At 73.9% G+C, this 57,671-nt stretch carries 40 protein-coding genes (1 of these 40 only partly in view); 6 read left to right on the forward strand and 34 right to left on the reverse strand.

Features of this window, described 5'->3' with window-relative positions; genetic code table 11:
- Positions 1-391: 391 nt before the first annotated feature.
- From ACZ518_RS21650 to sbnA, 22 genes are all read right to left on the reverse strand, one after another.
- Complete coding sequence (locus tag ACZ518_RS21650) at positions 392-1,210, reverse strand: 4'-phosphopantetheinyl transferase superfamily protein (protein WP_469114625.1); 819 nt, start codon at positions 1,208-1,210, stop codon at positions 392-394.
- Between the two features lie 30 nt (positions 1,211-1,240).
- Positions 1,241-2,638 carry an alkaline phosphatase family protein gene (locus tag ACZ518_RS21655; protein ID WP_469114626.1) on the reverse strand — a complete coding sequence of 466 codons (1,398 nt, stop codon included), beginning with the start codon at positions 2,636-2,638 and terminating at the stop codon, positions 1,241-1,243.
- The gene (gene eboE, locus ACZ518_RS21660) at positions 2,635-3,849 is read right to left on the reverse strand and encodes a metabolite traffic protein EboE (protein WP_469114627.1); all 1,215 of its coding nucleotides are present in this window, start codon (positions 3,847-3,849) and stop codon (positions 2,635-2,637) included. Before eboE ends, ACZ518_RS21655 begins: the two co-directional genes overlap by 4 nt.
- Before the next feature lie 20 nt (positions 3,850-3,869).
- A complete protein-coding gene (locus ACZ518_RS21665; protein ID WP_469114628.1) occupies positions 3,870-4,727 on the reverse strand; it encodes a TatD family hydrolase in 858 nt (285 codons plus the stop codon).
- A 31-nt stretch (positions 4,728-4,758) separates the two neighbouring features.
- Positions 4,759-5,442 carry an EboA domain-containing protein gene (locus ACZ518_RS21670; RefSeq protein WP_469114629.1) on the reverse strand — a complete coding sequence of 228 codons (684 nt, stop codon included), beginning with the start codon at positions 5,440-5,442 and terminating at the stop codon, positions 4,759-4,761.
- Positions 5,439-6,335: a sugar phosphate isomerase/epimerase family protein gene (locus ACZ518_RS21675; RefSeq protein WP_469114630.1), complete on the reverse strand. Its 897-nt coding sequence runs from the start codon at positions 6,333-6,335 to the stop codon at positions 5,439-5,441. The genes ACZ518_RS21670 and ACZ518_RS21675 overlap by 4 nt, the downstream gene beginning before the upstream one ends.
- Positions 6,332-7,354: an SCO3242 family prenyltransferase gene (locus ACZ518_RS21680; protein ID WP_469114631.1), complete on the reverse strand. Its 1,023-nt coding sequence runs from the start codon at positions 7,352-7,354 to the stop codon at positions 6,332-6,334. The genes ACZ518_RS21675 and ACZ518_RS21680 overlap by 4 nt, the downstream gene beginning before the upstream one ends.
- Entirely contained in the window at positions 7,351-8,562 is a 1,212-nt protein-coding gene (locus tag ACZ518_RS21685; RefSeq protein ID WP_469114632.1) for an inositol-3-phosphate synthase, read from the reverse strand. Before ACZ518_RS21685 ends, ACZ518_RS21680 begins: the two co-directional genes overlap by 4 nt.
- Positions 8,563-8,669: 107 nt before the next feature.
- Positions 8,670-9,458, reverse strand: coding sequence for a Tat pathway signal sequence domain protein (locus tag ACZ518_RS21690; RefSeq protein ID WP_469114633.1), 789 nt, complete (start codon positions 9,456-9,458; stop codon positions 8,670-8,672).
- 221 nt (positions 9,459-9,679) lie between these two features.
- Entirely contained in the window at positions 9,680-11,089 is a 1,410-nt protein-coding gene (locus ACZ518_RS21695) for an MFS transporter (protein WP_469114634.1), read from the reverse strand.
- Positions 11,086-12,108: an ornithine carbamoyltransferase gene (locus ACZ518_RS21700; protein WP_469114635.1), complete on the reverse strand. Its 1,023-nt coding sequence runs from the start codon at positions 12,106-12,108 to the stop codon at positions 11,086-11,088. Before ACZ518_RS21700 ends, ACZ518_RS21695 begins: the two co-directional genes overlap by 4 nt.
- A gap of 4 nt (positions 12,109-12,112) precedes the next feature.
- Positions 12,113-18,655, reverse strand: coding sequence for an amino acid adenylation domain-containing protein (locus ACZ518_RS21705; protein WP_469114636.1), 6,543 nt, complete (start codon positions 18,653-18,655; stop codon positions 12,113-12,115).
- On the reverse strand, positions 18,652-23,964 hold the full coding sequence (locus ACZ518_RS21710) for an amino acid adenylation domain-containing protein (protein WP_469114637.1): 5,313 nt from the start codon (positions 23,962-23,964) through the stop codon (positions 18,652-18,654). The genes ACZ518_RS21705 and ACZ518_RS21710 overlap by 4 nt, the downstream gene beginning before the upstream one ends.
- A gap of 82 nt (positions 23,965-24,046) precedes the next feature.
- Positions 24,047-24,289 (reverse strand): MbtH family protein, encoded by a 243-nt coding sequence (locus tag ACZ518_RS21715; RefSeq protein WP_469114638.1) that lies wholly within the window; start codon positions 24,287-24,289, stop codon positions 24,047-24,049.
- A gap of 145 nt (positions 24,290-24,434) precedes the next feature.
- Entirely contained in the window at positions 24,435-25,616 is a 1,182-nt protein-coding gene (locus tag ACZ518_RS21720) for an FAD-dependent monooxygenase (protein WP_469114639.1), read from the reverse strand.
- A complete protein-coding gene (locus tag ACZ518_RS21725; RefSeq protein ID WP_469114640.1) occupies positions 25,613-27,061 on the reverse strand; it encodes a condensation domain-containing protein in 1,449 nt (482 codons plus the stop codon). Before ACZ518_RS21725 ends, ACZ518_RS21720 begins: the two co-directional genes overlap by 4 nt.
- The gene (locus ACZ518_RS21730) at positions 27,058-27,774 is read right to left on the reverse strand and encodes a DsbA family protein (protein ID WP_469114641.1); all 717 of its coding nucleotides are present in this window, start codon (positions 27,772-27,774) and stop codon (positions 27,058-27,060) included. The genes ACZ518_RS21725 and ACZ518_RS21730 overlap by 4 nt, the downstream gene beginning before the upstream one ends.
- Before the next feature lie 46 nt (positions 27,775-27,820).
- Entirely contained in the window at positions 27,821-28,564 is a 744-nt protein-coding gene (fabG, locus tag ACZ518_RS21735; protein ID WP_469114642.1) for a 3-oxoacyl-[acyl-carrier-protein] reductase, read from the reverse strand.
- Positions 28,565-28,657: 93 nt separating this feature from the next.
- Positions 28,658-29,752 carry a beta-ketoacyl synthase N-terminal-like domain-containing protein gene (locus ACZ518_RS21740; RefSeq protein WP_469114643.1) on the reverse strand — a complete coding sequence of 365 codons (1,095 nt, stop codon included), beginning with the start codon at positions 29,750-29,752 and terminating at the stop codon, positions 28,658-28,660.
- The gene (locus ACZ518_RS21745; protein WP_469114644.1) at positions 29,749-31,017 is read right to left on the reverse strand and encodes a beta-ketoacyl-[acyl-carrier-protein] synthase family protein; all 1,269 of its coding nucleotides are present in this window, start codon (positions 31,015-31,017) and stop codon (positions 29,749-29,751) included. The genes ACZ518_RS21740 and ACZ518_RS21745 overlap by 4 nt, the downstream gene beginning before the upstream one ends.
- Positions 31,014-31,277, reverse strand: a complete 264-nt coding sequence (locus ACZ518_RS21750) for an acyl carrier protein (RefSeq protein ID WP_007267082.1) — start codon at positions 31,275-31,277, stop codon at positions 31,014-31,016. The genes ACZ518_RS21745 and ACZ518_RS21750 overlap by 4 nt, the downstream gene beginning before the upstream one ends.
- A 65-nt stretch (positions 31,278-31,342) precedes the next feature.
- On the reverse strand, positions 31,343-32,377 hold the full coding sequence (sbnA, locus tag ACZ518_RS21755) for a 2,3-diaminopropionate biosynthesis protein SbnA (RefSeq protein ID WP_469114645.1): 1,035 nt from the start codon (positions 32,375-32,377) through the stop codon (positions 31,343-31,345).
- 176 nt (positions 32,378-32,553) lie between these two features.
- Between sbnA and ACZ518_RS21760 the strand changes: the two genes are divergently transcribed.
- The 3 genes from ACZ518_RS21760 (at position 32,554) to ACZ518_RS21770 (ending at position 36,354) form a co-directional block, all read left to right on the forward strand.
- Positions 32,554-34,152, forward strand: coding sequence for a tryptophan halogenase family protein (locus tag ACZ518_RS21760; protein ID WP_469114646.1), 1,599 nt, complete (start codon positions 32,554-32,556; stop codon positions 34,150-34,152).
- Positions 34,153-34,415: 263 nt separating this feature from the next.
- On the forward strand, positions 34,416-35,054 hold the full coding sequence (locus ACZ518_RS21765; protein WP_469114647.1) for a flavin reductase family protein: 639 nt from the start codon (positions 34,416-34,418) through the stop codon (positions 35,052-35,054).
- A complete protein-coding gene (locus ACZ518_RS21770; protein WP_469114648.1) occupies positions 35,041-36,354 on the forward strand; it encodes a cation:proton antiporter in 1,314 nt (437 codons plus the stop codon). The genes ACZ518_RS21765 and ACZ518_RS21770 overlap by 14 nt, the downstream gene beginning before the upstream one ends.
- A 103-nt stretch (positions 36,355-36,457) precedes the next feature.
- Here ACZ518_RS21770 and trpD read toward each other — a convergent pair whose 3' ends face one another.
- The 12 genes from trpD to ACZ518_RS21830 all read right to left on the reverse strand — a co-directional run bounded on the left by trpD (position 36,458) and on the right by ACZ518_RS21830 (position 54,714).
- The gene (trpD, locus tag ACZ518_RS21775) at positions 36,458-37,555 is read right to left on the reverse strand and encodes an anthranilate phosphoribosyltransferase (RefSeq protein ID WP_469114649.1); all 1,098 of its coding nucleotides are present in this window, start codon (positions 37,553-37,555) and stop codon (positions 36,458-36,460) included.
- Between the two features lie 37 nt (positions 37,556-37,592).
- Positions 37,593-37,796 (reverse strand): hypothetical protein, encoded by a 204-nt coding sequence (locus tag ACZ518_RS21780; RefSeq protein WP_469114650.1) that lies wholly within the window; start codon positions 37,794-37,796, stop codon positions 37,593-37,595.
- A gap of 265 nt (positions 37,797-38,061) precedes the next feature.
- Positions 38,062-39,390 carry a class II 3-deoxy-7-phosphoheptulonate synthase gene (locus ACZ518_RS21785; protein ID WP_469114651.1) on the reverse strand — a complete coding sequence of 443 codons (1,329 nt, stop codon included), beginning with the start codon at positions 39,388-39,390 and terminating at the stop codon, positions 38,062-38,064.
- 26 nt (positions 39,391-39,416) lie between these two features.
- Positions 39,417-40,013 carry an anthranilate synthase component II gene (locus ACZ518_RS21790; RefSeq protein ID WP_469114652.1) on the reverse strand — a complete coding sequence of 199 codons (597 nt, stop codon included), beginning with the start codon at positions 40,011-40,013 and terminating at the stop codon, positions 39,417-39,419.
- Complete coding sequence (locus ACZ518_RS21795; RefSeq protein ID WP_469114653.1) at positions 40,010-41,548, reverse strand: anthranilate synthase component I family protein; 1,539 nt, start codon at positions 41,546-41,548, stop codon at positions 40,010-40,012. Before ACZ518_RS21795 ends, ACZ518_RS21790 begins: the two co-directional genes overlap by 4 nt.
- Positions 41,549-41,640: 92 nt before the next feature.
- Positions 41,641-42,675, reverse strand: a complete 1,035-nt coding sequence (gene sbnB, locus ACZ518_RS21800) for a 2,3-diaminopropionate biosynthesis protein SbnB (protein WP_469114654.1) — start codon at positions 42,673-42,675, stop codon at positions 41,641-41,643.
- Positions 42,676-42,741: 66 nt separating this feature from the next.
- Positions 42,742-45,705: an AfsR/SARP family transcriptional regulator gene (locus ACZ518_RS21805; RefSeq protein ID WP_469114655.1), complete on the reverse strand. Its 2,964-nt coding sequence runs from the start codon at positions 45,703-45,705 to the stop codon at positions 42,742-42,744.
- A 526-nt stretch (positions 45,706-46,231) separates the two neighbouring features.
- On the reverse strand, positions 46,232-46,576 hold the full coding sequence (locus tag ACZ518_RS21810) for a hypothetical protein (protein WP_469114656.1): 345 nt from the start codon (positions 46,574-46,576) through the stop codon (positions 46,232-46,234).
- Positions 46,573-47,808 (reverse strand): TIGR02679 family protein, encoded by a 1,236-nt coding sequence (locus tag ACZ518_RS21815; protein WP_469114657.1) that lies wholly within the window; start codon positions 47,806-47,808, stop codon positions 46,573-46,575. The genes ACZ518_RS21810 and ACZ518_RS21815 overlap by 4 nt, the downstream gene beginning before the upstream one ends.
- Entirely contained in the window at positions 47,805-51,914 is a 4,110-nt protein-coding gene (locus ACZ518_RS21820; RefSeq protein ID WP_469114658.1) for a TIGR02680 family protein, read from the reverse strand. Before ACZ518_RS21820 ends, ACZ518_RS21815 begins: the two co-directional genes overlap by 4 nt.
- The gene (locus ACZ518_RS21825) at positions 51,911-53,158 is read right to left on the reverse strand and encodes a TIGR02678 family protein (protein ID WP_469114789.1); all 1,248 of its coding nucleotides are present in this window, start codon (positions 53,156-53,158) and stop codon (positions 51,911-51,913) included. The genes ACZ518_RS21820 and ACZ518_RS21825 overlap by 4 nt, the downstream gene beginning before the upstream one ends.
- Positions 53,158-54,714, reverse strand: coding sequence for a TIGR02677 family protein (locus ACZ518_RS21830; RefSeq protein ID WP_469114790.1), 1,557 nt, complete (start codon positions 54,712-54,714; stop codon positions 53,158-53,160). The genes ACZ518_RS21825 and ACZ518_RS21830 overlap by 1 nt, the downstream gene beginning before the upstream one ends.
- 966 nt (positions 54,715-55,680) lie before the next feature.
- Here ACZ518_RS21830 and ACZ518_RS21835 point away from each other — a divergent pair.
- From ACZ518_RS21835 to ACZ518_RS21845, 3 genes are all read left to right on the forward strand, one after another.
- Positions 55,681-55,833: a hypothetical protein gene (locus ACZ518_RS21835; protein WP_469114659.1), complete on the forward strand. Its 153-nt coding sequence runs from the start codon at positions 55,681-55,683 to the stop codon at positions 55,831-55,833.
- 87 nt (positions 55,834-55,920) lie between these two features.
- Positions 55,921-57,003 (forward strand): PqqD family peptide modification chaperone, encoded by a 1,083-nt coding sequence (locus ACZ518_RS21840; protein WP_469114791.1) that lies wholly within the window; start codon positions 55,921-55,923, stop codon positions 57,001-57,003.
- A gap of 27 nt (positions 57,004-57,030) precedes the next feature.
- Positions 57,031-57,671 carry the 5' portion of a TldD/PmbA family protein gene (locus ACZ518_RS21845; RefSeq protein WP_469114660.1) on the forward strand. 793 nt of this gene lie beyond the right edge of the window, so 641 of the gene's 1,434 nt are visible here — the first part of the coding sequence; the start codon lies at positions 57,031-57,033; the stop codon falls past the right edge of the window.

Here is a 57,671-nt window from a genome sequence, read left to right on the forward strand (position 1 = left end):
GCAGGTAGCCGGGGCCGGTGCCGGGACTGGCGGGAGGCCGGGACCGGCGGGAGGCCGGGACCGGCGGGAGGCCGGGACCGGCGGGAGGCCGGGACCCGGCAGGAGGCCGGGACCGGCGGGAGGCCGGGACCCGGCAGGAGGCCGGCACCAGCAGGTAGCCGGGGCCGGTGCCGGGACTGGCGGGAGGCCGGGACCGGCGGGAGGCCGGGACCGGCGGGAGGCCGGGACCGGCGGGAGGCCGGGACCGGCGGGTAGCCGGGGCCGGTGCCGGGACCGGGAGGAGGCCGGTGCCGGAAGGAGGCCGGGCCAGGGCCGGGGCCGGGTGGGCGCCGGGACCCGGCAGGAACCTCGCCCGGTCCCCGCCACCCGGGTGGGACCGGGCGGCGGCGGCTCAGGGGCGGTGGCGGTGGACCGGGCCCAGGGGGGAGCCGTCGACCGGACGGGCCAGGGAGGCCGACCAGTTGCCGTCCAGGTCGAGGTCGTCGATCTGCCAGCGGCTGACCTCGCCCTGGTAGCCGTGCTCCACCTCGACCGGGCCGGGCGTGCCCGGCGTGACGTCCAGGGCGTTGAGGTCGATGCCGAGCAGCCCCAGCCCGACCCCCTTGAGCACGGCCTCCTTGCGGGTCCACACCCGGTGGAAGGCCGCGGTCCGCTCCGGTCCTGCGGGCAGCGACAGGATGTAGGCGTGCTCGGCGGGCGCGAGCACCACGTTGGCCAGCGAGCCGGACTCCACGGGCCGCAGCGCCTCGACGTCCACCCCGATCCAGTCCCCCGCGTGCAGGGCGAGCACCCCGCAGCCGCTGGTGCGGGTCAGGCTCACGGCGAGCCCGACGGCGGGGCTCGCCACGGCCGGCGGGCCGTGCTCCAGGTCCCCGCAGCCCGGGCAGACGCGGCGGCCGAGGGCCACCGTACGGGCCTCCACTCCCAGCAGCGCGCCGATCGCGCGCCGGGCGGCGGCCCGGGTCCGGATGAACGCGGCGGCGTCCTTCTCGGCCCGGTAGCGGCGGGCGCGTACCTGCTCGACCTCGTCCAGCAGGTCGAAGTCGGCCTGGTCCACCCGGCCTTCGAGCGGCCACCACCACACGTGCGCCTCGCCCGTGGCGCGCAGTCTCGCGGCCTCCCGTGCGGCCGTTGCGGGCACGGGCAGCACACCGGTCGTGGCGGTGTGGTCGATGCGGCCGCGCACGGCGGTCAGGGTCTGGCTCGTCATCGGGTCCTCCTCTCCCCCTTGAGGGCGTTGTCAGGTCAGTCCGCCCAGGCGCAGGAGCAGGTCCTTCACCTCGGTGGCGTGGTAGCGGGGCCGTTCCTGGGACGGGTCCGAGCAGAGCAGCACGGGCGCGTCCCGGTCGTCGCCGGGCAGCCGTCCGTGGCTGCCGCGGACGCAGCCCGGGTCGAGCGGCACCACCTGGAGCGGTGCGCGCATCCCCGCCTTCTTCTTCAGCACCGCGAGGGCCGCCTTCGCCCTGGCCGCCGGATCGGCGGGGTCGAAGAACAGCTCGGCCGGGTCGTAGCCCGGCTTGCGGTGGATCTCGACGCCGCGCGCGAAGTCCGGGGCGCGGGCGTCGTCGAGCCAGTAGTAGTACGTGAACCAGGCGTCGGGTTCCGAGACGGCCACGAGTTCGCCGGCGTTCGGGTGGTCGATGCCGTGGTCGGCCTGCTGGGTGCGGTCCCAGATCTCGTCGACCCCGTCCAGGGACTTCAGTACGTCGCGCACGCGCGGCACGTCGGACGGGTCGGCCACGTAGACGTGGGCGGCCTGGTGGTCGGCGACGGCGAACGCCCGGGAGGTGTACGGATCGAGGTATTCCATCCCGCGCTGGCCGTAGACGGAGAGCAGGCCCTCGCGGCGCAGCGCGCGGTTGATGTCGACGGGCCGGCTGACCGGCGAGATGCCGTACTCGCTGAGCGCGACGACGGTGGTGCCGCGGTCGCGCAGGTCGGCCAGGAGCGGGCCGAGGGCGGCGTCGGCCTCGCGGGCGGCCCGGACGGCCTCGGGGCCGTCGGGGCCGAACCGCTGGAGGTCGTAGTCGAGGTGCGGGACGTAGATGAAGGACAGGTCGGGGTCGCGGGTGTCCGCGACGTGCCGGGCGGCGCCGGCGATCCACCGGGTGGAGGTGAGCGAGGCGGTCGGACCCCAGTAGTTGAAGAGCGGGAACTCCCCTTGGAGGGAGGTCAGTTCGTCGCGGAGGGCGGCGGGGAAGGTGTAGCAGTCGGGGGCCTTGCGGCCGTCGTAGTGGTAGACGGGGCGCGGGGTGAGCACGGTGTCGGCGTCCGCGCCCATGGCCCACCACCAGCACAGGTAGGCGGTGGTGTGGTCCGGGTCGTGGCGGCGGGCGGCCTGCCAGACCTTCTCGCCCCGGACGAGGGCGTTGTGCTGGCGCCACATCATCACTTCGCCGTGGTCGCGGAAGTACCAGCCGTTGCCGACGGCCCCGTGGTCCCGGGGCAGGGTGCCGGTGGTGAGGGTGGCCTGGACGGTGGCGGTGACGGCGGGGAACACCGTGTCGAGCGGGGCGGCGAAGCCCTGCTCGCCGATGGCCCGGACGTTCGGCATGTGCGGGAGCAGCCGGGGGGTGAGGCCGACGGTGCACAGGACGGCGGTCTTCCTGCGCCGGGCGGAGGGGGTGGGGGCGGTCATGAGCCGGGCTCCTTCTGCGCGGCGGATGCGGTCGGTGTCGGCGAGAGCGCGGTCAGGCCGAGCGCGGTCAGCTCCCGCGCCGTCCAGGCGAGTTCGGCGGCGATGCCCCGGGCGAGGCCGGCCTCGCCGACGGGCCGGGCCTCCTCGGGCAGCACGGACCAGGTGTACGTCTCCACCTCGACGTGGTCGGTGACGGCGTGGTCCCCGCCGAACAGGCTCCTCAGGGTGTCGCGCAGCACCTGCCCGGTGGAGGCCAGCGGCGGGGCCGGCTCCTCGTGCAGCGGCACGTGGTAGTGGATGCGCCAGGGCGCCTTGCCCGGCAGGGCTCCGGCCAGGGCCGGCCCGAGGTCGTCGGAGCCCTGGAGGCCGGTGCCGTCGGGCCCGGCCTCGCGGGTCTGGTGCAGGAAGCGCGGCTCGGCGAAGGCGGCCAGCGCCTCCCGGACCCGGGGGTCCTGCGGATCGGCGGCCTCCAGGGCGCTGGAGGCCTGGAGCTTGACGACCTGGAGTCCGGCCGCGAGCAGTCGGCCGACGGCGGTGCCGGGGTCCTCGTGCGCGACGGCGAGGTGGCAGGCGTCCAGGCAGAGCCCGATCCGGGAGTGGTCGACGTCGGACAGGACGGCGACGGCCTGCTCGGTGGTCTCGGCGACGCAGCCCGGCTCGGGCTCGACGGCCACGCGCACGGTCCGTCCGGTCTCCGCCTCGATCCGGGCGAGGCCGGCGGCGAGCGCGTCCAGGTTGCGGGCGGCGGCGGCCGTGCGGGTGCGCGACCAGGCGGTGCGCCAGGCCAGCGGCAGGGTGGAGACGGAGCCGCGCTCGGCGTCGTCGGGCAGCAGTCCCGCCAGGATCCGGGCCAGCTTCAGGGTGTAGTCGAGCCGGGCGGGCTCGGACCAGTCCGGGTAGTACACGGCCCGCTTGACCACGGGCGCGTGGAAGCCCCGGTAGGGGAAGCCGTTGAGGGTGACCGTCTCCAGTCCGCGGGCGGTGAGCTCCCCGCGCAGCCGGGTGACGGCGGCCGGGTCGGCGGCGAGGGCCGCCGCGGCGTCCACGGGCAGCCACAGTCCGAGGCCGACGAGGGGCTCGCCGGCGGCCCGGCGGACCGGTTCGGCGTACGTGTCGAGCTGGGCGGTGATCCCCTCCAGGGATTCGGCGGGGTGCACGTTGGTGCAGTAGCCGAGGTGGACGGCGGTGCCGTCGCGGTGGCGGAAGCGCATCAGGCGTCCCTTCCTCCTGATCAGTTTCCGCCGCGGGCGATGGAGTTGCCCGCGTAGAGGCCGGCGGCCTGGACGTCGGTGTAGCCGTCGAGGCCGAGGCGGCCCGACTGGGCGTAGAAGGCGACCGGGTTGCGCCACAGCACGCGGTCCACGTCGTCCTCGTCGAAGCCGGCGGCGAGCATGGCCCCGGCGGTGGCGCGGGTGAGCAGCGGGTCGCTGTGGCCCCAGTCGGCGGCGGAGTTGACGAGGATCCGCTCGGTGCCGTGCTCCTTGAGGATGGCGACCATGCGGTCGGGGGTCATCTTGGTGTCGGGGTAGATGGAGAAGCCCATCCAGCAGCCGGAGTCGCGGACCTCGCGGACGGTGACCTCGTTGAGGTGGTCGAGGACGACGAAGCCGGGGTCGATGCCCGATTCGCGGATCACGGCGAGGGAGCGTTCGGTGCCGCCCGCCTTGTCGCGGTGCGGGGTGTGGACGAGGGCGGGCAGGGCGAACTCGACGGCGAGGGCGAGCTGGACGGCGAAGGCGTGGTCCTCCGCCTCGGTGACGGTGTCGTAGCCGATCTCGCCGACGGCGACGACCCCGTCCTTGGCGAGGTAGCGGGGCAGCAGGTCCAGTACGGGCGTGCAGCGCGGGTCGTTCGCCTCCTTGGGGTTGAGCCCGATGGTGCAGTGGTGGCTGATGCCGAACTGGGCGGCGCGGTACGGCTCCCAGCCGAGGAGCGCGTCGAAGTAGTCGGTGAAGCTGGCGGGGGAGGTCCGTGGCTGGCCCAGCCAGAACGCGGGCTCGACCAGCGCGCGCACGCCGGCGGCGTGCATCGCCCGGTAGTCGTCCGTGGTGCGGGACGTCATGTGGATGTGCGGGTCGAAGATGCGCATGGTCGGGCTCCGGTCGGGATCGGTGGTGGCGTCAGTTGTCGAGGGCCGCTACGGCCCACAGGTCGGCCGGCACGGTGCGGTCGGCGGCGCGCCGTTCGGCCGCGAAGCCGTGGGCCATCCGGGCGAGTTCGGCGTCGCGGCGTTCGTGCAGCCCGGCCACCTTGGCCAGCGGGATGCCGGTGAACAGGCACTTGAGGACGGCCTGGCGCCAGCGGTACTGGTCGAGGTGGGCGCGGGCGTAGGGGCCGAGGGCGGCGGCGATGAGCCGATTGTCGTTGGTGCGCACGGCGTCGTCGGTGAGGTGCACGGCGCGGCCGCCGACCGGCAGGAACGGCAGGGCGCGCAGGACGCCCCGGCGTTCTGCGGCGTCGCCGTGCGCGTACCGTGCGGCGGCCTCGGCGGCCAGGGCCGCGCCGGAGGTGCCGTACCGGGTCAGGGCGAGCAGCAGGACGGTGCGTACGGCGTCCTCGACGGCCCAGTCCGCCCAGCCGGGCAGGGGCCCGCGGCCGTACTCGCGTCCGGCGGCGGGGAAGCGGCGGTCCAGGGCGGCGGGGCCTTCGGCGGCGACGGCGTCCTCGGCGGCGGTGAGCCGGGTGCGGTGTTCCTGGTCGAGGACGGAGCGCAGGGATTCCCGGAGGGTGCGCAGGGTCAGCGCGTCGTGCACGGCGGTGTCCGCGAGGGTGGCGGCGGGCGGGGCGAGGGTGGGGGCGGTCATACCGGTACGGCCTCCTTCTGGTGGGTCCGCTGCCGCGGCCGCCGGCCGGCGGCCGCGTGCAGGAAGGCGATGCTGTGGCGGGCGGAGTCGGCTGCGGCGTGGCTGTGGCGCGGGAGTTCGACGGAGACGAGCCCCTGGTAGCCGGTGTCGGCGAGGGCGCGCAGGACGGGCGGGAAGTCGATCTCCCCCTCGCCGAAGGGGAGGTGCTCGTGGGTGCCCCGGCGCATGTCCTCGATCTGGACGTGGGCGAGGCGGTCGGCGGCCAGGGCCACGCAGGTGGCGACGGGCCAGGGCTCCAGGCACCGGCAGTGGCCGAGGTCCAGGGTGAGGCGGAAGCGGTCCGGCCGGCCGAGGTCGGCGAGGAGTCTGCGGTAGCCGGCGAGGTCGGAGACGAGCATCCCCGGCTCGGGTTCGAAGGCGAGGTCGATCCCGGCGGCCTCGGCGTGGCCGACGGTCTCGGCGCAGCCGTCGACCAGCCGCTGCCAGGCCTCGTCGGCGGTGGTGTCCGGGTCGGGGGTGCCGCTCCAGAAGTGGACGGCTCCGGCGCCCAGTTCGGCGCCGATGGCGACGGCCCGGCGCAGCAGGTCCAGGCGCAGCCGGCGGCTTTCGGGCTCGGCGGACAGCAGGGTGGGGCGGTGCTTGCGGTACGGGTCGAGGAGGTAGCGGGCGCCGGTCTCGACGACGACGGCCAGGCCGGTGCCGTCCAGGAGACGGCGGACGGTGTCGACGCGGGCGGCGAGGTCCCGGGCGTACGGGTCGAGGTGCTGGTGGTCCAGGGTCAGCGCGACGCCCTCGTAGCCGAGGTCGGCGAGGAGGCGCAGGGCGTCGCCGAGGCGGTGGTCGGCGAGGCCGTTGGTGCCGTACGAGAACCGGAGCGCGGCGGGTGCGCTCATGTCGGGGAGACCTTCCGGGCGAGCCGGCGCGCCACCGGCAGGGCGGCGGCGAGCACGGCGGCGGATCGGGGGGCTCCGGCCCGGGCGGCCAGGGCGGCCTGGAGGGGCAGGAGGGCGAGGATGCCGGCGCCGACGGCCCGGCGCACTTCGGGGGCCGCGGGGCGGCGCACCGCGCGGGCGAGGGCGGGTCCGTAGCCGGCGCCGTAGAGGGCGAGGGCGGCGCCCTGTACGGGTCCGGTGCCGCGGCCGAGGGTGCCCGCGGCCGCGGCGGCCGAGGCCAGCGCGGTCAGGGCCGCCTCGTGCGGCGGGGCGCCCGCGACCTCGTGGCGGCTGAGCCGGGTCAGGGCCAGGGTGTGGCCGGCGACGGCGGCGGCCGGTGCGAGGGCCGGGCGGGCGGGGCCGGGGCCGGTGCCGTGCAGGACGTCGAGGCCGCGGGCGGCGGCCATCACGGCGGGCCCGAAAGGGGTGTTCTTGGCCCCGAGGTCGTAGGCCCACACCGAGGCGGCCAGCGGCAGGGTACGGGTGAGGACGGTGCGCGGCCCGCCGGCGAGGGCGGCGGCGCCCAGTCCGGCGGCGGTGAGCGCGGCGGCCGTGGTCAGGGCGGCACGGGGGCTGATCCGTCCGGACGGCAGGGGCCGCTCGGGCCGCTCGGCGGCGTCCTGCTCCCGGTCGGCCCAGTCGTTGAGGGCCATGCCCGCCCAGTAGAGGCAGACGGAGGAGCCGGCCAGGCCCAGGGTGCGGGGGCCGGCGCCCCGTCCCGCGGCCAGCGCCCCGGCGAGGACGTCGCCGGGGACGGTGATCGCGGCGGGCGCCCGGAGCAGCTCGGCGTAGGCGCGCAGGGTGCGGCGGGCCCGGAAGGCCCGGCCGGGGAAGGGCGGCAGGCGCAGCGGCCCGCCGGGGGCGGTGGCGCGGGGGCGGCCCGCCCGTCCGGCCGCGGCGACGGTCGCGGCCGGGATCGGGACCGCGGCCGGGACCGGGACCGGGACCGGGGCCGGGGGCGGGCCGGCTGCCGGGGTCACGGCCGGGCCCCGCTCAGCGGGTTCGGGCGGGCCGGGGCGGTGGCGGTGGCCGGGGCGGTGGCCCAGGCGCGCAGGGTCTCGTACTGGAGGGTGAGGTTGTGCTCGGTGGAGCCGGCCGGGTCCTTGAAGAAGAAGCCGAGGGCGGCCAGCGCCCCGGCCTCGCCCCGCCGGCCGGCCAGCGCGGTGAGCCGTACGAGGTCCAGGACCAGCGGGGCGGCGAGCGCGGAGTCGCAGCCCTGCCAGGTGAACTGCATGGTCATGCGGACGCCGAGGAAGCCCTCGAAGGAGATGTGGTCCCAGGCGGTCTTCCACTCCCCCATCTCGGGGACGTTGTCGATGTGCGTCTGCCCCTGGACGGCGTGCCCGACGGTCTCCTCCAGGCCGCGCTGCTTGGACTCGGTCTTGGAGCGGGCCGCCGCCGGGTCGGCGAGGGTCGCGCCGTCGCCGCCGCCGAGCAGGTTGGTGCCGGACCAGGAGCGCAGGCGCAGCGCGCGCTGGGTGAACATGGGCGCGAGGGCGCTCTTGACGAGGGTCTCGCCGGTCTTGCCGTCGCGGCCGGCGTGCGGGACGCGGCGCAGCCGGGCCAGTTCCTCCAGGGCGGGCAGGCTCGCGCCGGCGGAGGGGGTGAAGTTGACGTAGGAGAAGCCGGCGGTGAAGGCGGCGTAGGCGTAGAGGGAGCTGGCGGGCAGGGTCACCGAGCCGGTGGCGAGGCCCGCTTCGAGGGCGGCGAGGTCCAGGAAGGCCGGGTCGGGCTCGGGCAGCGGCTCCGTGGAGGAGACGTTGACCACGACGACCTGTTCCAGGGCGTGCCGGTCGCGGAAGGAGGCCATGTCCTCGGCGAGGCGGGCGGCGGTCTCGGACTGGGTCTCCCCCGGGCGGGCGGATCCGTCGCGGATCTCCAGCTCGGCGGCGGCCAGCGGGGTGTCCAGCGCCTTGAGGACGGAGGCGGGCAGTACTCCCGCGTCCACGAGCTGCCCGGCCCTCGCCGACAGCGGTGTGCCGACGACGTCGTGGCCGCCGAACACCAGATCGGCGAGGGCCGGGAGGGGTGCGTCCGCGAAAGGGGGGGTTTCGGTGACGCACCCGACGGGGGAGGCGGCACCGGCGACGATGGCGGCGGCGCCGGCGACGGCGGCCGTGGCGACCGAGCCTCGTGCGCCGACCATCCAGACGCCGATTCGGGGTGCTGATCCGGTCGTGTCTCGCATGGTGTGCCAATCCTCCTGAGCCATAAGGAATGTCGGGGCCGGGATGTGGGGGCCTCGATGTGGGGTCCGGGGCCCGTCCGGTGCGGCGGACGGGCCCCGGGTCGGGGCTACTTGCCCATGTCGGCGGGGCGGGGCCAGACGTCGAAGGCGGCGGTGACCTTGGCGTCGGAGCGGCACAGCCACTTGGCGGTCACCTTGTTGACCACGTGCCTGGGCAGGTGCTTGTTGTCGTTGGCGTCGTTGACCGGGTTGCCGATGGACTGGAGTTCCCAGGCCGTGCCGGCGAGGCGGTTGATGTGCGCCCAGAAGCGCCGGTCGATGTTCAGCAGCTGGAAGGACTGCAGGTAGGCGTGCCAGCGGTGGTAGGCCTGGGTGGGGGTCGGCGGCGTGTAGTTCATCATGTGGACCTTGTTGCCGGCGGGGCGGCGCGGGTCGAACAGGGTGCCCTGGCCGAACTCCTGGAAGGCGAAGACGAGGCCCTTGGGGTCGCGGCCGTACCACTTGTCGTAGACCTTCTTCTGCTCGCGGGAGAGCAGTTCGAAGTGGGCGCGGTTCGGCTGGATGATCTCCATCCAGCTGCGCGGGTAGCGGCCGCCCTTCCGGGTGGCGACCCAGGCGTCGTACGACTTGGTGAACCCGCCGAAGGGGGCGGTGATCGCCCCGACCGCGGCCTTCATCTCCGCGGAGGGGTTGTAGTACGACATCTCGTCGTAGTCGTACCAGAACTCGCTCGCCCAGCGGTCGCCGACCAGGCCCTCGACCTTGGGCAGCTCCGGGCGGTGGCGGCCGTGGGCGGCGGCCGGCGTCGCGCCGACGAGTCCGACGGTGGCGGCGGCTCCGGCGACGCCGAGGGCGGTCCGCAGGACGCTCCTCCGGTCCATGGAGTTGAGCGGCATTGTCGTGCTCCTTCAGGGTCTGGCGCGGATGCGGACGGGCATTCGGGGGACTGCGATGACCTGTACTTTTCCGTGGCCCGCTATGGCCGCTCTATACGTTCCGTACGTCTGCCCGGACCCCGGGAACACGGCCGCGCAGGCTCCCTGGGCGGGGGCCTGCGCGGGCGCGGGACGGGTACGGGACGGCTGCGGAAGCGCTGCGGACGGGGTGCGGGAAGCGGCTACGCCTCGAGCGGGTTGCGGCGCAGGGCGGGCGAGAGCAGCGCGGCGAGCGCGGTGAGGCCCATGGCGACGCTGAGGCCGAGGACGGTACGCGTGGGCCCGTACGCCTCCAGGGCGAAGCCCGCGGCGACGGGTCCGGCGGCCATGGCTCCGCCGCCGACCAGCATGGCGAGGGAGTTGGCCCTCCCCCGCATCCGGTCGGGGGCGACGCGGACCATGAAGACCCCGCCGGCGACGTTGAAGACGCCGCCGACGTAGCCGCTGGCCGCGAAGAGGGCACCGAGGGCGAAGGGGTCGCGCAGGACGGCGACGGGCACCATGAGCGCGGTCCAGACGGCCAGTCCGCCGAGGACCAGGGTGCGCAGGGAGAACCGGGTGGCCCACCAGCCGCCGCTGATGGCGCCGACGAGCCCGCCGGCCCCGCTCAGCGAGAGGACGAGGCCGATCTCGAACTGTGAGCCGTGGTTCTCCTGGATCCCGGTCATCACCGCCAGGTTGAGGCCCTGGAAGAGCAGGTTGGAGACGGCCACGGCGGCCATGACGGCGCGCAGGAAGTGCTGGCGCCACATCCAGACGAGGCCCTCCTTGACGTCCGCGACGAGGTCGGGGCGCGGGCCGGTGCGCTCGGTCTGGAGCTTGCCCCGGACCCCGAACAGCAGGGCGACGGAGGCGAGCTGGCCGACGAGTGCCGCCATGTAGGGGAAGGAGGTTCCGAGGGCGACCAGGCCGCTGCCCAGGGGCTGGCCGGCGATGGCCGCGCCGCGGGTGCGCGCCTCGTTGCCGGTGAGGGCGGCGGGGAGCTGCTCGGCGGGGACGACGGCGGGGACGGCGGCCCGCTCGGCGAGCTGGTGCAGGACGCCGAGGGTGCCCTCGGCGAAGGCGGCTGCGAGCAGGGCCCACAGCCAGACGTGCCCGCTGAGCAGCAGCGCCGCGACCGCTCCGGCGACCAGCGCCTGTCCGAGGCCGGCGCCGAGCATGATCCGGCGCCGGTCCCAGCGGTCGACGAGAGCGCCGCCGGGGAGCTGGACGAGGAGCTGCGGCAGGAGCAGGGCGGTGCCGACCAGGCCGGCATCGCCGGGCGAGCCGGTGAGCCACAGCACGGTGAGCGGGTAGGCCACGGCGGTGGCCCGTCCGGCGAGCAGCGACAGCCCGGCGCCGCCCCAGAGCAGCGAGAAGTCCCGGTTCCGCCGCAACGGCACGGCCTCGGCCACCGCCGCTCCGGCATCGGCATCGGCTCCGGCGGCGGGCGCCGGCGGGGTTCCCTCCGCCGGGGTCGCCCCTGACTGCGGGGCGGCCTCGACGGCGGCGGTCTCCCCCGCGTCCTCGGCGCCGCGGGCGCCCCCGGCGTCCTCGTTCAGGTGCCACTGCAGGACCGCCGGGTCCGTCGCCGTCTTCGGCGGCGGGGTCACCGTACGGCCAGGGCGGGGCGCAGCCCGGCCAGGTCGTCGGCGCCCGTGTCCGTGTCCGTGTCCGGGCCGGAGTGGGTGTACTCCAGTACCGCCATGGCGCTGTGCATCTTGTTCGTGGCCTGGGCGAAGGCGATGCTCATCGGGCCGTCCAGCACCTCCGCGGTGACCTCCTCGCCCCGGTGGGCGGGCAGGTCGTGCATGAAGGCGGCGCGCGGACTCGCCTCCCACAGGCCGGCGGTGACCTGGAACGGGGCGAAGATCTCGCGCCAGTCCGCGTCCGGCTTCTCGGTGCCCGTGGTCTGCCAGCGCGTCGTGTAGACGACGTCGAAGCCCTCGGGCAGCAGGTCCATGTCGTGCCGCTCCACGAACACCGCGCCCGTCCGCTCGGCCCGGGCCAGAGCCCGCCGGGTGACGGACGGCAGCAGTCCGTAGCCGGGCGGGGTGCGCAGCTCGAAGTGGACGCCCGGGAAGCGGGTGAGGGCCAGGGCCAGTGCGGCGGCGGTGTTGTTGCCCTCGCCGACGTACAGGATGCGCAGCCCCTCGATCCGGCCGAAGTGGCGCAGCAGTGTGGTGAGGTCGGTGAGGGCCTGGGTGGGGTGCTCCTCGGCGCTCATGGCGTTGACGACGGCCATCCGGTCCTGTGCGGCCCAGCCGCGCAGTTCGGCCTCGGGTCCGGCGGTGCGGGCGACGAGGACGTCGAGCATGCCGGACAGGACGCGGCCGGTGTCCTCGACGGACTCCCCGGTGTTGAGCTGGAGGTCGCCGGGGCCGTAGGCGACGATCTTCGCGCCGACGCGCAGCGCCCCGGAGGAGAAGGCGGTGCGGGTGCGGGTGGAGGTCTTGGCGAAGTAGACGCCGGCGACGAGGCCGTCGAGGGCGTCGGAGCCGGTGGCGGTGCCCGCGGAGAACTGGGCGCCCCGGGCCACGATCCGGCGCAGGTCCAGGTCGGTGAGGTCGTCGATGGAGATCAGGTGGCGGGCGGGGCGGCGGCCCCGCCGGTCGGTGGTGTGGCGGTCCATCGGATCAGCCCTTCCGGGGGTGGTCTGCGCCGTCCTGGCGGGCGGCGGCTTCGAGCGCGGTGGCGGTCTGGGCGACCGTGTGGTTGCGGAGCGCGGTGGCCAGGTCGAGGGCCAGTCCGTGCCGGCGGGCGGTGACGAGCAGCGGTGCCACCAGCAGCGAGTCCCCGCCGAGGTCGCGGAAGTCGTCGTGCACGCCGACCTGTTCGAGGCCGAGGACCTCGGACCAGACCTCGGCGAGCACCTTCTCCAGGTCGGTGCGGGGGGCGGTGTAGGGCAGCGGGGTCGCGGTGGCCCGGCGGGAGGCCAGGGCGGCCTTGTCGCGCTTGCCGTTCGCGGTCAGCGGGAGCCGTGCGACGACGGTGACGGTGGCCGGGATGACGGCGGCGGGCAGGACGGTGCGCAGCCGGTCGCGCAGGGCGGGGACCTCGACGGGTGCCCCGTCGGCGGGGACCACCCAGGCGGCGAGCCGCTTGCCGCCGTCGGCGGCGTCCACGGGTGCGACGAGCGCCTCGCGGACGGCCGGGTCGGCGGTCAGGGCCGCTTCGGCCTCGCCGGGTTCGACGCGGTGGCCGCGGATCTTGACCTGCTCGTCGGCACGGCCGGTGAACTCCAGGATCCCGCCGGGCAGGAGGCGGGCCAGGTCGCCGGTGCGGTAGATGCGGGTGCCGGGGAGTCCGTACGGGTCCGGCAGGAACGATTCCGCGGTGAGTGCGGCCTGTCCGGCGTAGCCCCGGGCCAGTCCTTCGCCGCCGAGCCAGACCTCGCCGGCGATGCCGTCGGGCACCGGCCGCAGCCGCTCGTCGAGGATCCGCAGCAGCACGCCGGGCAGGTTGGAGCCCAGCGGGACGAGGGTGCGCCCCGTGTTCGGGCGGACGTACCCGAAGGTGGCGGCGACGGTGGCCTCGGTGGGTCCGTACTCGGCGCCGAGCAGCATCCGCCCGCCGGCCGCGGCGATCCGGGCGGAGACCCGCTCGGCCTGCGCGGTCGGGTAGGCGTCGCCGGCGCAGACGGTGATCCCGGCGAGGCCGCCGAGCTCGCCGTCGGTGAGCTGCGCCTCCAGCAGCTGGAGGTGGCCGGGGGTCAGGCCGACGAAGGAGTACGGGGCTCCGGCCAGCAGCAGCGGTCCGAACTCGCCCGGCTGCCAGTCCTGCGGCAGCAGGTGCACCGGCTGCCCGGTGAGCAGCGGTGCGTACAGGGCGGGCATCCCCAGGTCGAAGCCGACCGAGGTGAACCAGGGGGCTCCGCCGCTGCCCGCCTCCGCGTACGCCCGTACGGCCCAGTCGAGGTAGTGCGCGAGGGCGCGGTGGGTGACCTCGACGCCCTTGGGGGTCCCGGTGGAGCCGGAGGTGTGCAGGACGTACGCCAGCCGGTCCGGGTCCAGGCCGAGGCCGAGCGGGCCGCCGTCGCCCTCGTTCGAGACGTCCTCGGCGGCGAGCACCCGCCCCTCGGGCAGGATCCCGGCGAAGCGTCCGGCGTACGAGGCCTGCGTGAGGGCCAGTTCGAAGCCGAGCCCGGCGATCCGGGCGTCCGGGGTGCAGGGGTCGACCGGGAGCTGTGCCGCGCCGGCCTTCCACACGCCGAGCAGGGCGGCCACCAGCTCGGGCCCGCGGTCCAGCAGGACGGCGACCCGGGTCTCGGGGCCGGCGCCGAGGGCGCGCAGCCTGCGGGCGATGCGGTTGGCCCGCTCGTCGAGCTCGGCGTACGAGGTGCCGGGGGTGCCGGCGCCGGTGAGGGCGGTGGCCCACGGGGTGCGGGCGGCCCGCGCCTCGAAGCCGGCGAGGACGTCCACCGGGGTCTCGGGGTGCGGCAGGGGCGGCGCGGCGAGGCGGGCCTTCTCGTAAGCGCTGGGGAAGGCGCCGGTGGCGTCCCCGTCGGCCCCGGTGCGGGCCATCTCGGCGAGCACGGCCCTGTACAGCCCGGCGAGGCGTTCGGCGTTGGCCTTGGCGAGGGTCCTCGTACGGGAGGCGATCGACATGTGGCCGCGTACCGGGGTGCCGACGACGAGCGGGAACTCGTTGGGGCTGTCGTCACGGCTGGCCATGATGTCGATGAGCTCCACGTCGACCTGGTGGAAGTCGAGGTAGTGGAAGAGCACGTCGATCAGGTGGCTCTCGCCGCCGGCCACGCGCATGGCGGGCATCGGGTAGCGGCGGTGCGGCCACAGCGAGACCTCGCGGGCGAACACCTCCTGGGCCAGCTCGCCCCAGGTCGCGGCGCCCTTGCGGTAGGGGAAGGGCACGGAGTTGAGGTACATGCCGGAGACCCGCTCGGCGCCGGCCTCCTCGGGGCGGGCGTCGGCGACCATGCCGCCGCGGAAGGACCCGGCCCGGGTGAGCATCGACAGGACCTTGCTGTGCGCGGCGTGCAGGACGCTCTTGTACGGGACCTGCGCGGCCGAGGCGAGGGCGCGCAGGCCCGGCTCGACCTCGGCGAGCTCGATGTCGATGCGGTAGCGCTCGTCGATGCCGTGCGGGTCGCCGCCCCAGCCGGTGGGGATGGTGAACTTCTCGTGGGAGTCGACGAGTTCGCGCCAGTAGTCGCGGTCCTCGGTACTGGCCAGGGAGCGCAGCTCGCCGGCGATGAAGTCGGCGTAGCGCACGGCCGGGACGGGCGGGGCCGGTTCGGGTTCGCCGCCGGTGCGGATCGCGTTGTAGGCGCGGAGCAGTTCCATCAGCTGGGAGTGGTAGCTCCAGCCCTCGATGACGGGGTGGCACTCGGTGATGGACAGCCACCAGCTCTCGTCGTCGACGAGGTGGACGGCCATCCGCATGAGGGGGGCGGCGGTGAGGTCGAACAGCTCTTCGCGGTCGCGGTCGGCGAAGGACCACAGGGTGGACTCGCGGTCCTCGCGGGGCAGGTGGCGCAGGTCCTCGAAGACGCACGGCATGGAGACGGTGCCGACGGCGTGGACGAGCTGGAGCGGCTCGCTGTAGCCGGCCATGGCGAAGGAGGTCCGCATCACCTCGTGGCGTTCGACGATCAGGTCGGCGGCGCCCCGGAAGACCTCGGGGTCGAAGGGGAGGGCGTCGCGGATCCGGAAGGAGGTGATGTTGTGGTAGCGGTTCTCGCCGCTGCGGCCGTGCATCTCGACGAGCATTCCGGCCTGGATCCGGGAGACCGGGTAGGCGTCGGTGACGTCGGCGGGCAGGGTGAGCCGGTCCTCCTCGGAGATCAGGGCGAAGGGCGCGACGGGCCCGTCCGCGCGTTCGGCGGAGCCGTCGCCGGCCTGGTCCGCGAGGGCGGCGCGCAGCTTGGCGACGGTGCGGTGCTCGAAGACGTCGCGGACGCTGGTCTCCCAGCCGGCTTCGCGCAGGGCGCCGACGAGGGAGACGGCCCGGATGGAGTCGCCGCCGAGGTCGAAGTAGTTGTCGTGGACGCCGACCGTCTCCAGGCCGAGGACCTGGGCCCAGACGGCGGCGATGGAGGCCTCGGCGGCGTCGCGGGCCCCGACGTGCTCGCCGACGGCGGTGGCCTCGCGGCCGGGGGCGGGCAGGGCGCGCCGGTCGAGCTTGCCGTTGGCGGTCAGCGGGAGGGCGTCCAGGCGCAGGTAGGCGGAGGGGATCATGTAGGCGGGGAGGGCCTCGGCCAGCGCGTCCTTGAGGGCGGCGGGGGCGAGCGCGGCCTCGTCGGCGCCGGGGGCGGGGACGAGGTAGGCGACGAGCTGCTTGTCGCCGGGGGTGTCCTCGCGGACGAGGGCGACGGCCTCCTCGACGGCGGGCAGCGCGGTGAGGGCGGTCTCGATCTCGCCGAGTTCGATGCGGTAGCCGCGCAGTTTGACCTGGTGGTCGATGCGGGCGACGAAGTCGAGGCTGCCGTCGGGCAGTACCCGGGCGAGGTCGCCGGTGCGGTAGATGCGGGCGCCGGGGGCGCCGTACGGGTCGGGCAGGAAGCGCTCGGCGGTCAGGTCGGGGCGGCCGGCGTAGCCGCGGGCCAGGCCGGTGCCGCCGATCCACACCTCGCCGGGGACGCCCAGCGGCAGCGGCCGCAGGTGCTCGTCGAGGACGTACATGGTGGTGTGGGGGATGGCCCGGCCGATGGAGACGAGCTCGGTGGTGACGGGGCCGTGGGGGGCGCCGTCCGCGGCGAGGAAGTGCGCCGAGTTGCCGACGGTGATCTCGGTGGGGCCGTACTCGGCGGCGAGGCGGGTGCCGTCCGGTCCGGCGGCGGCGGCCCAGCGCTCGGCGAGGCGGTGGGTGAAGGAGTCGCCGGCGGCGATGACCAGTCCGGCCAGGTCGCGGACCTGTGCGGGGTCGAGCTGCTGGGAGAGCAGGTCGAGGTGGCCGGGGGTGAGCTTGATGAAGGCGTACGGTCCCCCGTCCGCGAGCAGCGCGCCCAGGTCGGCGGTGTCGAAGTCCTGGGGCAGCAGGTGGACGCTCTGCCCGGTCATCAGGGGGGCGTACAGGTCGGGGACGCCGAGGTCGAAGGCGACGGAGGAGAACAGCGGCGCGCCGCCGGTGCCGGCCGAGGCGTAGGCGCCGGCGGTCCAGGTGAGGTAGTTGGCCAGGCCCCGGTGGCCGATGAGGACGCCCTTGGGCTTGCCGGTGGAGCCGGAGGTGTAGATGACGTAGGCGAGCTGGTCGATGTCGTACGCGGCGGGCAGTTCGGCCTCGGCGGTGGCCAGCGCGGTTCGCTCGGCCGGGTCGTCGACGATGACGACGTCGAGGGACACGGCTCCGTTCTCGAAGCGGTCCGCGTGCCGGGACTGGGTGACGACGAGCCGGGTGCCGGTGTCGCCGAGCATGAAGGAGATGCGCTCGTCGGGGTAGCCGGGGTCGATCGGCACGTACGCGGCTGCGGCCCGCCAGACGCCCAGCAGGGCGGCGACCAGGTCGGGGCCGCGGTCCAGGAGGACGCCGACGGTGTCGTCGGGGCGTACGCCGAGCTGCACCAGCCGGCGTGCGAACCGGTCGGCCCGGGCGTCGAGTTCGGCGTACGTGAGCTCGCCGGAGGCGTGCCGGACGGCGACCGCGCCGGGGGTGGCGGCGATCCGCTCCGCGATGGTCTCGAAGACGGGCCGCAGGGCCGCGGAGTCCACGGGCGCGCCGACCGGCTCGGCGGGGCCGTCGAGGAGCAGGGCGCGCTCGGCGTCGCCGATGAACTCCAGGGTGGACAGGGGGGCGCCGGGGCGTTCGGCGACGGCGGCGAGCAGCGCGGCGTAGTGGCCGGTGATCCGCTCGGCGGTGGCCGCCTCGAACAGGTCGGTGGCGTACTCCAGGGCGCCGTGCAGGGAGCCGTCGGGGCGTTCGGCCAGGTGCATGGTGAGGTCGAAGCGGGCGATCCGGCCGCTGGCGGCGACCGGGCCGGCCGTGAGGCCGGGCAGGTCGGGGCTGTCGGAGCCCTGGCCGGAGGCCAGGTCGAACATCACCTGGAAGAGCGGGGTGGTGGACAGGTCGCGTTCGGGCTCCAGCTCGTCGGCGATCTTGTCGAAGGGGGTGTCCTGGTGGTCGAAGGCGTCCAGGACGGCGGTGCGGTTGCCGGCGAGCAGTTCGCGGAAGGCCGGGTCGCCCTGCCAGCGGCCGCGCAGCACGAGGCTGTTGTAGGCGTAGCCGGCCATCTGCTGGAGTTCGGGGCGGGTGCGGCCGGAGACGGCGGTGCCGACGCTGACGTCCCGCTTGCCGGTGTAGCGGCCCAGCAGTGCCTGGTAGGCGCTGAGCAGAACCATGAAGAGGGTGGCGCCCTCCTGTTCGGCGAGGGTGCGCAGCCGGGCGGCGGTGGCGGCGGGCACGTCGAACTCGGCGACGGCGCCGGCCCAGCCGCGTACGGAGGGCCGGGGCCGGTCGGTGGGCAGGCCGAGCGGTTCGGTGCCGGCGAGCTGTCCGCGCCACCAGTCGAGGGCGGCCTCGGCGGCGGGGCCGCTCTGGCGGGCGTTCATCCAGGCCGCGTAGTCGGCGTACTGGACGGGCGGTTCGGGCAGTACGCCGTCCAGCGGGCCGGTGACGGTGCCCGCGGCGCGGTAGCAGGCGGCCAGGTCGGCGAGGAGCAGCGGCCGGGTCAGCGCGTCGCAGGCGATGTGGTGCATGACCACGACCAGGACGTGGTCGTCGGCGGCCAGGCGCAGCAGGCGCACCCGGAGCGGGGCCTGGGTGGCCAGGTCGAACACCTCGGTGGCGCGGGCCTGGGCGAAGGCGGCCGCGGCGGCGTCCCGGTCGGCGTCGGCGACGCCGGTGACCTCGGTGACGGCGTAGTCGACCGGGCCGGCCGGGTCGACGGTCTGGCGGGGCTCGGCGCCGTCGAGGAGGTAGCGGGTGCGCAGGATCTCGTGGCGGGCGGCCAGCGCGTCGAAGGAGCGGCGCAGGGCGCTCTCGTCGAGGGTGCCGCGCAGCCGGTGGGCGAGCGGCAGCAGGTACTCGGGGCTGTCCGGGTCGAGCTGGTGCAGGAACCACAGCTGGCGCTGGCCGGCGGAGAGGGCCAGCGGTGCCCCCCGGTCGGCGCGCGGGATCCCGGTACGGGTCGGGACGCCCGCGGCGCGGCCCGCGCGGCCGGCGAGCCGTCTGCGCAGCAGCTCCGCGCGCAGCTCGTCCTGCGTGGGTGCGGTGGGTGCGGTCACGGCTGGTACTCCCTGTGGGCGATGGCGAGTTCGGCGTGGTCGAGCGTCTCTATCTCGAGGCGGACGGCCTCTTCGACGGCGGCGGCGAGACCGGCGACGGTGGGGTGCTCGAAGACGGCGCGCAGCGGCATCTCGACGTCGAACTCCTCGTGGAGGCGGGCGATGACGCGGGCGGCCAGGACGGAGTTCCCGCCGATCCGGAAGAAGCCCTGGCGGGCGCCGATCCGGCGGGTGGTGCCGTCCTCCCCGGCGAGGACCTCGGCCCAGATCTCGGCGACGATCTCCTCGACCGGGCCCTCGGGCGCGGTGTACGGCTCGTCGGAGAGGGCCGCGGCGAGGTCGGGGGCGGGCAGGGCCGCCGTGTCGACCTTGTTGTGCCGGGTGAGCGGGATCTCCGGTACGGGCACCAGCAGCGCGGGGACCATGTAGTCCGGCAGGCTGCGGGCGCAGTGGTCGAGGAGTCCGGAGTCCGAGGGCGGGTTGGAGCCGCTGGGGACCCAGTAGCCGACGAGCGCGGCGGTGGAGCCGGTGCCGTGCACGACGACCGCGCACTGCGAGACCCCCGGGTGCTCGGCGAGTACGCCCTGCACCTCCCCGGTCTCCACGCGGCGGCCGCGGATCTTGGCCTGGCCGTCGGCGCGGCCGGCGAACTCGATGGTGCCGTCGGCGGACATCCGGGCCCGGTCGCCGGTGCGGTAGAGGCGGGCGCCGGGGGCTCCGTACGGGTCGGGGACGAAGGAGGCCGCGGTCAGGCCGGGGCGGCCGTGGTAGCCGCGGGCCAGGCCGGCGCCGCCGACGCAGAGTTCGCCGGTGGTGCCGTAGGGGACGGGCTCCAGGTACTCGTCCAGGACGCGGGCGGTGATGTGCGGGTAGGCGCGGCCGACGGGTACGGCGGTGGCGGTGTCGTGCGCGTCCCAGCGGGTCGCGGCGATGGTGGTCTCGGTGAGCCCGTACTCGTTGACGAACCGCAGCAGGCGGCGGGACAGGTCCCGGGCCAGGGCGGGCGGGCAGGGCTCGCCGCCGGTCTGGCCGACGAGCGGGCGCCGGCCGAGCCCCGCGTCGATGAGCATCTGCCAGTGCGGCGGGGCGACCTGGAGGTGGCTGACGCCGTGCTCCTCGATGAGCCGCAGCTGCGCGGCGTGGTCGCCCAGGTCCCGTTCGCGGGCCAGGACCACCCGGCCGCCGGCGACGAGCGGCATCAGCAGCTCGGTGCAGGAGATGTCGAAGGTGGGCTGGGCCAGGGCGAGCCAGGCGTCGTCGGGGCCCTGCCCGAAGTCCAGGTGGGCCTGCGAGGCGCGGAGCATGGCCAGCAGGGTCCGGTGCTCGACGGCGACGCCCTTGGGGCGGCCGGTGGAGCCGGAGGTGTACATGATGTACGCCAGCCGCGCCGGGTCCGCCGGTGCCTCCGGCGGTGTCGTGGGCCAGGACGGCAGCCCCTCGGGGTGCTGCTCGTCCGGCCCTCCGGTACGGGTCCACGAGGCGAGGCCTTCGGCGGCGAGTGCGGGGTCGCTGGCCGAGGCCAGGGCGGCGGCGCCCGCGGCGGCGGCGAAGTCCGCGCTGGGCGCCCAGGCGGCGAGCCCGAGGCCGGGCCGCGCGGCCCCGGCGGGCCGGGAACCGGTCGCACCGGGCGCGGACCCGGCGGAGGCCGGCCCCGACTCGACCCCCTGCGAACCGCCGGAGGTCAGGGCGGCCAGGCGCTCGTCGGTGTCCACCGCCAGCCAGGGGCCGTCGTGGTGGCCGCGCAGCCGGGTGGCGCCGGCCAGGTCGGAGACCAGCAGGGTGGCTCCGGCGTCCTGGAGGACGTAGCCGAGGCGGTCGTCGGGGGCCGCCGGGTCGAGCGGTACGTAGGCGGCGCCGGCCTTCCAGGTGCCGAGGTAGGCGGCGATCAGGTCGGGGGTGCGGCCCAGCATGACGGCGACGGTGGTCTCGGGGCCCGCGCCCAGTTCCCGCAGCCGCTGCCCGAAGGCCTCGGCGCGGCGCTCCAGCCGGGCGTAGCTCCAGCTCTCGCCGCCGCAGACGACGGCGGTCTCGTCCGGGGTGCGGCGGGCGACGTCCGCGATCGCGGTGTGCACGGCCTCCTCGTCGGCCCGGCCGGTGCCGGGTTCGGGGGCGCCGGGGCCCAGCGCCAGGATCTCCGCGCGCAGGGCGGCCGGGAGCAGGTCGGCGCGGCCGAGGCGGACCCCGGGGTCGGCGGTGACGGACTCCAGGAGCCGGACCCAGCCGGCGGCGAACCGTTCGACGGTGGCCGCGTCGAAGAGGGAGGTGGCGTACTCGACCATGCCGAGCAGGGAGCCGTCGGCCTGCCGCTGCACGACGAAGGTGAGGTCGGTGCGGGCGGACCGCCAGGCGCCGCGGAAGGCCTCGACGTCGTCCGCGGCTGTGGCGGTGCCGGTGCGGCCTTCCTCGTGCAGGTCGAACATGACCTGGTAGAGGGGGGTGCGGCCGGGGTCGCGGGACTCGTCCAGCTCGGCGACGAGCCGGTCGAAGGGCAGGTCCTGGTGGGCGAAGGCGGCGCGGGCGGTGTCGCGCACCCGGACCAGGGCCTCGGCGAAGGTGGCGTCGGCGGGGGCGTCGCAGCGCATCACCAGGGTGTTGAGGAAGAAGCCGACGGCGTCGGCGACCTCGGGCCGCTCGCGTCCCGCGACGGGCACGCCGACGGGTACGTCCCACTGACCGGTGAGCCGGGCCACGAGGGTGCCGAACACGGTCAGCAGGGTCTGCTGGAGGGTGGCGCCGTGGCCGCGCCCGAGGGCGGCGGCCCGTTCGGTCAGCTCGGCGGGGACGGTGAACACGTGTGCGGCGCCGAGGCCGTCGCGGACCGCCGGCCGGGGCCGGTCGGCGGGCAGGTCGACGGGGAGGATGCCCTCCAGGGCCTGCTTCCAGTACGCGAGTTCCGCGCCGGCGGCGGATCCGGCCAGCCGGCGCCGCTGGTGGGCGGCGTGGTCGGCGTACTGCACGGGCAGGGCGGGCAGTTCGGCGGTGGTGCCGTGGTGCGCGGCGCCGGCGAGGGCCAGCAGGTCGCGTTCGAGGACGACGGAGGACCAGCCGTCGCAGGCGATGTGGTGGACGGACAGCACGAGGTGCAGCGAGTCCGTGCCGCGGACGCTGAGGGCGCGCCAGACGGGGCCGTTCTCCAGGTCGAAGGGGCGGCTGAACTCGTCCTCGATCAGGGCGTTGCGGGCGGCCGCGGTGTCCGCGCGGGTGGTGCGCAGCTCGACGCGGGCGTCGGCGTCGGCGATCTGCACGGGTTCGGTGCCGCGCAGGGCGTAGCGGGTGCGCAGGATCTCGTGGCGTTCGGCGAGGCCGGTCAGGGCGGCGGCGACGGTGTCGTCGGCGTACTCGTGCGGCAGGGTGATGAAGACGGGCGCGTTCCACTCGGCGCTGCCGGGGCGCATCCGGTCCATCAGCCACAGGCCCTGCTGCCCGGGCGACAGGGGCAGGCCCCCGTCGGGGCGTTCCACGGGCCGGACGGTCCCGTCGGCGTCGGGCCCGGCGGCGGCCAGGGCGGGGGCGCCGGCGAGCAGGGCGGCCTGTGCCTCCACGGTGGTGGCGGTGAACAGGGCGCGGAGCGGGACCCGGGTGCCGGCGGCGGCCGTCAGGGCCTCGGCGAGCCTGCTGAGGAGCAGGGAGGCACCGCCGAGCTGGAAGAAGTCGTTGGTGGCGCCGATCTGCGCGGCGGGGATGCCGAGGAGGGCGGACCACTGCTCGGCGACGACCCGCTCGGCGGGGGTGCGCACGGGGACGTGCGCGCCCTCGGCGGCGGAGGCGGCCGCGGCGGCCGGCTCGGGCAGGGCGGAGCGGTCGATCTTGCCGTTGGCGGTGAGCGGGAATTCGGCGACGGGCACGTAGACGGACGGGATCAGCGGGTCGGGCAGGGCGCGGCGCAGGAAGGTGCGCAGTTCCTCGGGGCGCAGCGGTTCGCCGCGGGACTGCACCCAGGCGACGAGGCGGTGTCCGCCGGAGCCGTCGGGGACGGCGGCGGCGACGGCGGCTCGGACCCAGGGGTGGGCGGCGAGGGCGGCCTCGACCTCGCCGGTCTCTATGCGGACGCCGTTGACCTTGACCTGGTGGTCGAGGCGGCCGAGGTACTCCAGGGTGCCGTCGGCCAGCCAGCGGACGCGGTCGCCGGTGCGGTAGAGCCGCTCGCCGGGCGCGCCGTACGGGTCGGGCACGAAGCGTTCGGCGGTCTGGTCGGGGCGGCCCTGGTAGCCGAGGGCGAGGCCGACGCCGCCGGCGTGCAGTTCGCCGGGGACGCCGACGGGGACGGGCCGGCCGGCCGGGTCGAGGACCAGGGCCCGCATGTGGGCGATGGGCCGGCCGATGGGGACGGCGCTGGTCTGCTGGGCGGGGTCCCAGCGGTGCTCGGTGACGTCGACGGAGGCCTCGGTGGGGCCGTACGTGTTCCAGATCTCGGCGCGGGGGGCCAGCTCGGCGAGCGCCCGGCAGAGTTCGGCGTGCAGCGGCTCGCCCGCGCTGAAGATCAGCCGCAGGGCGCCGGCGTCCTCCCAGCCGGCCTGTTCGACCAGGCGCCGGTAGACGGAGGGGACGCCCTGGAGGACGGTGACCCCGTGCGCGGCGACGGCGCGCAGCAGGGCGGCGGGGTCGCGTTCGGCGTCCCCTGGCGCGACGGCCACGGCTCCCCCGCTGATCAGCGGGGAGAAGACCTCCAGGCCGGCGGCGTCGAAGCCGATGGTGGTCTTCAGCAGGAAGCGGTCGGCGGCGCCCAGCTTGTGGCGGTGGGCCAGCCAGCGGACCCGGTTGGCGATGCCGCCGTGCGGGACGAGGACGCCCTTGGGGCGGCCGGTGGAGCCGGAGGTGTGCAGGACGTACGCGGGCCGGGCGGCGTCGGGGGCCAGCGGGAAGGCGGCGGCCTCCTCGTCCGGTACGGTCCGCGGCGCGTCGGCGATGTCGAGGACGGTGGTGCCGGCGGGCAGCCGGGCGGCGGTGCCGGCCGCGGCGAGCACGACGGCCGCGCCGGCGTCCTCCAGTACCAGGGCGAGGCGGGCCTCGGGGTAGTCGGGGTCGAGGGGGACGTAGCCGGCGCCCGCGAACCAGACGCCGAGCAGCGCGGCGATCAGCTCGGGGCCGCGCGGCAGGCAGACCCCGACGAAGTCGCCGGGGGCCACTCCCCGGGCGCGCAGGGCCGCGGCGTAGCGGCCGGCGAGCCCGTCCAGGGCGGCGTAGCCAAGGACGGCTCCGTCGGCGCCGAGGACGGCGGGGGCCTGGGGGGTGCGGGCGGCCTGGGCCCTGAACAGGGCGGGCAGCAGCAGACGGCCGGGGGCGGATCCCGACTGCGTACGGTCGTTCACGTTCTCTCCTTCATCGGGATCGGGTGGCGTCGGCCGTGCCCGAGGCCTGGGCGACCGGGACGGGCCCGGCGGTGCGGGTGGGTCAGACCGCGGAGGCGGCGGACATCCGCCGGCGCAGGCTGGCCGGGCGCAGGTCGGTCCACACCTCGGTGATCCGGGCGAGGCATTCCTCGCGGGTGCCCTCGGTGCCCTCGGCGGTCCATCCGGCGGGGAGTTCGCGCTCGGCCCACCAGATCGAGTACTGCTCCTCGTCGTTGAGGACGACGCGGTAGCGGGTCTCCGCCCGGCCGTCGTTCTGCTGGGGGGCGTTCTGCTGTTCGCTCATCGCTGTTCCCTTCGCGTGATCAGGTGTGGCCATCCTTGAAGAGGGCGCTATCGATGCCCTATCGAGCGCATATACGGGCCGGAACGCGGGACGGGCCCCCGGCGCCGGATGGCGTCGGGGGCCCGTGGGGGCAGGGAGGGGCGGTTCAGGCGGCCGCGCTGCTCACAGGGGTGCGCAGGGCGGCTTCCACGTCGTGGTCGAGGATCCAGCTCACGTCGGCGGCCGCGCCCCTGACGTCGCCGCCGGGGCCGCCGGGGCCGCCCCGGGGCTTGCCGCCTTCGCGGGAGCCGAGCTGTACCCGGGTGGTGTGGGGGCGGCGGAGCGCTTCGTAGCGTTCGAGGGCGGCGGCGGTGCCGGGTGCGCCCGGGCCCGCCTCGGCGAGGCAGACGGCGAGGGCGACGGCGTCCTCGACGGCCTGGTTGGCGCCCTGTCCGTGGTGCGGGAGCATCGGGTGGGCGGCGTCGCCGAGCAGGGTGGTGCGGGCGGTGCTCCAGCGTTCCAGCGGGGCCCGGTCGTACAGGGCCCAGCGGCGCACCTCGCCGGCCGCGCCGGCCAGCTCGCGGACCTGCGGTGCCCATCCGGCGAGTACGGAGTCCAGGTCGGCCCGGTCGCCGGCGCCGGTCCAGGATTCGGCGTCGCCCTCGGGGGCCGGGGCCACCACCACGTAGGTGAACTCCCGTCCGCCGGAGACCGGGTAGCACAGCACCCGCGCGTCGGGGCCCGCGAACATGTACATCCGGGCCGGGTCGAGCCCGGGTACGTCCGCCGCGGCGACCAGTCCGCGCAGGGCGCTGTTCCCGGAGTACACGGGGGCGTCGTCGCCGGCCAGGGCGCGGCGTACCGCCGAGTGCACCCCGTCGGCGCCGACCAGTACGTCGGCGCGGTCGGTGCTGCCGTCGGCGAACTCCAGCAGGACCCCGTCGGGGCGCTCCTCGTGGCGGACCAGTTCCCTGCCGGTGCGCACCCGCTCCGCCGGGACCAGGCCGGCCAGCATCCGGTGCAGGTCGCCGCGGTGGACGGTGAGGTAGGGGGCGCGGAACTGCCGCTCCCAGGCCTCGCCCATCTCCTGCACGGCCAGCTGGGCGCCGTTGTGGAAGGCGCGGACCTCCAGGGCCTCGGGGCGGACGGCCAGCTCGGCCAGGCGCGGTCCGAGGCCCAGGCGCTCCAGCAGCCGGGTGCCGTTGGGGCCCAGGTGCATGCCGACGCCCTGCTCGCGCAGGGCGTCGCCGCGCTCGTACACGGTGACGTCCAGGCCGCGGGCGTACAGGGCCGCGGCGGCGGTCAGGCCGCCCAGTCCCGCGCCGATGACGGCGACTCGCAGGCTCACCGGTGCTCCCAGGCGTTCTCGAAGGACTCGAACTCGTCGAAGCCGTCGAAGCCGTCGAGGTCGGTGCCGGCGGTGGTGCCCAGTGCCAGCAGGGCCTCCAGCTCGCCGGCGCCGGCGAGTTCCACGTCGGCGACCGGGGTGTCCGGCTCCTTGACGGCGGCGGCGAGCATCCGCTCGTAGCCGTCGGCGAACCGTGCGACCGTCTCGCGGTCCAGTACGTCCGTGTCGTACGAGAAGACGGCCGTGACCCCGTCGGGGGTCTGCTCGATGCGCAGCAGCAGGTCCAGCTGGCCCTCCTGCTGGGGGATGTCGATCAGGGCGATGTCCAGCCCGGCGTACGGGACGGACGGGCCCTCGCTCGCGCCCGGCGGGACGTTGGGCACCGGCGGCTCCATGCGGTCCATCTGGACCAGGAACAGCGCGGTGCGGAAGACCGTGGCGCGGGGGAAGGCCAGGGCGCAGGGGTAGCGGACGTTGACCATGCCGCGCATGACCCGCTCGCCGGCCTGGGCGGCGGCGCTGCGGAAGGTGGAGCTCGCGTCGAAGTCGGCGCGGACCGGCATGGTGTTGAGGAAGCAGCCGATCACGTCGCGCTGGGCGCGGCCCATCCGGCTGGTGGCCGGGACGCCGAGGACGAAGGCGTCCTGGCCGGTCCAGCGGTGGGTGAGGGCCTGGAAGACGGAGAGGAGGTACGCGAAGGGCGTCACCCCGGCGGCGGAGGCCGCCGCGGGCAGGCCGTCGGCGGTGTCCTTCGCGAGCTGCCGTACGACGGTTCCGCCCCGGTAGGAGCGCAGGGCGGGCCGGGGCCGGTCCAGGGGGAGTTCGGCGGCGGCGGCGCCGGCCAGCGACTCGTGCCACAGGGCGGCGGCCCGCTGCCCCGCCTCGGAGGCGGTGTAGCGCAGCTCCTCGGCCGCGTGGTCGGCGTACGAGCCGGGGATGGGGCGCCAGGCCGGCCCGGTGCCGGCGGCGATGCCCGCGTAGGCGTCGAGGACGTCGCGGACCAGCAGCCAGCGGGAGGTGAAGTCGCTGACGATGTGGTGGGCGGAGGTGACCAGCGTCCAGTCCTCGTCGGAGCGGCGCAGCAGCACCACCCGGAACGCTCCGGACTCCAGGCGGAAGGGGCGGGCCCCGGCCTCCTCGGCGGCGCGGTGCAGCTCGGCCTCGCCGGCTCCGTCGAGGTCGTGGAACTCCAGGCGGACCAGGGGCTGTTCGCTGACGGTGCGGCGCACTCCGGCGGCGCTCTCGGTGAAGACCGAGCGGAGCAGTTCCTGGCGGGCGCCGACGGCGGTGACGGCGGCGTCCATCGCGACGGGGTCGACGCGGCCGCGCAGCCGCAGCGGCATGACGATGTTGTAGGCGGAGGCCTCGGGCGAGACCCGGTAGGCCGTCCACATGGACTGCTGGATCGCGGTCAGCGGCAGCGCCTCCACGGTGGTGGTGCTCATCCGCAGCCTCCCGCGTGGCTCATGTCGGTGGTGCGGCCGGCTCCGACCGCCGCGAGCTCCTTCTCGGCGGGCGCGGCGGGGGCCTCCTGGACGGCGTCCGCGAAGGAGGCGGCGAAGGAGGCCACCCGGTCCAGGCCCCAGTAGGGCTCGCTGCCGTTGATGAAGTACGGGACCCCGAAGACCCCGTCGCGGTGCACGTCCATCAGGGCGGCGGCCCCGCGGGCGCGCAGGCCGGCGTCGTCGGTGGCGGCGGCCACGGCCGCGGGGTCCAGGCCGATCTCCGCGGCCAGCTCGACGACGGTGGCCGGGTCGCAGATGTCGCGGCCCTCCAGCCAGCGGGCCCGCCCGGCGCGTGCCACCCACTCCCGGCCGAGGCCCGCGTCGGCGGCGAGGAACCAGGTCAGGTGGGCCGGCTCCCACCACGGGGCGCGGTCGGCCGGCCAGGTCAGCGGCACGCCACGGTCGGCGGCGAGGCGGCGTACGTCGCGCAGGATGTAGAACTGCTTGGCGCGGCTCATCGGCGTGTACGGGAACTGCCCGCCGGCCTCGTCGAGCAGCCGGGCGGTGGTCCCGTCGGGCTCCCAGAAGGGGCGCCATTCGAGGCGGTCGAGCAGTCCGGGGTGCTCGCGCTCGATGTCGTGCAGGGCGAAGAAGTTGTAGGGGCTGCGCAGGTTGAAGTAGAACCGGGGCGGTTTGGCGGCACGGCCGGCCATGTCGAAACTCCTCTGTGAATCAGGCTGGTCCCGGTGGTCGGGCGGGTCAGACGACCAGACCGCCGTCGATGTGGAAGACCTGTCCGGTGATGTAGGAGGCGCGGTCGGAGGCGAGGAAGGACACCAGTTCGGCGACCTCGTGCGCCTCTCCGAAGCGGCGCAGCGGGATGCGGTCCGCCATCTCCTTGGCGTGCTTCTCGGACAGGCCGCCGACCATGTCGGTGGCGATGAAGCCGGGGGCCACGGCGTTGGCGCGCAGGCCGCTGCGGCCGGACTCCTTGGCGAGGGCCTTGGTGAAGCCGATGATCCCGGCCTTGGTGGCGGAGTAGTTGCTCTGGGTGGCGTTGCCGGCGGCGGCGACCGAGGAGAGGGTGATGATGGTGCCGCGGCGGCGCTTCATCATCGGGAAGGCCACTGCCTTGGCGAAGTTGAAGGTGCCGTCGAGGTTGGTGCGGACCACCGCGTCCCAGTCCTCGTCCTTCATCATGGCGAGGTGGCCGTCGCGGACGATGCCGGCGGCGGTGACCAGTACCTCCACCGGGCCCAGCTCCGCCTCGGCCTCCGCGGTGAAGGCCCGGACCTGTTCGCGGTCCGTGACGTCCACCCGGCGGGCCAGCACCCGCGCCCCCAGCGCCTCGGCGGACTTCGCGGCGAGCCGGGCGGCCTCCTCGTTGGACTGGTAGCAGAAGGCCACGTCGTGGCCGTCCCGCGCCAGGATCTCCACCACGGCCCGGCCGATGCCGCGGGAGCCGCCGGTGACGAGGGCTACCGGCCTCGGTGTCTCGGACATGGATAGGTGCCTCTCTCTCGGGACGCGGGTGTGCGTGTGGGGCGGGGGTGCGGGGGGGCGCGTCGGCGTGCGCCCCCGTCCGGACCGGCCGGGTCAGCCGAGCCGCAGCAGGGTGGCTCCGACGGTGCCGTCCCGGTCGATGGCAGTGACCAGGGCGAGCCGGTCGACCAGGGCGGGCCGGGCGCCGGCGTGGGCGAGGACGGCGGCCAGCTGGAAGGCGGCCGAGGCGGCGGTGGCGTCGCCCACGAGGGGGCGTACGGCGATCCGCTCGCCCGCGACGGTCTCCAGCGCGGACTCCTCCTGCTTGCCGAGCAGCCCGGCCGGGGTGCCCGGGGCGACCAGGGCGACGTCCTCGGGGGCGGCGCCCGCGTCGGCGAGCACCTCCTCGACGCAGCGGGCCAGTGCGGTGCCGGCCCGCCCGCTCTCGGGGAAGGCCCGGAAGCGGGAGCCGAGCACGGTGGCGAGGACCTGGCGGCCCCCGTCGCGGGCGGCGGTCCCGCTCTCCAGCAGGAACAGCGCGGCGCCCTCGCCGAGCGGGTCGGCCTCGGCCCCGCCGTGATCGGCGACCCGCTCCAGGCGGGCCCGCTGGACGGAGTACTCCTCGGCGGCGCCGGCCAGCAGCGCGTTGGCGTGGCCGCCGCGCAGCAGCCGGGAGGCGTAGTTCAGGGCGAGCAGGCCGGTGGCCGAGCCGCCGGAGACCGTGACGTTGGGGCCCTTGAGGGTGTGCCGGATGGCGCTCTGTCCGGTCGGGCAGTTCATCACGGTGTTCGGGAACCGGGCCGGGTCGACGAGGTAGGGCTTCTCCCCCGTCAGGGCGTCCTTGGTGAAGTCCATGATGGACTGGACGCTGCCGGAGGTGCCGAGCACCAGCCCGGTCTTCTCCGGGTCGGCGGCGAGACCCCGGCCGAAGTCCTCCAGGAGCTCGCCGACGGTGACGACGGCGATGCCGGTGGCCCGGTCCATGGAGCGGGTGCCCTTGCGGCCGAGCACCTCCTTGATGTCGAAGCCGGGGATCAGGCCCGCTTCCTCGTACGGGACGGGCCACTTCCCGGTGTCGACGGGGGCGGTGGCCGCCGTCCGTGCGAGGAGTCCCTCGGCGAAGGCCCGCCGGCCCAGTCCGTACGGGGAGCTGACCGCCCAGCCCGATATGACGAGCTGCCGCTCGCGGGGTTCCGCTGCCGTGCTCATGCGACGGCGCTCCTCTCGTCTTCCCAGTGGCCGAGGACCAGCACGGCGTTGTTGCCGCCGAAGGCGAGTCCGTTGTTCTGCACGACCTTGAGGTCGGCCTCGACCGCCTCGTTCGGTACGCAGTCCACCCCGCATTCGGGGTCGGTGGTGCGGTGGTTGACGGTCGGCGGGATGAATCCCTCGCGCAGGGCGAGGGCGCAGGCCGCGGAGGCCAGGGCGCTGGCGGCGCCCATGGTGTGGCCGATCATCGACTTGATGGAGACGGTGCGGGGCAGGTCCTCGCCGAACACCTGGCGGATCGCGCCGACCTCGGTGACGTCGTTGGCCTTGGTGCCCGTGCCGTGCGCGGAGATGAAGTCCACGTCGGCGGGGGTGATGCCGGCGTTGGCGTGCGCGGCGGTGATGCAGCGGGCGATCGAGTCCCGGTCGGGGGCGACCGGGTGGCTGGCGTCGCAGGACAGCCCGTACCCGAGGACCTCGGCGTAGATCCGGGCGCCGCGGGCCAGGGCGGATTCCAGGGACTCCATCAGCAGGATGCCGGCGCCCTCGCCGGTGAGGATGCCCTGCCGGTCGGCGTCGAAGGGCCGGCACACGTCGGGGGCGATGGTGCCGAGCCGGTAGAAGCCGGTGAAGGTCTTGCGGCACAGGGCGTCGGCCCCGCCGCACAGGGCCATCTCCACGTCGCCGGAGCTGATGGCGTCGTAGCCGTAGCCGACGGCGTAGTTGCCGGCGGCGCAGGCGGTCGGGACGGTGACCGTCTCGACGTCCTCCAGGCCCAGTTCGCGGACGATGCCGGCGGAGAGCCGGCCCGGCCAGACGCGCCGGGCGACCACCGGGTCGAGGGTGTCCTCGCCCTGGGCGACCTGGAGCCCGGTGAGATGGTCCAGGTCGCGGGACTCGCCGTCGGTGGTGCCGACCGAGACCAGGGAGCGCCTGGCCCGGACGTCCGCCTCGGTGAGTCCGCCGTCGGCCACCGCCATGCGGGCCCCGGCGACCGCGAACTGTGCGGCCCGGCCGAGCTCGTCGGCCGGCAGCTCGCGCAGCCAGGCCTCCGGCTCGAAGTCGGTGATCTCGCAGGCGTTGGAATGGGCGAAGCCGGTGGTGTCGAACGCGCTGATGGGCTTGGCCCCGCTGCGTCCGCCCCGCAGGCCTTCGGCGAAGGCGTCGACGCCCGTGCCGATGCTCGTCACGACACCGAGACCCGTGATCACCACCCGGTGCCGGGCAGCGGGTCGCTGCCCCGTCGCGGCCGTCTCGGAGGTCACTTGCCCTCGGCCTCCGCGATCACGGCGTACACGCCGACCAGGTTGACCATGCGGCTGAGCTCGGCCTGCTCCAGCGTGATGCCGAAGACCCGCTCCAACGAGGCGAGGATCTCGATGGTGCGCAGGGAGTCGGCGTCGTGCTCCTCCTTGAAGAGGCTGGTCTCGGTCACCTCGTCGAGGTCGAGCTCCAGGATGTCGCAGACGATCTCCTTGATCTGCTCCTTGCGCTCGGCGTCGAGGGTGGCGATCTGGGTGGTCATCCGAATTCCTCCGTTGGGTGGGGGTTCGTGCGGGGGGGGCGATGGTTCGATGGTGGGAGCGGCCGCTATCCGTGGCCTATATCCACCAGGTGCGGGGTGACCGCGGGCTGCGGGTCCTTCCACAGGTGCGAGACCTCGCCGAACTGGCGGCGCACCCAGGCGTCGTCGTAGATCGTCTCCAGGTAGCGGTCACCGCCGTCGGGCAGGACGAGCACCACGTTGGAGCCCGGGATGATGTCCGGGGCGATCCGCTCCAGGGCGGCGACCACGGCCCCCGAGGAGCCGCCGGCGAGCACCGCCTCCTGGCGCACCAGCCGGCGGCAGCCCACGACGCAGTCGAGGTCGCCGACGTGGATGACCCGGTCGGCGTCCGAGGGGCGCAGCAGCCGGGGCACGACCGAGGCGCCGTGCCCCGGGATCAGCCGGCTGACGCGCTCGGGCGGGGCGAACAGCACGCTGCCGATGGCGTCGACCGCGTTGACGGTGGTGTTCATGCCGTGCCGGCGGATGTACTCGGCGCAGCCGCCCAGGGTTCCGCTGGTGCCCGCGGCCACGACGAGCTGGTCGACGCGGCCGTCGAGGGCCTCGGCGATCTCGCGCATCGTGTTCTGGTGGGCGACCGGGTTGAGCGGGTTGGAGTACTGGTCGGGCCAGTAGGCGTCGGGGGTCTCGGCGACGAGGTCGGCGACCCGTCGCAGCCGGGCGGGCAGCAGCTCGCCGGTGACCGGGTCGGGGTCGACGACGATCTCGACCTCGGCCCCGTAGGCCCGCAGGATCGCCACGTTCTGCCGGGTCGTGCGGGCGTCGACGACGCAGATGAGGCGCAGGCCGAAATAGCCGCAGATCTGGGCGAGCCCGATCGCGAGGTTGCCCGAACTCGACTCGATCACCGTGGATTTGCCCGGGACGAGTTCCCCGGACCTGATACGCGCCAGCACCATGGAGAGTGCCGAGCGGTCTTTGATACTTCCTCCGGGATTGAACCGCTCCACCTTCGCGAACACCCGCGAGCCGAGGCCCGGCAGCAAACGCTCCAGTTCGATGAGCGGCGTTCCTCCCACGGTAGAGAGGATTCCCTTCGTCCCTTCGTCGTACGGCATCTGATGCAGCCATCCTCTGCTGGGAGTTGCGGGGTGCGGATACAACGGGACCGAGATTCGGCCAATCCGCTATACCGACGCCATACGGCTGGTTATAGGTGGCGCATAGTCGACGGTCCGAATCTCTTCCCATCGCACAACGGAACTCCCCAGCAGACGGAAGAGAGAGTCCCCACATGACCGGCACCGACTCGCGCATTCAGAAAGTCGTCATCCTGGGCGGCGGCACCGCCGGCTGGATGACCGCCGCATATCTCGGGAAGGCCCTCCAGGGCACCGTGGACATCACGGTCCTGGAGGCGCCGGCGATTCCGCGGATCGGTGTCGGCGAGGCCACCGTCCCGAACCTCCACAAGGTCCTCTTCGACTACCTCGGCATCGCCGAGGAGGAGTGGATGCGGGAATGCAACGCCAGCTTCAAGATGGCGGTGCGCTTCGTGAACTGGAGAACCGGCGGCCAGGGCCAGCCCGACGCGCGTGAGCTGGAGAACGGCGGCCCGGACCACTTCTACCACCCGTTCGGCATCCTGCCCGACAGCGACAACGTCCCGATGTCGCACTACTGGGCCAAGCGGAAGCTGGAGGGCCAGACCGAGGAGCCGTTCGACTACGCGTGCTTCCGCGAGCCCCCGGTGATGGACGCGAAGAAGTCCCCGAAGTGGCTCGACGGCACCCCGTCCACCCGCTACGCCTGGCACTTCGACGCCGCCCTCGTCGCCGACTTCCTGCGCCGCTTCGCCACCGGGAAGCAGGGCGTCAACCACGTCCAGGACGAGATGACGCACGCGGAGAAGGACGAGCGCGGCTTCATCAAGGCCCTGCACACCAAGGCCGGCCGGGTGCTGGACGCCGACCTGTTCGTGGACTGCTCGGGATTCCGCGGGCTGCTCATCAACCAGGCCCTGGAAGAGCCGTTCATCGACATGAGCGACCACCTGCTGTGCGACAGCGCCGTCGCCACCGCGGTGCCGCACGACGACGAGGCGAACGGCATCGAGCCGTACACCTCCGCCATCGCGATGTCCTCCGGCTGGACCTGGAAGATCCCGATGCTGGGCCGTTTCGGCTCCGGCTACGTCTACTCCAGCAAGTTCACCACGAAGGAGGAGGCGACCAGGGAATTCAGCGCCCTGTGGGGCCTGGACCCGGAGACGACGAAGTTCAACCACGTGAAGTTCCGGGTCGGCCGCAACCGCCGCGCCTGGGTGAACAACGTGGTGAGCATCGGCCTCTCCTCCGCCTTCCTGGAGCCGCTGGAATCGACCGGCATCTACTTCATCACCGCGGCCATCTACCAGCTCGCCAAGCACTTCCCGGACCGCAACTTCAACCCGGAGCTGACGAACAGCTTCAACCACGAGATCGAGGTGATGTTCGACGACACCCGCGACTTCATCCAGGCGCACTTCTACTACGCGCCGCGCAACGACACGCCTTTCTGGCGGGCCAACAAGGAGCTGACCCTCCCGGAGAACATCCAGGAGAAGATCTCCGCCTACAAGGCCGGCCTGGCCATCAATTCGCCGATCGCGGACGAGTCCACGTACTACGGCAACTTCGAGGCCGAATTCCGCAACTTCTGGACGAACGGCAGCTACTACTGCATTTTCGCCGGCCTCGGCCTGGAGCCGGACGCCCCGCTGCCGATCCTCGCGCACAAGCCCGACTCCGTGGCCGGCGCCGAGGCGCTGTTCGGCAAGGTCAAGCAGGAGCAGGACCACCTCCTCGACACCCTCCCCAGCACGTACGACTACCTGCGCAAGCTGCACGGCTAGTACGCGTCGCCCCCCTTCCGGTGCACAGGCCCGGAGCCGGCCCCTCCCTCCGGCTTCCGGGCCCGCACCGCACCCCAGGGCCTGTCCGGCGGATCAGGGCCGGGGCCGCGGCGCCTGGCACGGCACCTCGCCGCGTTGCCGAAACGCCCCAATAGCTCCGCTATCGAGACGCTCCGGCGCCTTGCGATGCACCGCACCAGACACCCCGGCCTGTCCGACCCTGATCCACCGGACAGGCCCTAACCCCAGGAGAGTCCCCACTCATGACAGCCACCTCGCAGCCGTCCCCCTCCGCCCGCGCCGGCCTTGACGACGGCGCGGCCGAAGCCGACATCAGGCCCCTGATGTCGGCCTTCCCCTCCGGCGTCTCGGTGATCACCACGATCGGCACGGACTCCGAGCCGCGCGGCATGACGTGCAGCTCCCTCGCCAGCGTCGCCCTCTCCCCGCCCACGGTGGTGCTGTGCCTGCGCACCGCGAGCCCGACCGTCCAGGCCGTCCTGGAGACCGGGAACGTGGCGGTCAACCTGCTCCACGAGAACGCCCGTCCCGTCTCCGACCTGTTCGCCTCGGGCGCCGCCGACCGCTTCGAGCACGTCGAGTGGCGGCTGCCGCTGGGCGCCGGCGGCCCGCACCTGGCGGAGGCCTCGCACGCGGTGGCCGACGGGGAGGTCACCCAGGCCGTCGAGTTCGGCGACCACACCGCCGTGTTCGTCCGCATCACCCGGGTCTCGCTGCGCGAGGACGAGCAGCCCCTGCTGTACGGCAAGCGCCGCTACGCCCGCTGGACCGACGCCACGGCCGTCCCCGGCCCGCCCGCGGCGGCCCCTCCCCTGCCGGCGATACCCGCCCCGCTCGCCGTCCCCTCGGACCGGGAAGGAGCGGCCCGTGTCCGCCCGTGACCCGCTGCCCGACCTGCTGATCGCCATCCCCGCCGTCATCATCGCGTGCAAGGCCGGCGCCGTGCTCTTCCGCCGGCTCGGTCAGCCGCCAGTGGTCGGCGAGATCGCCGTCGGCATCCTGCTCGGCCCCTCGCTGCTCGGCTGGCTCTGGCCCGACGCCCAGACATGGCTGTTCCCCGGGACGGTCCTGCCGTTCACCGGGGCGTTCGGAAACATCGGTCTGCTGGCGTTCATGTTCCTGGTGGGCCTGGAACTCAACCTCTCGGCCCTGCGCGGGCACAGCCGCACGGCCATCGGAGTCAGTCAGGCGAGCATCGCGCTCCCGCTGGTGCTCGGCTCGGGCCTCGCCCTGCTGATGTACGACACGATGGCCCCGAAGGGCGTCACCAAGCTCGCGTTCGTCCTGTTCATCGCCGTGTCCATGAGCATCACGGCCTTCCCGGTGCTCGCCCGGATCCTGACCGACCGCGGGCTCTACACCACCCGGATCGGCGCCCTGGCCATGGCCTGCGCGGCGGTGGACGACGTGACCGCCTGGTGCCTGCTGGCCGCCGTCGTCGCCGTCAGCACCAGCAGCTCCCCCGTCGAGGCGGCCACGACCGCGGCGCTCGCGGCCCTGTTCCTGGCGTTCATGATCTACGCGATCCGGCCGCTGCTCGCCAAGTGGGCCGTACGGGCCGCCCGCACGGTGGACTCCGTCGTCCTGGTGGTGCTCTTCAGCGGGCTGTGCCTTTCCGCCTTCACCACCGACAAGATCGGCGTGCACGCCCTGTTCGGCGCCTTCGTCTTCGGGGTGATCACCCCGCGCGGCTCCCGGGTGATCGAGCTGTGCGCGGCCCGGCTCCGGGCCTTCACCATCCCCATCCTGCTGCCCCTGTTCTTCGTCAACACCGGCCTGAAGACCGACGTGGGGCTGATCGCCTCCGATCCGATGATGTGGATGTGGGCCGCGGCCGTCATGGCAGTCGCCTTCCTCGGCAAGTGGGGCGGCAGCACCGCGGCGGCCCGGGCCACCGGCCAGTCCTGGCGGGACGCCATGTCGATCGGGGCCCTGATGAACTGCCGCGGTCTGACCGAGCTGGTGGTGCTGAACCTGGGGCTGGAGCTGGGGGTGATCGGGCCCGAGCTGTTCACGATGCTGGTCCTGATGGCGCTGCTCACCACCGCGGTCACCTCGCCGGCCCTGTCCTGGATCCGCAGGGGCGTACCCCCGGGCGAGGAGGCCGACGGCGTGGCCGAGGGGCCGCTGGTCCACGAGCCGGTGCGGCTACCGGCGAAGGCGGCCGCCCTGTCCCCATGACTCCGGGCCCCTGACCGCCGCCGGTGCGGCCGCGCCGTCCCCCCTCCCGGGGACCGGCCCGGCCGCACCGCGGCGCGTCCGCGTTCCGTACGGTGCCTGCCGCTCACCGCCCGGCGGCGGCGAGCGGAGCTCCGGCGTGTCCGGACGCCGCCCGCGCCCAGCGCTCCAGGACCGCCTCCGCGGCCCCCGAGTCCAGGGAGGCCGCCGCCGCGGCGACCCCCTCGCGCAGCCGCTCGGTGACCGTGCGGCCCCGGGACGGCTGGGCGGCGGCCAGCGCCGCGGCGGCCGAGAGCAGCACCGCGTCGCGCACCGGGCCGCGCTCCCCGCCGGCGAACAGCCGCCGGGCCACCTCCGCGTTGTGCGCCGCGTCCCCGCCGCGCAGCGCGTCCACCGGGGCGGGCGCGATGCCCGCGTCGCGGGGGTCGAAGGATTCCTCCCGGACCCTTCCCCCCTCGACGCTGAGCACGGTCGAGGTGGTGGTGACGCTGAGCTCGTCGAGACCGTCGTCCCCGCGGAACACCAGGGCGCTGCCGCCCCGGCGGGCCAGCACCCCGGCGATCAGCGGGAGCAGCCGGGGGTCCGCCACGCCGACCGCCTGGGCGGTCGGACGCGCCGGGTTGGTCAGCGGCCCGAGCGCGTTGAAGACGGTCGGGATCCCCAGCTGCTTGCGGACCGCGGCGGCGTGCCGCATGGACGGGTGGAAGTCCGGGGCGAAGCAGAAGGTGATCCCCGCCTCCTCCACGAGCGCGGCCACCCGCGCCGGCTCCAGGCGCAGCCGCACGCCCAGGGCCTCCAGCACGTCCGCGGAGCCCGAGGCCGAACTCGACGCCCGGTTGCCGTGCTTGACGACCCGGGCGCCCGCGCCGGCCGCGACGATCGCGGACATGGTCGAGATGTTGACGGTACGGGCCCCGTCGCCGCCCGTGCCGACCACGTCGACCGTGGCGCCGGGGACGTCGAGGGGAACCGCGTGGTGCAGCATGGCCCGTACCAGGCCCTCCAGTTCACCGACCGTCTCCCCCTTGCCGCGCAGGGCGACCAGGAAGCCGGCGAGCTGGGCGTCGGTGGTCTCGCCGCTCATCACCCGGTCCATGGCCCAGGCCGTGTCGGCGGCGGCCAGGTCACGGCCGGCGAGCAGGGTCTCCAGCAGGGCGGGCCAGCTGCGCGCTTCGCGGCCGGGTTCTGGTCTGGCGGTGGTCACTTGGTACTCCCTCGGTGGCTGTTGGGGGTGGGGCGGCTCAGCCCCACTCGCCGATGTCCTTGGAGGCGGTCGGCGACGGCGTCGGGCCGGTGCCCGGGGCCTGCGGGGTGGTGCTGTCCGCGGTCACGCTGCTCGTGCCGGCCGGGCCCTCGTTGGCGATCTGCACTCCGCCGGCGACGGCCACCGCCGCGATGATCGCGATGGTGATGCGCTTGACCTGGGTGCGCCACGTGTTCTGCATCTCGGTTCTTCTCCCCCGTTGAGTTCCGCTTGAGCTTCGCTTTGTTCCGGTGAGAAGAACACTAGGAAGGAGCGGCTTCGAGCTGATATCGCTCCGTCTTCGGGGGATGCGCCATTTCGATAAGGACGATATACGCGCAGGTCAGGAGGGGCCCTCAGGGCGATGACAAAGTCCGGGGACCCCTCTTGACCACCACTCGCGGGCCGCTTGAGGCGTCATCGGGGCACCCTCGTGGGCGACCCGCGATAACGCCGATAACCGGAATTCAGCGTTCCCGGTACATCTCGGCTACCAGGAATGCGAGATCCAGCGACTGGGTGCGGTTCAGGCGCGGGTCGCAGGTGGACTCGTAGCGCTCGCTCAGTCCGTCCAGGCTCACTTCCTCACCGCCGCCCACGCATTCCGTGACGTCGCCCCCGGTGAATTCCAGGTGCACGCCCCCGGGATGCGTCCCGAGTTCGCGGTGGACCTCGAAGAAGCCCTTCACCTCGTCGACGATGTCGTCGAAGCGGCGGGTCTTGAGGCCCGACGGCGCCTCGAAGGTGTTGCCGTGCATGGGATCGCTCACCCAGGCCACCGGCGCGCCCTCCGCGGCCGTCTTCTCCACCAGCTCGGGCAGCCGGTCGCGGACCTGCCCGGCGCCCATCCGGACGACGAACGTGAGCCGGCCGGGCTCGCGTTCGGGGTCGAGCCGGTCGATGAGCCGCAGCACGGTGTCCGAGTCGGTGGCGGGCCCGAGTTTGACCGCGACCGGGTTGGCGATCTGCGAGAAGAACTCCACGTGGGCGCCGTCCAGGTCCCGGGTGCGCTCCCCGATCCAGAGCATGTGCCCGCTGGTCGCGTAGCGCCGGCCGGTCGCAGGGTCCTCGCGGACCAGCGGTTCCTCGTACTCCAGGAGCAGGCCCTCGTGGCTGACGTAGAACTCCACGGCGTGCTGGATGCGTTCGTCGGCCCCGCAGGCGCGCATGAAGTTGAGGGCCTGGTCGATCTGGGTGGCGAGCGCCGCGTAGCGCTCGCCGACGGGCGAGCGGGCCACGAAGTCCTGGTTCCAGGCGTGCGCCTGGCGCAGGTCGGCGTAGCCGCCGGTGGTGAAGGCCCGTACGAGGTTCAGCGTGCCGGAGGCGGCCTGGTGCATCCGCAGCAGCCGGTCCGGGTCGGGGGTGCGCTCGGCCGCCTCGAAGGGGAAGCCGTTGACGGCGTCGCCCCGGTAGGCCGGCAGGGTCAGCCCGCCGCGGGTCTCGGTGGGCTTGGAGCGGGGCTTGGCGTACTGGCCCGCCATCCGGCCGATCTTGACGACCGGGACGGAGGCGGCGTACTGGAGGACGAGCGCCATCTGCAGCAGGGTCTGCACCTTGCGGCGCACCGAGTCCTCGCGGACGTCCGCGAAGGTCTCGGCGCAGTCCCCGCCCTGGAGCAGGAAGGCCTCGCCGCGGGCGACGGCGCCGAGCCGGTACTTGAGCTGCTCGCACTCGGCGGCGACCACGAGCGGGACGGTGTCGCGCAGTCGCGCCCTTACCTCCTCCAGGGCGGCGGCGTCGGGCCATTCGGGCTGTTGTGCTGCGGGCCGGGCCCGCCAGGAATCCACGTGCTCCACGAGTTCGCTCCTTCGATGCTCCTCCGTCACCCGGCGAGGGTGCCGGCCGGCCGGGTCCGTGCGGTGGTGAGGAAGTTCCGCAGCAGCGGCATGCCGCCGACGGTGGTGATGGACTCGGGATGGAACTGCACCCCTTCGACCGCGAGGGTGCGGTGGCGCAGGCCCATCACGTAGCCGTCGTCGACGGCGTGCGCGGTGGCGAGCAGCTCCTGCGGCAGGGGTTCGGCGACGATGAGGGAGTGGTAGCGGGTCGCGGTCATGGTCTCGCCGAGCCCGGCGAAGACCCCGGCCCCGTCGTGGGCGACCTCGCTGGTCTTGCCGTGCTTGAGCCGGTCGGCGACCTGTACGCGGCCCCCGTAGGCCAGGCCGATGGCCTGGTGGCCGAGGCAGATGCCCAGCAGGGGGACCCGTCCGGCGAACCGGTGCACCAGCTCGACGTGGCCCGACTCGGCGGGGTGACCCGGTCCGGGGCCCAGGACCACGGCGTCCGGCAGCCGCGCGGCGAGCTCGTCGGGGCTCTCGGTACGGGAGCGGACGACCTCGGTGTCGGCGCCGAGGGTGCGCAGGTACTGGTCGATGATGTGGGTGAAGCTGTCGTAGGCGTCGACGAGCAGGACCTTCACGGGAGCAGCTCCTCACCGGTGAGCGCCCAGTAGGCCGCTCCCATCTTGTGCAGGGTCTCGCGCCACTCCGCGGCGGGCGAGGAGTCGGCGACGATGCCGGCGCAGCTCTGGGTGGAGTAGGCCGTGCCGTCGTGGGTGACGGTGCGGATGCACAGGGCCAGGCGGGACCAGCCGCGCAGGTCGACCAGGCCGACGGCACCGGCGTACATGTCGCGGGGTTCGCTCTCCAGTTCGGAGATGATCTCCATGGCGCGGATCTTGGGGGCGCCGGTGACCGTCCCGGCGGGGAAGGTCGCGGCCAGCGAGGACCAGGTGTCCTCGCCGGGGGCGAGGCTGCCCTCGACGGTGGAGACCAGGTGGAAGACGTGGCTGAAGGTCTCGACCGTCATCAGCTGGGGGGCGTCGAGGGTGGTGGGCAGGCAGACCCGGCCGATGTCGTTGCGGCACAGGTCGACCAGCATCACGTGCTCGGCCTGCTCCTTCTCGCTGGCGAGCAGGGCCTCGACGCGCGGCCCGTCCACGGCGGGGTCGCCGCTGCGGGGGGTGGTGCCGGCGATGGGGCGCATCACGATGCGGTCGCCCTCGGTGCGGAAGAGCACCTCGGGGCTGGCGCCGATCAGCGTGGACCCGTCGCGCGGGACGAGGTACATGTACGGGGACGGGTTGCGTCCGCGCAGCCGCCGGTAGACGTCGAGCGGGGTGAGGTCGGTGTCGACCTCGATGCGGTGGCCGATCTGGATCTGGTAGATGTCGCCGACGCCGATGTGCCGCAGGCAGCGCTCGACGTTGGCGCGGAATGCCTCCTCGTCGGTGCTGTCGCGGACGGCGCGCGGGGCGGGGGCGGCCGGGAGACGGCCGGCGGGCTCGGTCATCCCGGCGGTGAGCCGCTCGACGATGCCGGCCAGGTCGGTACGGGCGGCGGGCCCCCCGTCGGGGCCGAAGGCCTCGCTGCGGGCCGCCAGCCGGACGGCCGTGCCGGCGTCCAGGTCGTACCAGACGGTGTCCTGGAACAGGGTCAGGACCAGGTCGGGGGCCCCCTCGTCCGCGTGCTCCCGGACGGGCAGCTCCTCCATGTACCAGGCGGCGCCGTAGCCGATGGCGGCGAGGAAGCCGAAGGCGTAGTCGGGGCGGCTGCTGTCGACGTCGAAGCGGGCCTGGACGGCCCTCAGCACATCCCAGACCTGCCCGGGGCGTTCGAAGATCCGGTCGCCCCCGGGGCCGGCGGCCAGCCCCAGCCCGTCGGCGACCCGGGACAGCTCGGCCAGTACGGGCGCCACGCCCGCGGCGGAGATCCGCCCGGCGCGGATGCGCAGCTCGGCGAGGCGGCCGAAGCCGACGACGGCGGAGTTCCCGTCGAACTCGGGGCTCTCCAGGGACTCCAGGAGGAAGACGTCCTCCCCGAACCGCGCCCGCAGGGCCTCGTACAGCTCGATCGGGGGGTGCGGGTCGAGGACGGTCTCCTCGATCCGGACGGGGAGGGGGCGCCGGGCGTGTGCGGCCGGCGCCCGAGTGGCGGTGTCGAGCAGTGTGGTCACTGAATCACTTTCCTCGGATGGCTCGGGGCCGTTCGGAGCGGCCGGTCCGCGCCGGGCGGACGGCGCGTGAGGGGTGTGCGGCGGGGCGGATCTCAGCCGTAGCGGCGCATTTCGTGGAAGAAGTCCTCGACGACCGCGAGGTCGCCCCGTTCGCGCAGGGTGTCGTAGACGTGCCGGCCGACCGCGAGGTCGAGGACGCCCAGGCCGAAGGGTGAGAAGAAGACGGGCTTGTCCTCGGGCACGGACAGCTGCCCGGAGAGCACGTCGTACAGCGTCCCGTCGACGAAGTCGCGGCTGCCGGTGAGCTGTTCGGCCAGGTGGGGGGAGGTGTCGGCCTTCAGGCAGTGCTCGACGTCGTCGACGACGTTGAAGCCGGAGAGGATCACCTCGGGCGACAGGTCGCGCAGCGAGACGTGCAGGACCAGCGGGTTGTGGCCGAACCAGTCCGGCTCGGTGACGTGCGGGGTGCCGGCGACGGTCGCGAAGACGACCAGGTCGCTGCCGCGGATCAGCTTCTCGGCGCTGTCGTGGACGGTGACCGGGCCCTGCTCCCCGGAGCGGGTGAGGTAGTCGGCGAAGCCGCCGGCGTGTTCGGCGGAGAGGTCGTGCACGCCGATCTCGTCGAACTCCCAGCCGGTGCCCGCCAGGTACTGGTGGATGAAGCGGGCGATCAGGCCGACGCCGAAGAAGCCGATCCGGCGCGGCCGGCGCCCCGCCGGGCTGAGCCGGTCCGCCGCCAGCGCGGCGGAGGCGGCGGTGCGGGCCGCGCTGATGATCGAGGATTCCAGGCAGGCGAGCGGATATCCGGTCCCGGGGTCATTGAGGATCAGCACGGCGGAGGCGCGCGGAATTCCGGCCGCCACATTTTCGGGGAAGCTGGAAATCCACTTCACCCCGTCGACCGGGGCCGCACCCCCGATCGACGCCGGCAGCGCGATGATCCGCGAGGTCGGCCGGTCGGGAAAGCGCAGGAAATAGGACGGTGGATTGACCGTCCCGCCCTCGCCGTGCACCCGATAGGCGGATTCGATCAATCCGACCACCTCGGGCGCACGGCCGTCCAGGACTTCGTGAACCTGGGCGCCGGGGATCACGGCGAAAGAGGGCGCGCCGGTCGTACGTGACATCGCAGACTCCACAGCTTGGCAGTTTTCTCGTCTGCGATGACGCTAGGGAGCCGCTTTATCGCCGGGTTATTGACCGGTTACGCCCTCCTGAGACACCTCCCGTAGCCGGTCCAGCGCGGCGGCCGCCTTCCCCTCCCAGGGCGGGGACCCGATGCGCTGGAAGATGGCGAGCGACTCGATGAGGTGCGCCCGGCCCGCGTCGCCGTCCCCTCTCTCGCCGTACGCACGCCCCAGCGCGAGCCTGATCTGGCCTTCGATCATCGGGCTCCGGGTCCGCCGGGCCGCGTCCAGGGCCTCCAGGAAGGTCCGCTCCGCCGCCTCGGAGGCACCGGCCTGGAGCCGGGTCTCCGCCAGCCCCAGGAGAGCGTGCGCGAGGCCGAGCAGGTCGGACCTCCCGTTCACGATCTCGACGACCCGGGCGAATTCCCCCTCGGCCTCCTCCAGCTGCCCCAGTGCCAGGTGCGCGCTGGCGAGACGGTGCGTGGCCAGCGCGAGGCCGTGCTGGTCACCCTTGCTGCTCTCGCACACGCGCAGCGCCTCCCGACTGAGCTCGACAGCGGCCTCCGGCCGCCCCTGGTCGAGGGCGAACTGGGCCATGTTCTGGAGCGCGTACGCCTCGGAGTACCGGTCGCCCGCCTCCCGGAACACGGGCAGTGCCTCCCGCAGCCGCTCCATGCCCTGCTCCAGCTCACCCCTGATCCGGTCGATGAACGCGAGGCCGCTCAGCACCAGCGCCCGCCCGAGCGAGTCCCCGGCCTCCGTGTAGAGCGCGAGGGCGGTCTCCTGCCGCGCGATCGACTCGGCCAGCCTGCGCAGCCGCAGCTCGACCAGGCCGAGCTTGCGCTCCATGGCCGCCTGTCCGCGCAGGTTGCCCGCACCGCGCGCCGCGTCGAGGGCGAGTTCGCTGCAACGACGCCAGTCCTCCAGGTAATTGCGCGCCTCGAAGAGCACTTCCATGGCCGATACCAGACCCCAGGCCAGCTCGTCCATGCCCAGCTCGGCCGCCTGCGCCACGACGGCGACCAGCGAGAGCCGTTCGGCCTCGAACCACTCCAGCGGGGCCACCAGCAGCTCTTCCAGCAGCACGGTGTCGATCTCCCGACGCGGTGCGCCGCAGTCCGCGATGCCCCCGCTGCCCCTTTCCCGCTGGTGCCCCTGCTCGGCGATGGTCAGACACGTCCGGAACACCCGCTCGCAGGCCGCGTGCCGCTCCTCCTCGCTCTCCTCCTCCCGGGCCAGCTCCTCCGCGTACAGCCGCATCAGGTTCTGGAAGCGGTAGCGCAGCTGGCCGGTGGCGTCGACGCCGACGACCTCCAGGAACTGCGCGTCCACCAGGTGCTCTATCAGCCGCTCCGCGTCCATGACGTCCCCGTCCAGCAGCGCGGCACCCACCCACGTGGTGAAGTCGGGTACGCCGAGCAGCCCGAGGAGCCGGTAGAGCCGGGCCGCGTCCTTGTGCAGGTAGCGGTAGCTCAGCTCGAAGCTGGCCCGGACCTGGGACTCGCCCTGGCTGAGCTCGTCCAGCCGGCGCCGCCCGTCGCTGAGCCGGGTCACCAGGTGGCGCACCGTCCAGTGCGGCTTCGACGCCAGCCGGGCCGCCGCGATGCGCAGCGCCAGCGGCAGCCGGTCGCACAGCTCGGCCAGGCGGGCCGAGTCCTCGGGAGCGGCCTGTATCCGGGCCTCCCCGACGATCCGCCCGAGCAGCTCGACCGCGTCCGCCCCGGGCAGCACGCCGAGGTGTACCCGGCCCCGCTGCGGCCAGGTCACCAGCTGCTCCAGCTGCTCGCGGCTGGTGACGAGCACGGTACAGCCGCCGCTGCCCGGCAGCAGGGGCCGGATCTGCGCGAAGGTGCGTACGTTGTCCAGCACGATCAGCACCCTGCGCTCCGCGAGCACGCTGCGGTACAGCGCGATGCGGTCCTCCAGGCCGTTGGGCACGTCGTCGCTGTCCACGCCGAGCGAGCGCAGGAAGCGGCTGAGTATGTCCCCGGCGGTGGTCGGGGCGTGGTGCTCGTCATAGCCGCGGAGGTCGGCGAAGAGCCGCCCGTCCGGGTACTGTTCGGTAACACGGTGCGCCCAGCGGACCGCGAGACCGGTCTTGCCCACCCCCGCGACGCCGGTGATCAGCCCGACGGTGGATGCCCGGCCGCCCTCCCCCTGACCGTCCACCAGGGTGTCGAGCGCGGTGAATTCCTCGCCTCGGCCCGCGAACCCGGGTACGTCGGGCGGCAGTTCCGAGGGCACGACGCGCCCGCGCGGCTCCAAGGCCTCCGCCGCCGCGTCGACCGGGGCACTCGGGGCCTCGTACGCGAGGGACGGGTCGTCCCGCAGGATCGCGTCGTGCAGCTCCTGGAGTTCGGGGCCCGGGTCCATGCCGAGCTCGTCGATGAACTGGCGCCGCGCCTCCCGGAAGCTCTCCATCGCCTCGGCCCGCCGCCCCGAGCGGTACTGGGCCAGGATCAGGTGGTACCGGGTGCGCTCGCGGAGCGGGTGTTCCCTTACGGAGGCGGCCAGTTCGGGCAGCAGCAGCTGGTGCCGGCCCAGCTCCAGCTGCACGCTCGTCATCGCCTCGTAGGCGTTGATGCGGACTTCTTCCCAGCGGGCCGCCTCGTCCTCGACGAGCTGCCCGGTGACCCCGGCGAGCGCCGGCCCGCGCCAGAGCGCGAGCGCCTCGGCGTAACAGCGCGCCGCGTCCGCGGGGCGGTGCGTACGAACGGCCTCCTCCGCCTCGGTGACGAGCCCGCTGAAGGTGACGGTGTCGAGCACGTGCCCGTCGGGGCGCAGCAGGTAGCCGGGGTGGGCGGTGGCGATGACCTCCTCGGCCACTCCCTCGCTCTTGATGGCCTTGCGCAGGGCCGCGATCACGATCGCGACCTGGGTGCGCGCGGTGGCTGGCGGGCGACCGTTCCAGACCACGTCCACGAGGGTGTCAACCGGAACGATTCGCCCCGGACTCAGGAGCAGAAGGGCCAGAATCGTACGTTGCCGGGCACCCCCGACCTGAACCGCCCGTTCCCCTGCGGTCACCATGAGTGGTCCGAGAATTCCGAATCTGAGTGGCTCGCCCAACTGTGTCTCCCCCCGTTGCCACCGGGCCCGGCAGCGGGCTCACCCTACCTGTCTGCCGCTGACAGAAAAGGGTCGCGGCACAAGCTGTGCGGCTGCCGGGACACCATGACCGAAAGCTGATCGATCACCTCACGATTGGCCGGAATCGATCGGAACACTACCGTCGCGCGAGCGGATGCCACGAGGTCTACATCCGGCCAAAGCCAGGGAACGGGAGGGTCCTGTTCACGCCTCCGCACGGCCACCCCGGCGCCACCCCCCAGCCCCCTCCGAGCTGGCCTGGATCCACGCCGCCACGACGGGACCGCCCCCGATCCCGTCAAGCTCGAAGTGGCGCTCTTCGTACCCATCCAAGCGCCGGTACCGCGCACCGGCGACACCCGCGCCCCCGGATTTCACGCGGCCGACACACCCCACCGGCCTCCCACCGCCCGGTACCGGCCACCCGAGCCCGCCGCCCCCTCCGCCACGAACCCGATCCGGCCGCTCACCAGTCCGAGGAGCCCCCGAAGGCCCACCGGGTTGACGGCACCCCCGGCCGCGGACCCGCCATCAGAGCCCCGCCCGGCGCAGGTTCACCGGCCGGCGTAGAGCGCTGGTCGGCGAGCTGAGCACGCCGACGGGCGATGCCCTGCTCGATCGGCTGCCGTTCCGAAGGGCTGAGGGCAGCGGGCTGCCGGGCCACGGCCGAGGCGACCACGTGCTTGCGCCAGACGTCCAGGGCTATGGCCTTCGCCTCGCCGATGCCATGGACGTTCACGTGGCGGCCGCTGCGCAGGACGAGCACCGCTCCGGTTCGAGTCGTGGAACCGAACGTGTCGGGCCGACTCACCCTGCGAGGTCCGCCAGCAACACGTCCAGTACCGCCTCCTCCTCGACGCGCAGGGCGTGCTCGGCAAGAGCGTGTGCCAGGTCCGGGTCCCATGGCGACAGCGCCGGTTTCCCCTCCAACGACCGCAGATCAGGTCCAGCAGTTGCTACCGCCGCACGGTAATCGGCGGCCGTGTAGCGCCAGGGCCGCCAGGGCACGTGCCCCGACAGCGTCGTGGCGATGCGCAGTCCGCCCCAGTCGAAGTCGCCGTGGTAGCGGAAAGCGGCACCGAGCTCATGCAGACGGGCGAGAAGGGTCAGCGCGGCAGCGGACGGCTGGCCCTGGATGCAGACCAGCGGTCGGGCGTACGGTCCGTGGTGGTCGGCCGCGGCCGAGAGGACCGCGGGATTCTCACAGATGTGGACCACGGGCGGCGCCGTCCGCAACGGACGGCGGGCGAGCTGCCGGAGGGTGAGTACGCACGGCTCGCCCGCGTCGGCCATCCAGTCCAGGGGCGCGGTCCCGCGGAGGTTGAGGGTGAGCACCGTGGAGGACACGTCGTCCCGGAGCAGGCCGACCGAAGCCCATGCGGCCCGCCGCCAGGCCGCTCCCGCTCCCTCGGAGTGGCCGGTGAGAGCGCGGCCGCCGGAGAGGACGAGGGTGGCCACCGGTGTGCCGTCGTCGAGTGCGTGGGCACTGCCCAGAATGCCCGCGGCGAACACTGCAAGCGACCGCGCTGGTTCGACGGGCAGTTCCCGCAGCACACGGGCGGTCTGCTCCAACAGCGGACGGGCGGCGGCGGGAGTACCGGCGAGACGGCGCACGAGCCCGTCGTCACGCACGCGCACGACCCAAGCGGCGTACGCGGGACGGTCGGCGGCCAGCGCAGCGAGAGGTTCGTACGCCGCCCTCCACGCCTGTTCCTCGCTCCGGCGGACCTCGTGGAGAGGAACGAGCGGACCGGTGAGCACCGTCAGCGCCGCCTCCAGGCCTTCGGGGCTGATGCCCGATCTGACCAGCACGGCGTCCACGGCATCGAGCCGGACCGTCAGCGCCCTGCCGGGACCGGGTGCCCGGCCCAGCAAGCGCTCGGCCGCTGCCCGCTGGGCCGGGCTCGCCGCTGCCAGCGAGACCGCCCCGGTGAGTGGCTGCCCGCGTTCCAGCCGCCGGCGTGCCCGCTCCACCAGCCAGGCCAGGTCGGCGCCGCCGAGCAACCGGCGCAGGCGCGCTTCGTCCACCGGTGGACCGCTCACGCCCACAGGGGCTCCGGATCCGCCGGACGTACCGGGTCCTCGCGGCGGGTGCGGGCCGTACCGTCCCACTCCCATCGGGTGACCAGGACGGCGGGCACCTCGTCGACGCGGGCGAGCTGGGCGATGGCGATGCCCGGCACCTGCGGATAGCAGGCCCATTCCCGTTCGCTGGTCATGACCACGTCCAGATCGAAGGCGTGCAGGAGTCCGAGGCACTTGGCACGCGAGTCGTCGTCCACACCGGCGAACGCCTCGTCCAGGGTCACCAGACGTGGAGCGTACGGGCTGCCCGCACTCGCGTAGTGCGAGGAGGCGGCCGCGAACAGGGGAACGGACACGGCCAGGACGCGTTCACCTCCGGAGGCGGGTCCCGTGGCGGCTACCCAGCGGCCGTGCTGCTGGCGCTCGACGGCGAACTCGTGCCAGGAACGGTAGTCGAGGGCGGCGGTCAGGTGCTCCAGCCAGCTGCCCGCCGCGTCCTCGGTCTGCTGGCGGGCGATCTGCGTCTGCAGGAACTCACCGACCGCGGCCCGGTCCTCCGCTGTCCAGGCATCGGCGGTCTGGAGCAGGCGGCCACGGGCCTGGGCCAGGCCGGCCGGGGCCTTGCGGGAAGGCCGCCACACCAGGCGCAGCCTCATACCGGTGGAAGTGGGCCTGCCGTCCAGCTCCGCGTTCATGGCGAGCACCTGCCGCTCGGCGGCCGCGATCAGCTCCTGGAGGGTGCCGGCCACCTCGGTGACGAGGTGGGTTTCGAGGATCTCGCGCTCGTGTGCGGAGAGGATGCGGGTGAGTTCGCCGACCTCGACGGCCAGTGCCTCTGCGAGTTCGGGTACGGCTCGTTCACGCCCCTGGTAGACGATGTCGACGATCATCCCGTCCTCGACCATGCGGGCCGAGGCGGTGTTGCCGTGCCGCGAGAGGGCGTCCTGGAGGGTCTTGAACTCCTCGCTCAGCCGCCGCTGGACACGTTCCCATGCGCCGTCCGAGTCGTCGGTCGCCGACAGCTCCGATTCGATGGCACGGGCCAGGGCGATGGCCGGGGTCGGCACCCACGGGCCGTCGTCCGCGGCCGGCACGGCGAGATCGGGAAGTGCGACGGCGATCAGTCCGGTGGCGGTGAAGCGCTGGAGCGCGGCGATGGCCTCGGAGCGCGCCGCGGCGGCTTCGGTGACGGCCTTCTCCAGCTGAGCGATCGCGCCCTCCGCCCGGCTGGCCCGCCGGTCCGCCTCCGTGTGCTGCTCCTGGGCGCGCCGCCGGTCGGCCACGCAGCCGCGCAGGGCTTCCGCGGTCTCCGCGAGCAGCCGCTCCAGCTCCGCCACGGCGGCCCCGACGGTCGAACGCAGCGTGGTCAGCCGCTCGTCCGAGGCCGCCACCTCACGGGCGGCCTCCTCCGCCCGCGCCGCGAGTTCAGCAGTCCGCTCCCCTGCCCGGACCGCCTCTTCGCGTTCGTCGTCCACCTGCCGGGAAGCCTCGCTCCGCTCACGGAGTGCGGGCCAGAGTCCGGCCAGGACGACGTCGAGTTCGGCGAGGGCCTGCCGTACGGCGGCCAGCGCCGGCCGGTCCGGGGGCAGCCCCAGATCGGCTGCGGTCTCCCGCAGCCCGGCGGTGGCTGATTCGGCCCGCTCGGCTGCGGCCGTGGCCTCGGCGGCCCGCTCGTCGCGCCGGTTCCGGGCCCGGCGCACGGTGTCGGCAGCAGCCGCGGTGTCGGCGTGCGCCCGGATCAGGGGGGCTTCGTCGGGCACGGCGGCCAGCTCGCTGTCGAGCGTACGCCGACGCGTCGCCAGAGCCCGCGCCTGCGCGTCGGCTTCGGCGGACGCCTGCCCCAGCAGCGCGAGTTCCGCCCGCAGGGCGGTGATCCGGACCCGCCTCGCGGCTTCCCGGGCGCCCTCTCCGATGTACTCGGCGGCGGGTTTGGCCCAGCGGCCGGTGAGGACTCCGACGCGGTGGCGTCCGTCCGGCGCGACCCACGTCCCGGCCGCCTCCGCGGAGGTGTCGCCGAGGCCGATCGCCTCCAGCAGCCGGGTCACCGCCTCCACGCCGACCTGTGCGGCACGGGCGTCGCCGTGGTCGACGGCCGGGCGCAGTACGCCGGCGAGCGACTCCCCCGCCACCGGTCCGGTGCTCGGGGCGAGGAGCACGTCGTGACCGTCTGCGGCGAGGGCCGCTCCGTCGGGGCGCACCCACGCGTCCAGCAGCCCGGCCCCCTCCAGGGCTGCCTCCAGCCCGGCACGGTCCTGTTCCGTGACCTCGTCCCGGAAGTCGATCAGCCTCCACAGTGGTGCACCGAGCGCCTGGTCCCGCAGGCCGGGGGTCCGGGTGTAGGGGGCCTGCGGCCCGCGCCGACCACCGCACTCCAGCCCGGCGAGTTCCTGTTCCGCGTCGCGGGTCCGGGCGGCCAGGCCGGCCCGGTGCTGCGCTGCCTGCGCGGCGTGATCGGCGAGCAACGCGGCGGTGGCGCTGTGCGCCTCCGCCGCGCGGAGGCGTGCCGGGTACGGGCCGTCCTGGTGACGGGTCCACTCCTGGAGCTCGTCCAGGAGTCCGGACGCGTCGGCGTACGCCAGTTCCCCGCACCGGGCCGCGTGCTCGCGTACGGCGTCGACCAGAGACCGTCCGGCAGCCCGCTCCGTATCCTCGGCCGCGTCCAGCGCCTCGGCGGCACGCGCCAGCTCGGTCTCCGTCTCGTCGAGCCGGAGTACGGCAGTCCGGCGCCCGGCCGCTGCCTCGTCGGCCTGGTCGGCGAGCGCCTCGACATGCGTAAGGGTGCGGCGTCTGCGGTCGGTCGCTTCGGCTACTGCGGCCCGCAGGTCGCCGGCCGCCTGCCCTTCGTCCCCGGGGAGGCCCATCCCGGCTGCCGCCGCCACTTCCCCGGCACGGAGCAGCGTGTCCCCGGCCAGCTCCTCGGCGGACCTGAGCCGGTTCTCCGCGGCGCCGAGGCGGCCGAGCGCCTTGGTGTGCTGCAGGGACGCCTTCTCCCGGTCGTCGTGCGCGCGGTTGAAGTCGTCCTCTGCTCGCTCCAACGCCTTTGCGGTCCGTTCCAGTTCGCGGGCGCTGCGCATCTCCGGTCCTTCGCGCAGGGCCGCGTCGGCCGCCTCCAGCCGCGCCCGGGTCCCGGTCAGTGCGGCGACGCGCTCCTCCGCCGCCGTCCGGTCCTCCTCCGCCGCGGTCTTCTCGGCCTGCGCCTCGGCGAGATCGCGCAGCAGCTGTTCGTACTTCGAGTGCTCACTGCGCGGGAGGCGGGCGCGACGACGGGAGGCGGCGCGGGCGTAGCGCCGGTAGTGGTCCAGGAACGTGGAGGCGGCCTTCTCGGCGGCCCCCGCCGCCAGCAGCTCCTCCTTCTCCTCGTCCAGGGAGCGGAAGGCCTCGGCCACGTCCGCGACGACGGCCTGGTCCATCGGCGGGAGGGCCTCGGTGAGGGCACGGGAGAGGGCGACCTCGTTGGGACGCTTGGACAACTGCGGCTGGCGCAGTTGGATGAGCAGGTCCACGAGGGCCGCGTAGCGCTGTTCCCCGAGGCCGAACAGGGCTTCGTCGACGGCCCGGCGGTAGGCCTTGGCCTGGTCGTAGACCATCCCCCGTCCGTCGATGGCTTCGATGAGCCGGTCCCGTGACAGGACGGTGCCGGTGGCGTCGAGCAGGCTCAGCGCCCCGTCCGCGCGCGCTCCGGCGGGACCGTGGTCGATCCGCTGGCCGGTCACCGCCCACCAGTGCCGGGCGATGCCGCGTCCGGTGACGGCCTTGAGCCCGCACAGGAGGGTACGGAACTGCTCCTCGCCGCTCACCTCGTCCCGGCGGCCGAACTCCACCCAGGTGTAGCCGAGGCGTTCGGAGTGCGGGTGCTCGCCGCCGAGCAGGAGGTTCCACTCCATCCGCTTGCCGGCGTCGCCGTCCGGTTCGACCCGGCGGGCGCCGAGGTCCCCGTCGAGCAGGAAGGGCAGGGTCAGGGCCAGCACCTTGGACTTGCCGGTTCCGTTGTTCCCCCGGAGCAGCAGCCGGCCGTCGCGGAAGTGGAACTCCTCCACGTCGTAGTGGAAGAGGTCGACGAGACCGATCCGCAGCGGCTGCCAGCGGGGGCGCGCCGGGGTGGGGAGCGCGGGACGGGGGGTCAAGGCAGGTACGCCTTTCGCTGCGTCGGCACCTGCGCGGTGCCGGTTGTACGGGGTTCGAGTACGACGGTCTCGCCGACCGCGTAGCGGGCGAGCGCCGGGCGGGGCACGACCCCGTCGGCCGTGCGGGCGACCAGGCCGAGGGCGGCCAGCCGGGCGACGGCCTGCGCGGCCAGGTCACTCTCGGCCCCGGGTTCCTGCGCCGACTTGGACCAGAATCCGCTGTGCTCGGAGGCCAGTTCGGCGACGCGGCGCTCCAGGTCGGCCATGGGTACAACGAGGCCTCCGACCGCCGTGAGGTACTCGGCGAGCAGGAGGGTGACGTGGCCCCGGGTGCCTGATTCGGGCATGCGGACGTCGGTGAGGTCGTCCTCGGGGTCGACCATGGCGATGCCTTCGGCGCGCACTTCGGCGACCAGCCCGGTCAGTTCGTTGATGCGGGCGGTGAGGAAGCCGCGCTGGCGCGTGAGGTAGCCGAGTTCGGCGTCGGTCAGCTCGTCGTAGTAGAGGACGGGGTCGTCGAGCAGCCTCCGGGTCAGCGAGCGGCGCATGGCACGGAAGCGCAGCTCGTCGCTGTCGAGGGCGGTCTCGGCGGCGAGCTCGGCGATCCGGTCCTCCAGCGTTTCGGCCCGGACGGTGGAGGGGCCCCGGCGGGTGGCGAGCAGCCCCGCGAGCACCCGCCGTTCGACGTCGTACAGGACGTCGCCTGCTCCGCTGACGTACGCGTCCTCGTCGCCGGCGACGCGCCGCAGGACTCCGAGGTGGAGCAGGAGCCGTACGACGGCGGCCAGGTCGAGCCGCTCGTCACGGCGGTCCAGGGTGAACTGGATGCCCGCCGCGGCCAGGTGGGGGTCCTTGGCGTCCAGCACGATCTGGCCGGCCAGCCGGCCCAGCGCAATCTGCGCCTCGCCGCGTTCGAGGGCGGCCAGGGCGAGGCAGAGCAGGACGTACCGACGGCGGCTGAAGGGGACTGCGTTGCGGGTGACCTCGCGCGCCGGGTGCGTGGTATCGCCCGGCACGCCGGGGATCTTGCCCAGCCGGGCGGTCTCGGCGTCGACCTGGAGGGACCAGCCGGTGTTCCGGTCGAACCACTCGCGCAGCTCGGAGGCGTGTCGCCGGACGAGGCGGAACTCGTCGGCGTACGCGCCGTGGGCGAGCAGCAGCGGCTGCTTCAGCAGGGCACGGGCGGCCTTGCGCCGCTCGGCGGCGTGCTGCCCTTCGAGTACTTCGGCGAGCGGTGTCGTCATCACGCCCCGCCCCTTCCTTCGGTGAGGTCGACGATCTCGATGGTGTGGTCCGGGCCCCGGAAGTTCCCGTCCGGGGTGCGGACCTCGGCCGTCGACCCGTCGGTCGGTGCGGTCAGCCGGATCTCCATGGAGCCGTCGCCACTGGTGGCGGCCGTGTGCGTCATCCCGGGCCGCCAGGTGGCCAGTGCGTCGCCGAGAAGCTGGAGGAAGAGCCGGAAGCTGAGGGGATCCAGCTCGCCGAGTCCGGACAGCCTGGTGATGCCGTGGGTCACGAGCCGGGCCCGGGCGGCGGCCGTCTCGGCGGCCTGCTTGGCGGCCGTCTCGGCGAGCAGCCGGCGCGCCTGCTGCCGGTCCTCGACTTTGCGGGGTCTGCCGCGCCGCTCGTAGCTTCCCGTACGGCGCAGCTGCGGGCTGATCCGCAGCGGCGCGGCATCGGCCCACGCGGTTCCAGCGGGCTCGGGGCGGGCCTTGCGGGCGGCCAGTGTCTCCGCGTCCACGGTGAGGTGCCGGGCAGGGTACAGGCCGAAGGCGGTGCGCCACAGTCGGTGCCGGGCGTCGTCGTCGGGCGCTTCGGCGAACCAGCGCGCGAGGGTACGGAAGTCCGCGGAGCGGTCCGAACGCCCTGCCCGACGCTCGTTCAGCGACCGTACGACGGCCAGCAGCTGCGGGATCGCTCCCAGTGCCCGGCCGCGCAGCAGCCGGGCCTGCGACTCCCGGCCGTCCCTGCTGAGGAACCACGCCGCGAGGCCCGCCCATCTTCCGGCCCACCGCTCGTACGCGGCCTGCCCCGCGTGCGCCGCCTCCTGCGGGGTGGCGTCCACCGCCTCACGGGCGGCTGCGGCACGCAACAACCGCTCGATGCTCCCGCCCTCCTCCAGCTCCAGGATCAGCCGGGCGATGCGGCCGCCGAGGGTGATCAGGTCCTGGATGAACCGCTCCAGGTACTGGATGAGCTGGTCCTTGTAGGCGAGGAAGACCTCCTCCCCCACGTCGTGGAGGTCGATGGTCCGCTGGAGGGAGCCCATGAAGGCCCGCGCGTTGTCGGCGAGCGCGCCGAAGCGACTCGCGAGCCCGTCGAGCGCGAGATGCGTCTTGGCCGGATCCGGTTCGTCCTCGGCGGCGAGCACGAGAAGGGCCCGCAGCTGGGTGACGATGTCGTGCAGCGCGACGGCCTGGAGCGCGCCCCGCCGCCCGAGCGCCTCGTCGTAGGCGGACAGGGCCTCCTCCGCCGCCTCGCCCTCCCGCGTGAGCTGGTAGATGAAGCGCTTCCGGTAGAAGTCCTCGACGGCGGTGACCCGCCCGGTGTCCGGATCGGCCCGCAGGTTCCCCCACGCGACCAGCTTGTCCAGCGCGCCGACGACACCTTCCAACTCCCCGGGCCGCACGCCGCCGGGCAACGCCGCGTACACGTCCTCGGGCCGCAGATGCACCGCGAACCGCTCCTTGGCAACGAGGAAGGCCCGCATCACCGAGCGGTAGAGCAGCACGTTGGGTGCGGTGAGATGCGCGAAGGGCCCGTACCCGTCGTGCGGGCCTTGCACCTGCGGAGAGGTCATGTCCATTGGCCGACATCCTCCTGGAGCCCCGTCCATGATCGGCAGGGACTTCGACAGTTGGCCGAATCACATCGATTCTGATCATGTCCGGCTCACGACGCCCTCACCAGAAGCGTTGGGGGACGCCCGTGCGCTGGAGTTCCGCGACGTGTTCCGCGGCGCGCGCCGGCGCGGAGCCTCCTCTGGTGAGCGTTCCGGCTTCGACGTCGCGGTCCACCCCGGATCGCGTGAAGTCGGCGCTCCGTTCCGTCCGAGCACGGCGACCTGGACGTCGAGGGGCTCAGCACGTTGCACGTTCAGCACGGCGATCCCCAGGAGCGCGCCCGCCGCCACGCCGAGCACCCGCTGCGGCGGCGCGGTCGGCAGCTGGCGCGATCCGGTCGGTCACCCCGGGTGACCCCTGGCGGATCGCGTCGTGGCCCACGGTCAGGGCCTCAGGCCAGGCTGCCGTACCGGGGGTCCTGTCCGGATATCGGCAACATAGTCGATTAACGGCGACTAACCCATTTGGCCGCCGGTGAGAAGCTGGTCTATGCAGAGGGTTACACATTTTGTTGAACTACCCCTATGAACTGCCAAAAGATCTTGACGTCCCTCCAGGCCGTGGATAAGTTTCAGTCGACCTACACGGGGGAGCGGATGCGGGCCTGAAGGCGCCGTATCAGAACGGGGAGTCGGGGAGTTCGCGGCTGAGTCAGCCGATATACCGCAGTGACTCGCGGTTTCTTCGGGCGCGGCCGTACGTCTGTGCATTTTCTTTGCCGCGCGGTGATTTCGGCATGCCTGAATGCCGTTGTCCCCCTTTTTTCTTTTCCTCTCACATGGTGTGAGTCCTTCCACAGAGCTTCGGGATCCCCCTGCCTGCGCACCCGTGCGCAGCAATGGGGTGTGACCGATGGGAGTCCTGCAGCTCGCAGGCTCCTGAGCGCCCGAGTGGGCGACTACGTGTTCAAGGAGGTGAAAAACATGGAGAACCTGGACGTCATCGAGGTTGAGGACGACATCGTCGAGTTCGAGTCCGCCGAGGACAACGCCGCCAACGTCGGCAACATCGGCAACATCGGAAATATCGGCAACATCGGCAACATCGGCAACATCGGCAACATCGGCAACATCTGATGAAGCTGGCTGGCGGGGGCCTCCCGGCCCCCGCCACATTACGGAAGGGATGTACCGGACGTGGCGCGCTCGGTCATAGAAGAAAAGATGGAAGCGGCGCGCAAGCTGGCCCGCGCGCTTTCCGACAACAATGACGGGTCAATCGACTCGATTTACATAGCGGGAAGCCTGACGGCCGGACTCGGGAATCCCACCAGTGATGCCGATTTGTTCGTCCTCTATGCCGACGAAGCAGCTATGGGCGACGACGTCTCGCAGTACAACGTCGACGGGCACCGCGTGGACGTGGAGCGCTACACCCTCGCCTTCGTCGAGGAAGCCGTAGGCGAAATCACGTCATTCCGCCTCCGTCGCGACAACCTGACGGACCTTCACAAGCTGCCGTCCAAACTGGACTTCGTCTGCCGCCTGTACACCTCGGAGATCCTGCTCTCCTCCCCGGCGCTCACGGCCTTCCAGCAGCGCATCGATGAGTCCATCGGCGCCATCCGCCAGGTCGCGGTGAACCACTCGGCCATCGCGATCAACGGCCACCTCGAGGACTTCCTCGGTGCCTCCGTCGACGGCGACCTGGAGACGGCCGCACTGGTCGGCCAGGAACTCACGGCCTACGCCGGCAAGGCCGTCGCGGCCGCCTCGGGCGACCTGTACCACAGCAAGAAGTGGGTCTACAAGCAGCTCGCCCGCACCCCCGTCGAAGGCTTCCCCAAGGCCGCGTTCACCGACTTCCAGCGCGGCACCTGGACCGACCGTGGCACCGCCGCCGCCGAAGAGCTGGTGTTCTTCGTGCAGACCTGCATCGCCGCCAGCCAGCTCCTCAGCCGCCAGAACGTCCCCCTCGACGTCTGGCCGGCCTGGACCGCCCCCGCCGTGCCCGCCGCCGACGGCCTGTGGCGCAACCCCTCGTACAACGTCCTCGGCCAGGACGAGGGCGTCCTTCTCCACTGGGAGCTGCGCCGCCAGCTGATGCTGCGCGACCCGGCCGCGTTCGTCTGGGCGCTGTGCGACGGCCGCGGACCGCAGGACGTGGTGAAGGCCGTGGAACAGCTCGCCGAGCACGTTCCCGCCCTGAAGACGATGACCGCCGAGCGCGTCGAGAAGCTCCTGGCGTCGCTGCGCGAGCGCGACCTGGTGCAGCCGCAGCCGTACTCCGTCCTGCGTTCGATCTGACCGGGGCGCACGGCGATGGGAAGCGTGATGAGTGAAGGACCCGGGAAGCCGGGGAGGTCCGGGGGACCCGCGGCCGGGCACGACGACGGCGCCGGGCAGCTCCTGGAGCTGGCCCAGTGGGCCGTGGAACGGCTGCGGGGCTCCGCGGACTATGTGCAGGTCTACGCCGAGAGCACCCTGGAGGTACGCGTCGAGTGCCTCGACGGGGACGTCCTCGCCACCTGCGCCGAGCCGCGCGACGGGCTCGGCGCCATGGTCCGCACCGGCGACCGCTGGCGCCACCGTGCCTTCCCGGTGACCGAACTCGACGCGCTTCCCGCCTGGTTGGACGCAACGCAGGCCTCCGGCGCCGGTCCCGTGCGCCCCACCGGGTCCGCCGGGTCCGCCGCGCGGTGGCCGGAGCGCGAAGACATCCGCTTCACGCCCGTGGCCGCGCAGGACTGGCTCGTCCACGACGCCTCCGTGCCGCACTCCCTGCGCACGATGGAGGACTTCACCGCACGCACCATCGCCGTCGCCGACACCGACGGCGTGCGGGCGAGCTCCGCCTCCCGCCTCGTCCGCCGCCGCGTCGAGGCCACCGTCACCACCGACGGTGGCCGCTACCGCGGCCTCAACCGCTGGCTCGAACGCGGCCCGGCGGCCGGCCACGGCCACGGCCGCGGCGC

The sequence above is a fragment of the Streptomyces sp. NPDC033966 genome, assembly GCF_055575955.1.

Excerpts from the sequence above, each read along its gene's own strand:
- ACZ518_RS21655 (WP_469114626.1), bottom strand. The coding sequence starts at position 2,638 with ATGACCGCCCCCACCCCCTCCGCCCGGCGCAGGAAGACCGCCGTCCTG.
- ACZ518_RS21805 (WP_469114655.1), bottom strand. The coding sequence starts at position 45,705 with ATGGTGACCGCAGGGGAACGGGCGGTTCAGGTCGGGGGTGCCCGGCAA.
- ACZ518_RS21650 (WP_469114625.1), bottom strand. The coding sequence starts at position 1,210 with ATGACGAGCCAGACCCTGACCGCCGTGCGCGGCCGCATCGACCACACC.
- ACZ518_RS21840 (WP_469114791.1), top strand. The coding sequence starts at position 55,921 with ATGGAAGCGGCGCGCAAGCTGGCCCGCGCGCTTTCCGACAACAATGAC.
- ACZ518_RS21690 (WP_469114633.1), bottom strand. The coding sequence starts at position 9,458 with ATGCCGCTCAACTCCATGGACCGGAGGAGCGTCCTGCGGACCGCCCTC.
- ACZ518_RS21780 (WP_469114650.1), bottom strand. The coding sequence starts at position 37,796 with ATGCAGAACACGTGGCGCACCCAGGTCAAGCGCATCACCATCGCGATC.
- ACZ518_RS21675 (WP_469114630.1), bottom strand. The coding sequence starts at position 6,335 with ATGAGCGCACCCGCCGCGCTCCGGTTCTCGTACGGCACCAACGGCCTC.
- ACZ518_RS21665 (WP_469114628.1), bottom strand. The coding sequence starts at position 4,727 with ATGCGCATCTTCGACCCGCACATCCACATGACGTCCCGCACCACGGAC.
- ACZ518_RS21725 (WP_469114640.1), bottom strand. The coding sequence starts at position 27,061 with ATGAGCACCACCACCGTGGAGGCGCTGCCGCTGACCGCGATCCAGCAG.
- ACZ518_RS21700 (WP_469114635.1), bottom strand. The coding sequence starts at position 12,108 with ATGGACCGCCACACCACCGACCGGCGGGGCCGCCGCCCCGCCCGCCAC.
- ACZ518_RS21765 (WP_469114647.1), top strand. The coding sequence starts at position 34,416 with ATGACAGCCACCTCGCAGCCGTCCCCCTCCGCCCGCGCCGGCCTTGAC.
- ACZ518_RS21750 (WP_007267082.1), bottom strand. The coding sequence starts at position 31,277 with ATGACCACCCAGATCGCCACCCTCGACGCCGAGCGCAAGGAGCAGATC.
- sbnB (WP_469114654.1), bottom strand. The coding sequence starts at position 42,675 with ATGTCACGTACGACCGGCGCGCCCTCTTTCGCCGTGATCCCCGGCGCC.
- fabG (WP_469114642.1), bottom strand. The coding sequence starts at position 28,564 with ATGTCCGAGACACCGAGGCCGGTAGCCCTCGTCACCGGCGGCTCCCGC.
- ACZ518_RS21715 (WP_469114638.1), bottom strand. The coding sequence starts at position 24,289 with ATGAGCGAACAGCAGAACGCCCCCCAGCAGAACGACGGCCGGGCGGAG.
- ACZ518_RS21685 (WP_469114632.1), bottom strand. The coding sequence starts at position 8,562 with ATGCGAGACACGACCGGATCAGCACCCCGAATCGGCGTCTGGATGGTC.
- ACZ518_RS21760 (WP_469114646.1), top strand. The coding sequence starts at position 32,554 with ATGACCGGCACCGACTCGCGCATTCAGAAAGTCGTCATCCTGGGCGGC.
- ACZ518_RS21835 (WP_469114659.1), top strand. The coding sequence starts at position 55,681 with ATGGAGAACCTGGACGTCATCGAGGTTGAGGACGACATCGTCGAGTTC.
- ACZ518_RS21740 (WP_469114643.1), bottom strand. The coding sequence starts at position 29,752 with ATGAGCACGGCAGCGGAACCCCGCGAGCGGCAGCTCGTCATATCGGGC.
- ACZ518_RS21830 (WP_469114790.1), bottom strand. The coding sequence starts at position 54,714 with ATGACCTCTCCGCAGGTGCAAGGCCCGCACGACGGGTACGGGCCCTTC.
- eboE (WP_469114627.1), bottom strand. The coding sequence starts at position 3,849 with ATGCGCTTCCGCCACCGCGACGGCACCGCCGTCCACCTCGGCTACTGC.
- ACZ518_RS21825 (WP_469114789.1), bottom strand. The coding sequence starts at position 53,158 with ATGACGACACCGCTCGCCGAAGTACTCGAAGGGCAGCACGCCGCCGAG.
- ACZ518_RS21670 (WP_469114629.1), bottom strand. The coding sequence starts at position 5,442 with ATGACCGCCCCCACCCTCGCCCCGCCCGCCGCCACCCTCGCGGACACC.
- ACZ518_RS21730 (WP_469114641.1), bottom strand. The coding sequence starts at position 27,774 with ATGGCCGGCCGTGCCGCCAAACCGCCCCGGTTCTACTTCAACCTGCGC.
- sbnA (WP_469114645.1), bottom strand. The coding sequence starts at position 32,377 with ATGCCGTACGACGAAGGGACGAAGGGAATCCTCTCTACCGTGGGAGGA.